The 57,671-nt window shown below is 41.1% G+C and carries 49 protein-coding genes (2 of these 49 cut by a window edge); 30 read left to right on the forward strand and 19 right to left on the reverse strand.

The genetic code is table 11. The features are described from left to right. On the forward strand, positions 1-788 hold the 3' portion of the coding sequence (locus QNM16_RS07450) for a M23 family metallopeptidase (RefSeq protein WP_284019929.1). 328 nt of this gene lie to the left of the window's left edge; only the last 788 of its 1,116 coding nucleotides appear in the window; the start codon falls outside the window, past its left edge; it ends in the stop codon at positions 786-788. Further along, on the forward strand, positions 778-1,164 hold the full coding sequence (locus QNM16_RS07455; RefSeq protein WP_063361778.1) for a bactofilin family protein: 387 nt from the start codon (positions 778-780) through the stop codon (positions 1,162-1,164). Before QNM16_RS07450 ends, QNM16_RS07455 begins: the two co-directional genes overlap by 11 nt. Here QNM16_RS07455 and QNM16_RS07460 read toward each other — a convergent pair. Continuing rightward, the gene (locus tag QNM16_RS07460; RefSeq protein WP_284019930.1) at positions 1,161-1,628 is read right to left on the reverse strand and encodes a hotdog fold domain-containing protein; all 468 of its coding nucleotides are present in this window, start codon (positions 1,626-1,628) and stop codon (positions 1,161-1,163) included. The two genes, QNM16_RS07455 and QNM16_RS07460, sit on opposite strands and share 4 nt — an antisense overlap. A gap of 296 nt (positions 1,629-1,924) precedes the next feature. On the opposite strand from QNM16_RS07460, the gene QNM16_RS07465 reads away from it, so the two are divergent. The 3 genes from QNM16_RS07465 (at position 1,925) to QNM16_RS07475 (ending at position 4,461) form a co-directional block, all read left to right on the forward strand. Further along, the gene (locus QNM16_RS07465; RefSeq protein ID WP_284019931.1) at positions 1,925-3,103 is read left to right on the forward strand and encodes a multidrug effflux MFS transporter; all 1,179 of its coding nucleotides are present in this window, start codon (positions 1,925-1,927) and stop codon (positions 3,101-3,103) included. 252 nt (positions 3,104-3,355) lie between these two features. Continuing rightward, positions 3,356-3,994: a LysE family translocator gene (locus tag QNM16_RS07470; protein WP_284019932.1), complete on the forward strand. Its 639-nt coding sequence runs from the start codon at positions 3,356-3,358 to the stop codon at positions 3,992-3,994. A gap of 8 nt (positions 3,995-4,002) precedes the next feature. Then, positions 4,003-4,461 (forward strand): methylglyoxal synthase, encoded by a 459-nt coding sequence (locus QNM16_RS07475; protein ID WP_284019933.1) that lies wholly within the window; start codon positions 4,003-4,005, stop codon positions 4,459-4,461. On the opposite strand, the gene yegD is transcribed toward QNM16_RS07475, so the two are convergent. From yegD to sixA, 6 genes are all read right to left on the reverse strand, one after another. Then, a complete protein-coding gene (gene yegD, locus QNM16_RS07480; RefSeq protein ID WP_284019934.1) occupies positions 4,458-5,819 on the reverse strand; it encodes a molecular chaperone in 1,362 nt (453 codons plus the stop codon). The two genes, QNM16_RS07475 and yegD, sit on opposite strands and share 4 nt — an antisense overlap. 74 nt (positions 5,820-5,893) lie before the next feature. Next, the gene (locus tag QNM16_RS07485; protein WP_284019935.1) at positions 5,894-6,736 is read right to left on the reverse strand and encodes a DNA ligase; all 843 of its coding nucleotides are present in this window, start codon (positions 6,734-6,736) and stop codon (positions 5,894-5,896) included. 112 nt (positions 6,737-6,848) lie between these two features. Further along, positions 6,849-7,502 carry an HAD family hydrolase gene (locus QNM16_RS07490; RefSeq protein ID WP_284019936.1) on the reverse strand — a complete coding sequence of 218 codons (654 nt, stop codon included), beginning with the start codon at positions 7,500-7,502 and terminating at the stop codon, positions 6,849-6,851. 23 nt (positions 7,503-7,525) lie between these two features. Next, positions 7,526-7,825 (reverse strand): hypothetical protein, encoded by a 300-nt coding sequence (locus QNM16_RS07495; protein WP_063361786.1) that lies wholly within the window; start codon positions 7,823-7,825, stop codon positions 7,526-7,528. Positions 7,826-7,959: 134 nt separating this feature from the next. After that, entirely contained in the window at positions 7,960-10,278 is a 2,319-nt protein-coding gene (locus QNM16_RS07500; protein WP_284019937.1) for a TonB-dependent receptor, read from the reverse strand. Positions 10,279-10,942: 664 nt separating this feature from the next. Further along, the gene (gene sixA / locus QNM16_RS07505; protein ID WP_284019938.1) at positions 10,943-11,410 is read right to left on the reverse strand and encodes a phosphohistidine phosphatase SixA; all 468 of its coding nucleotides are present in this window, start codon (positions 11,408-11,410) and stop codon (positions 10,943-10,945) included. A gap of 143 nt (positions 11,411-11,553) precedes the next feature. Here sixA and QNM16_RS07510 point away from each other — a divergent pair, with 143 nt between their 5' ends. From QNM16_RS07510 to QNM16_RS07530, 5 genes are all read left to right on the forward strand, one after another. Beyond that, on the forward strand, positions 11,554-14,244 hold the full coding sequence (locus tag QNM16_RS07510) for an insulinase family protein (RefSeq protein WP_284019939.1): 2,691 nt from the start codon (positions 11,554-11,556) through the stop codon (positions 14,242-14,244). A 151-nt stretch (positions 14,245-14,395) separates the two neighbouring features. Further along, positions 14,396-16,636, forward strand: coding sequence for a bifunctional diguanylate cyclase/phosphodiesterase (locus QNM16_RS07515; protein ID WP_284020364.1), 2,241 nt, complete (start codon positions 14,396-14,398; stop codon positions 16,634-16,636). 801 nt (positions 16,637-17,437) lie between these two features. Next, positions 17,438-17,836 carry an MmcQ/YjbR family DNA-binding protein gene (locus QNM16_RS07520; RefSeq protein WP_284019940.1) on the forward strand — a complete coding sequence of 133 codons (399 nt, stop codon included), beginning with the start codon at positions 17,438-17,440 and terminating at the stop codon, positions 17,834-17,836. Between the two features lie 158 nt (positions 17,837-17,994). Further along, positions 17,995-19,818 carry a choice-of-anchor I family protein gene (locus tag QNM16_RS07525; RefSeq protein WP_284019941.1) on the forward strand — a complete coding sequence of 608 codons (1,824 nt, stop codon included), beginning with the start codon at positions 17,995-17,997 and terminating at the stop codon, positions 19,816-19,818. Positions 19,819-19,887: 69 nt separating this feature from the next. Then, on the forward strand, positions 19,888-20,880 hold the full coding sequence (locus QNM16_RS07530; RefSeq protein WP_284019942.1) for a 6-phosphofructokinase: 993 nt from the start codon (positions 19,888-19,890) through the stop codon (positions 20,878-20,880). Positions 20,881-20,891: 11 nt separating this feature from the next. Here the strand turns inward: QNM16_RS07530 and nhaD are convergent, their stop codons facing one another. Beyond that, positions 20,892-22,337: a sodium:proton antiporter NhaD gene (gene nhaD / locus QNM16_RS07535; protein ID WP_284019943.1), complete on the reverse strand. Its 1,446-nt coding sequence runs from the start codon at positions 22,335-22,337 to the stop codon at positions 20,892-20,894. A 289-nt stretch (positions 22,338-22,626) separates the two neighbouring features. Beyond that, positions 22,627-23,556, reverse strand: a complete 930-nt coding sequence (locus tag QNM16_RS07540; protein WP_284019944.1) for a DUF368 domain-containing protein — start codon at positions 23,554-23,556, stop codon at positions 22,627-22,629. A 154-nt stretch (positions 23,557-23,710) separates the two neighbouring features. On the opposite strand from QNM16_RS07540, the gene QNM16_RS07545 reads away from it, so the two are divergent. Beyond that, on the forward strand, positions 23,711-24,559 hold the full coding sequence (locus QNM16_RS07545) for a DUF3530 family protein (protein WP_284019945.1): 849 nt from the start codon (positions 23,711-23,713) through the stop codon (positions 24,557-24,559). A gap of 5 nt (positions 24,560-24,564) precedes the next feature. Here QNM16_RS07545 and djlA read toward each other — a convergent pair whose 3' ends face one another. The 3 genes from djlA to QNM16_RS07560 are packed head-to-tail and all read right to left on the reverse strand — an operon-like array spanning position 24,565 to position 27,141. After that, complete coding sequence (djlA, locus tag QNM16_RS07550) at positions 24,565-25,437, reverse strand: co-chaperone DjlA (protein ID WP_284019946.1); 873 nt, start codon at positions 25,435-25,437, stop codon at positions 24,565-24,567. Beyond that, positions 25,427-26,104 carry an N-acetylmuramate alpha-1-phosphate uridylyltransferase MurU gene (gene murU / locus QNM16_RS07555; RefSeq protein ID WP_284019947.1) on the reverse strand — a complete coding sequence of 226 codons (678 nt, stop codon included), beginning with the start codon at positions 26,102-26,104 and terminating at the stop codon, positions 25,427-25,429. Before murU ends, djlA begins: the two co-directional genes overlap by 11 nt. Beyond that, the gene (locus QNM16_RS07560) at positions 26,101-27,141 is read right to left on the reverse strand and encodes an aminoglycoside phosphotransferase family protein (RefSeq protein WP_284019948.1); all 1,041 of its coding nucleotides are present in this window, start codon (positions 27,139-27,141) and stop codon (positions 26,101-26,103) included. The genes murU and QNM16_RS07560 overlap by 4 nt, the downstream gene beginning before the upstream one ends. 96 nt (positions 27,142-27,237) lie before the next feature. On the opposite strand from QNM16_RS07560, the gene lptD reads away from it, so the two are divergent. The 7 genes from lptD (at position 27,238) to QNM16_RS07595 (ending at position 35,914) form a co-directional block, all read left to right on the forward strand. Next, the gene (gene lptD, locus QNM16_RS07565) at positions 27,238-29,493 is read left to right on the forward strand and encodes an LPS assembly protein LptD (RefSeq protein ID WP_284019949.1); all 2,256 of its coding nucleotides are present in this window, start codon (positions 27,238-27,240) and stop codon (positions 29,491-29,493) included. A 14-nt stretch (positions 29,494-29,507) separates the two neighbouring features. After that, positions 29,508-30,800 carry a peptidylprolyl isomerase SurA gene (gene surA / locus QNM16_RS07570; RefSeq protein ID WP_284019950.1) on the forward strand — a complete coding sequence of 431 codons (1,293 nt, stop codon included), beginning with the start codon at positions 29,508-29,510 and terminating at the stop codon, positions 30,798-30,800. An 11-nt stretch (positions 30,801-30,811) separates the two neighbouring features. Next, positions 30,812-31,804, forward strand: a complete 993-nt coding sequence (gene pdxA, locus QNM16_RS07575) for a 4-hydroxythreonine-4-phosphate dehydrogenase PdxA (protein ID WP_284019951.1) — start codon at positions 30,812-30,814, stop codon at positions 31,802-31,804. Then, on the forward strand, positions 31,801-32,607 hold the full coding sequence (rsmA, locus tag QNM16_RS07580; RefSeq protein WP_284019952.1) for a 16S rRNA (adenine(1518)-N(6)/adenine(1519)-N(6))-dimethyltransferase RsmA: 807 nt from the start codon (positions 31,801-31,803) through the stop codon (positions 32,605-32,607). Before pdxA ends, rsmA begins: the two co-directional genes overlap by 4 nt. Beyond that, the gene (gene apaG / locus QNM16_RS07585) at positions 32,591-32,980 is read left to right on the forward strand and encodes a Co2+/Mg2+ efflux protein ApaG (protein ID WP_284019953.1); all 390 of its coding nucleotides are present in this window, start codon (positions 32,591-32,593) and stop codon (positions 32,978-32,980) included. The genes rsmA and apaG overlap by 17 nt, the downstream gene beginning before the upstream one ends. 2 nt (positions 32,981-32,982) lie before the next feature. Continuing rightward, the gene (locus QNM16_RS07590) at positions 32,983-33,783 is read left to right on the forward strand and encodes a symmetrical bis(5'-nucleosyl)-tetraphosphatase (RefSeq protein ID WP_284019954.1); all 801 of its coding nucleotides are present in this window, start codon (positions 32,983-32,985) and stop codon (positions 33,781-33,783) included. A gap of 115 nt (positions 33,784-33,898) precedes the next feature. Beyond that, positions 33,899-35,914 carry a methyl-accepting chemotaxis protein gene (locus QNM16_RS07595; RefSeq protein WP_284019955.1) on the forward strand — a complete coding sequence of 672 codons (2,016 nt, stop codon included), beginning with the start codon at positions 33,899-33,901 and terminating at the stop codon, positions 35,912-35,914. Between the two features lie 118 nt (positions 35,915-36,032). Here the strand turns inward: QNM16_RS07595 and tkt are convergent, their stop codons facing one another. Beyond that, positions 36,033-38,024: a transketolase gene (gene tkt / locus QNM16_RS07600; RefSeq protein ID WP_284019956.1), complete on the reverse strand. Its 1,992-nt coding sequence runs from the start codon at positions 38,022-38,024 to the stop codon at positions 36,033-36,035. 263 nt (positions 38,025-38,287) lie between these two features. On the opposite strand from tkt, the gene metK reads away from it, so the two are divergent. Next, positions 38,288-39,439 (forward strand): methionine adenosyltransferase, encoded by a 1,152-nt coding sequence (metK, locus tag QNM16_RS07605; protein WP_284019957.1) that lies wholly within the window; start codon positions 38,288-38,290, stop codon positions 39,437-39,439. A gap of 49 nt (positions 39,440-39,488) precedes the next feature. Here the strand turns inward: metK and QNM16_RS07610 are convergent, their stop codons facing one another. Beyond that, entirely contained in the window at positions 39,489-40,334 is an 846-nt protein-coding gene (locus QNM16_RS07610; protein WP_284019958.1) for an HDOD domain-containing protein, read from the reverse strand. 248 nt (positions 40,335-40,582) lie between these two features. Next, positions 40,583-42,100, reverse strand: coding sequence for a CYTH and CHAD domain-containing protein (locus QNM16_RS07615; protein ID WP_284019959.1), 1,518 nt, complete (start codon positions 42,098-42,100; stop codon positions 40,583-40,585). A gap of 339 nt (positions 42,101-42,439) precedes the next feature. Here QNM16_RS07615 and QNM16_RS07620 point away from each other — a divergent pair, with 339 nt between their 5' ends. Beyond that, entirely contained in the window at positions 42,440-43,063 is a 624-nt protein-coding gene (locus QNM16_RS07620; RefSeq protein WP_284019960.1) for a TIGR04211 family SH3 domain-containing protein, read from the forward strand. Between the two features lie 34 nt (positions 43,064-43,097). On the opposite strand, the gene QNM16_RS07625 is transcribed toward QNM16_RS07620, so the two are convergent. From QNM16_RS07625 to QNM16_RS07640, 4 genes are all read right to left on the reverse strand, one after another. After that, positions 43,098-43,427, reverse strand: a complete 330-nt coding sequence (locus QNM16_RS07625; protein WP_284019961.1) for a hypothetical protein — start codon at positions 43,425-43,427, stop codon at positions 43,098-43,100. A gap of 100 nt (positions 43,428-43,527) precedes the next feature. Continuing rightward, positions 43,528-44,007, reverse strand: coding sequence for an FKBP-type peptidyl-prolyl cis-trans isomerase (locus QNM16_RS07630; RefSeq protein WP_284019962.1), 480 nt, complete (start codon positions 44,005-44,007; stop codon positions 43,528-43,530). Between the two features lie 8 nt (positions 44,008-44,015). Continuing rightward, positions 44,016-46,427: a Lon protease family protein gene (locus tag QNM16_RS07635; RefSeq protein WP_284019963.1), complete on the reverse strand. Its 2,412-nt coding sequence runs from the start codon at positions 46,425-46,427 to the stop codon at positions 44,016-44,018. Positions 46,428-46,473: 46 nt separating this feature from the next. Beyond that, on the reverse strand, positions 46,474-46,932 hold the full coding sequence (locus tag QNM16_RS07640) for a zinc ribbon-containing protein (RefSeq protein WP_284019964.1): 459 nt from the start codon (positions 46,930-46,932) through the stop codon (positions 46,474-46,476). 341 nt (positions 46,933-47,273) lie between these two features. Between QNM16_RS07640 and leuS the strand changes: the two genes are divergently transcribed. The 10 genes from leuS to QNM16_RS07690 all read left to right on the forward strand — a co-directional run. Further along, positions 47,274-49,862 (forward strand): leucine--tRNA ligase, encoded by a 2,589-nt coding sequence (gene leuS, locus QNM16_RS07645; RefSeq protein ID WP_284019965.1) that lies wholly within the window; start codon positions 47,274-47,276, stop codon positions 49,860-49,862. After that, positions 49,862-50,422, forward strand: coding sequence for an LPS-assembly lipoprotein LptE (locus QNM16_RS07650; protein WP_284019966.1), 561 nt, complete (start codon positions 49,862-49,864; stop codon positions 50,420-50,422). Before leuS ends, QNM16_RS07650 begins: the two co-directional genes overlap by 1 nt. Continuing rightward, positions 50,422-51,480, forward strand: a complete 1,059-nt coding sequence (holA, locus tag QNM16_RS07655; RefSeq protein WP_284019967.1) for a DNA polymerase III subunit delta — start codon at positions 50,422-50,424, stop codon at positions 51,478-51,480. Before QNM16_RS07650 ends, holA begins: the two co-directional genes overlap by 1 nt. Further along, on the forward strand, positions 51,480-52,109 hold the full coding sequence (gene nadD / locus QNM16_RS07660) for a nicotinate-nucleotide adenylyltransferase (protein ID WP_284019968.1): 630 nt from the start codon (positions 51,480-51,482) through the stop codon (positions 52,107-52,109). Before holA ends, nadD begins: the two co-directional genes overlap by 1 nt. Positions 52,110-52,196: 87 nt before the next feature. Further along, on the forward strand, positions 52,197-52,514 hold the full coding sequence (gene rsfS / locus QNM16_RS07665) for a ribosome silencing factor (protein ID WP_063361819.1): 318 nt from the start codon (positions 52,197-52,199) through the stop codon (positions 52,512-52,514). A gap of 1 nt (position 52,515) precedes the next feature. Then, positions 52,516-52,986: a 23S rRNA (pseudouridine(1915)-N(3))-methyltransferase RlmH gene (gene rlmH, locus QNM16_RS07670; protein ID WP_063361820.1), complete on the forward strand. Its 471-nt coding sequence runs from the start codon at positions 52,516-52,518 to the stop codon at positions 52,984-52,986. Positions 52,987-52,993: 7 nt separating this feature from the next. Further along, a complete protein-coding gene (gene mrdA / locus QNM16_RS07675) occupies positions 52,994-54,865 on the forward strand; it encodes a penicillin-binding protein 2 (protein ID WP_284019969.1) in 1,872 nt (623 codons plus the stop codon). Further along, complete coding sequence (gene rodA, locus QNM16_RS07680) at positions 54,862-55,968, forward strand: rod shape-determining protein RodA (RefSeq protein WP_284019970.1); 1,107 nt, start codon at positions 54,862-54,864, stop codon at positions 55,966-55,968. Before mrdA ends, rodA begins: the two co-directional genes overlap by 4 nt. A 3-nt stretch (positions 55,969-55,971) precedes the next feature. Beyond that, complete coding sequence (locus QNM16_RS07685) at positions 55,972-56,727, forward strand: septal ring lytic transglycosylase RlpA family protein (protein WP_284019971.1); 756 nt, start codon at positions 55,972-55,974, stop codon at positions 56,725-56,727. A gap of 147 nt (positions 56,728-56,874) precedes the next feature. Further along, positions 56,875-57,671, forward strand: the 5' portion of a protein-coding gene (locus QNM16_RS07690) for a serine hydrolase (protein ID WP_237137197.1). 367 nt of this gene lie beyond the right edge of the window; the window shows 797 of its 1,164 coding nt (coding positions 1-797); its start codon is at positions 56,875-56,877; its stop codon lies off the right edge, out of view.

Consider the following 57,671-nt stretch of genomic DNA (forward strand, 5'->3'; position numbering starts at 1 on the left):
TGGCTTCGCTCCCCAATACGCTGACTGAAGGTGAGGTGAGTGAAACAGGCCCGCTCCCATCAGAATCTCATGAAAATAGCGATGTGAATGCCGAATCATTAGAACTTCACGAAGAACATACGGAATCATTTCATCATCATGCGACAGAACTAAACGACGCACAAAGCCAGCTACTTAACCAATTGCACAATTTGATCGCACGCAGAAATCAAGTTTTACTCGCGGGCATGCAAGAAGCGGGCATCAAAGCAAACACGTCAAATGAAGCGCAAGGTGGTCCTTATCACCAAGTTCAAAGTGATCAATTGCCTCAAGCGTATCTCAACGCTATTGACAGTTCTGTACAATTGAACCAGCTAGAGCGCTTAGTGCAAAAGTTGCCAGCAAGTATGCCGGTTAAAGAAGACAAATATTATATTTCTAGTGCATTTGGCTATCGAAAAGATCCAATTAACGGTCGCCGTGCCTACCACAAAGGCGTCGATTTAGCTGGGTGGCACAAAACAGAAATCATCGCACCCGCAGATGGTAAAGTTATCAGAGCCGGAAAATATGGCGGTTATGGCAAATTTATTGAAATTCAACATGTCAATGGGATCACGACACGTTATGGGCATTTGCATACTATTAAAGTAAAAAAAGGCCAACAAGTTAAGCAATCTGATGTAATTGCATTAATGGGCAGCACAGGAAGAAGTACCAGTACACACTTGCACTACGAAGTATTACAGGATAAAAAGCATATTAACCCTGTTAAACTTGCAAGAGTACTCGAACGTGTTCAATAAATTAAAAAATAATAAATCCTCAGCGCTCTACGTCGCCATGATCTCTCCTAACACCAAAGTCATTGGTGACATTCACTGCGAAGGTGAAATTCAAATTGATGGCATTGTTTCTGGCAACCTTGATGTCGAGCACTTAGTAATTGGTGAGCAAGGGACAATTGAGGGTAATATTAAAGCCACACAAGTTCATGTGAAAGGCACTGTCAACGGCTGTATCACTGCACAACAAGTCCGCTTAGAACCTTCAGCTAAAGTGCATGGCGATATAATTCACGATACCTTGAGCATTGAAGCTGGGGCGCATATTGAAGGTCAACTTACGCACAAAACAGACCTTTCAAATGTCACCCCGATTGAAAAGCAAGAACAGGCCTAGTTTCTCGCTGTTATATACATTGTCACATCGGCGTGAAACACTTTCACGCCCTCAGCATTAAACACTTCAACTGGAACGATTAAATCTTCTTTATCTTGCCACTGATGTGGTAAAGGGATCACCGCTTCAGCTTTTAGATCACTATCAGCTTTTTTCAGATATTGTACTGTCATACCTTTGGGGATCCATCTATGGGAGTTCACAGGAACTGTTGCGTCAGTGACGACCCCAGCACACAGCTCTGCCAAATTGCACTGGGCAATGGCATGCACTGTACCAATATGGTTATGCACCGCACGACGATTAGGCATTTGCGCACAAATTCTACCACTACTTAAATGAGTGATTTTAGGTTTAATGGTCGAAAAGTATGGCGCTCTCTTACATACCGCTTTACTAAATAACCAGTTTCCAAAAGGTAGCCAAAGAAATTTTTTATAAGTGTTTAACAGTGAACTTGCCATAAACTATCCTGCCTTTTTGGTTAAACCTAACACATCAGACCAGTTAACTCTAGTGTTATTCATATATAAAAAAGTGCATTTATCTACACCCACCAAGTAAGTTAAAAACATCAGTTAATAAAAAAAGTACAACAAAGTTTCTGAACTCAAATAAAATAAAGCACTGTTTTTAATGATTACTATTCATTCATAATTCTTATAAAACTCTTTCGATTAATAAAATATTATTGTATTACGGCGATTTGTCCTGTCTTTTTTTTCTGCGCGCAATACAATAGCGTCGAAAAGGAGACAGCATGCAACACCACACCAGTAAATCACTTATTTTCATCCTCGCCCTGTTGGTTATATTTTGCCCGCTTGGTATTGATTTATACTTACCCGCCTTTGTCGATATGCAAAATGCACTAGCAGTAAGCGAAGCTAAAATTCAACAAACTGTCAGTATTTATATGCTTGCCGTGGGACTCGGACAATTAATTGCTGGGCCATTAGCAGATAAATATGGTCGTAAACCAATAGCCCTCTCTGGTGTAAGCCTGTTTATGATTGGTGCCGCGCTGGCCACAGTTGTGGATACATGGGAATCAGTGATGTTTGCTCGGGTACTGCAAGGTCTTGGCGCATGTGCCACTTTTGTCAGTGCTTTTGCCGTAGTGCGAGATAGCTTTGGTAATAAAGGTAGTGGCCAGATGATCACATATTTAAATGGCATTGTCTGCTTTATTCCTGCACTAGCACCTATTTTAGGTGCATGGCTAACTGTTGAGTTTGGCTGGCGCAGTAATTTTGCGTTTTTATTTGTCTTTGCGGTATTTGGCCTAATTTTACTATTTTTCATTTTTAAAGAAACGAAACCTGAGGACTCTATTTACAACGGTCATATCCTCGATTTTCGCCGATTTGGCTCTATGTTCAGCAGCCCCAAATTTATGTTTAACGCATCAATTACCATGGTGTGTATGTCGGCAATGCTCGTGTTTGTAGTCGGTGCACCTGGGTGGATAATGTCTCATTTAAATCTCCCTATGGCGGACTTTACTTTCTGGTTCGCCCTGAACGCATTTATCAGCATCGTATCCAGTTTTGTAGCACCGCAGTTTATTAAACGTCATAGTCGTCGCGCTTTACAATTTGGGCTCACTTTATTTTGCAGTGCAGGTGCTATCATCCTCATGCTGCCGCAAATAACAGCCGCTTATTATATGCTGCCAATGTATCTAGCTTCGATAGGGTTTGCTTTTACCATTGGTGCCGCGGCAGGCAATGCGCTAGCAGAGTTTCCAAAACAAGCTGGTACCGCTTCCGCATTAATAGGCCTGATGCAAATGAGTGGTGCTGGACTCTTAGCTGTATTAACTCAACCGTTGGGACTGACTGCACCATTGCAATTAGCGCTACACCTGTGCATGGGATTGCCTTTTTTAATGCTGTTGTTCTCAAAACATCGTCAAGCGTTACATAGTGCAAATTAACGTGACACTTTTTGCTATGTAGTCGTAAAACTGTCACATCTGCTCGGCATACTGTATCTAATAGCTGCACAGGCTGTTGTTGAGAAGGCACTAGACTTCTTTTTTAGCATTTATTTATATTGAATCAAGATCCCCCAACCTTGTTATGCGGGTTCATATGACCCGCATAGTTTTAAAAAAACGCAATAAAGCATTTTCAACCAGTTCCCAAGTGATTAAACTGACATCCAACTGTATTACATTTACTCTATTATGCTGAATCCTGAATTTTTGATTTCATTTTTATTTGCAAGCTTCATTATTGCTATCGCTCCAGGGCCTTCAAATGCATTTTTGATGGCACAAACTTTTACCCATGGTAAAACAGCTGGAATGCAAAGTGCTTTGGGCTTTGCGCTCGGTGGCGTGGTCCACACCATTTTTGCCGTCGTTGGCTTGTCTGCTATTTTAAAAGCGTCTGAAACGGCCTACACAGCAGTCCAGTACCTCGGTGCCGGATATCTCGCTTATCTCGGGATAATGACCTTTAAAGCGACCTTATCTGACACCAACGACGAACAATCTGAGGATGATAATAGTACACCGAGCAAATCAAGTAAGAACGTGACTTTTCAGGCAATGATGACCGAAGTACTTAACCCTAAAGTTGCGCTTTTTTTCATCGCCTTTATACCTCAATTTGTTGATACCAGTTTAGATACATCCACGACAGTTCAATTAGCGCTATTTGGTCTACTCTACCCCATATTGGCTTTTCCTGTTGATTGTGTATATGTCTATGGTGGAGATAAAATTGCTGGCTACTTTAGAAGTCATCCACAAGCGCCTATATGGATAGATAGAATATCTGCAGCCATTTTTATTGCATTGGCAGTTAACCTATTGTTGTAAGGAATCTTATGAAATACACACAAGCTAATATTCCTGCGACCAAGCGCATTGCTTTAGTTGCCCACGATGGCAAAAAATCAAGTATGGCTAATTGGTGCAAAACGCATAGAACCATTTTAGCCAAGCATATTTTGAGTGCGACGGGCACCACAGGCGCACTGATAACGTCACAAGCAGAGCTAGAAGTAACACAGTTAATGAGCGGGCCAATGGGTGGAGATCAACAAATAGGGGCCAAAATTGCCGAGCAACAAATTGATATGTTGATATTCTTTTGGGACCCTTTGTCATCTCAGCCCCATGATCCTGATGTTAAAGCACTATTGAGACTGGCCGCAGTTTGGAATATTCCAGTAGCGTGTAATGAAGCCAGCGCAGATATGCTGCTGACTTCGACTTTGATGAATACTGAGCTGCCTAGAACACAGCCCGATTATTCAGAGTATATTTCAAACCGTATTCGCTAACGATAAATACGTTCGGCCCACTTTGTTAACCCAGCGGTGACACTACCAAAATTGTCACCATTTAACATTGGAATATCGCCCAACTTTGCTTGCAATGCACTTTTCAACAATGGCGATTGTGCACTACCTCCGGTCAAATAAATGGCATTAGGCTTAGTGCCTGCATCTGAAATCGCTTGCTCGGCTAGTGCAACAACCTGTTGCAAGCTCGACTCAACAGACTCAGTTAATTGCGTCAGATTAAGGCTTTGAACCAAATCATTTTCAATAAATGATAAATCAACTTGATGCGCACTATCATCGCTCAATGCAATTTTCGCAAGTTCGGCCTGCCTAACAAATTGATGTGTCATCTTGTTTTCTTGGATCACTTGCAAGCGCTTTAGCTTTTCAGGCTCACAGACATCACGCAGCATGGTATTAAGCTCACGGCCAAATGCGCTACTGTAAAAATCACTTTGCAATTGAATATCATTAATTTTGCATGCTTGCCAAAAAGCTTGCTTTGGTAAAGGCAAGCCAGATTTAAATTGTCCACCTAAACCACACACAGGCATTAATTTATGAAACGCCAAAGCAATATCTAAATCGTTGCCACCAATTCGCTTTCCCGTATGAGCCAAGAAGTGAGCACTTCTATCTTCACAATTTCGATAGCTTGGGCCCATTTGTACAAATGAGCAATCACTTGTACCACCACCAATATCAACTACGAGCACTTTTTGATCCTGTTGCAGCTCCGACTCGAAATCAATACCTGCAGCTAGCGGTTCATAGAGAAACTCCACATCGGTGAAACCCGCACGTTTCGCTGCTGTGGTTAAAATAGATATCGCTTGTCGGTTACTATCTTCTCCACCGACCGCTTGGAAATTAACCGGACGACCAATCACCGTTTGCGTAAGCGTTGAACCTAAGTATTTCTCGGCTCGCATTTTCAACGCCATAATCATGGCTGTGGCAATATCTTCAAAAAATGCAATTTGCTCAGGCTTGAGCCCTATTGCGCCAAAAAATGACTTGGGCGATTTAACAAAATAGCCCTCTTCTGGCATAGAGATGTATTCTTCAATCGCTTCTTGGCCAACAAAAACACCACTTTCTTGCGGCATCAGATCTAAATCGCTACGAGCAAACTGTGCGCTTTTCAATATGCCACTTCTCTGCGCTCTGTACTGGGGCTGGGCACTCTCCTGAATGCCTTTTGCAACATATTCAGAAATAAGCGAGTTATGTAGTGCATATAAAGTAGAAGGAAGGTAATACTTAGAGTTTTCCAAAGGGATCAACTCGACTGCGCCTGCACGCATAACACCCATTGCACAATTTGAGCTACCATAATCAAACCCAACGACCATTTTTACCTCGCATCCGCTCGCAAAAAAGGACGAAATTTACCATAGCTCAGATCGATTTTAAAGGATATCCCTCCTTACAAAGCGTCGCGCACTCGCAAAAAGCTCGCGAATCTCGGTTTGCCGTATTTGGTAAACCCTTGGTATTGAAATGTAATTGTACTTCCTATGGCTGGCGGAGAGACACGTTGCTCGTCAGTAAATCCCGTCCCGATGTTAAATATGACCCCTTCCATCGTTTTAACCCGGATTGCGCCCATCATTCCCTGATACTTACCTCTTCCTGGCAAATGTGCGATAACAACCGCTTCAGCATCAAACTTAGGCTTGTATTTAAGTACTTGAGCAGTTCTGCCCCCCTGATGGGTAGCAGCCTTTTCATGTAGCATTACCCCCTCACCACCACGCAACAAAACTTGCGTATAAAATTCATCTAACTGAGCTTTATTAGTAAAATGGTGCTGAGGAATAGGCTTAACATGAATACTATGTAAGCCATTAACGATACCTTGGTATTTCTCAAAGCGTTGCTCAAATGTCAGTAGTGGATCTGGAGCATCAAAAATAAGATAATGAACTTGCTGCCAATTCTCATGATCAGGTACTTTTCTGCGCACCAAACTACTAACAAACGCAAAGTTGTTATACCCTGCCCATAGTTCGCCATCCAACCAACGATTAGGTAATACCGCCGTAAACCATTTTGGAGCGTGAATAATATGCCCTGTTCGGGTTTTAAGCAGCTTGCCATCCCAAACTGCACGTACACCATCATACTTTTCACTTACCAAGTAATCGCTGACGGGTTTTCGTTGCTCATATACTTTTGCGAGTTGAACATCAGGTGCAATATTAGAAAAAGAAGTGGGGCTGGCGCAAATAACTAGGGCTGTACACAGCCAAAAAAAGACGTGTTTCATGCTACTTTCCTTTGCAGATAAAAACAGACAATAATAGCCATCACAACTAAAACACCTTGTTTGCGTTTCAATGACTCTTTTTAAAGTAGCACCTTTATCGGACTTGTACAGTTTAACTTGGCTTTACGATTTGCTGCCACATAGCTTCCAAGCTATCACTTCGCCACGCAGCTTTGGTAAAATCTTGCCCTGCTGAGTGTAAGTGAGAGATCACAACCGTTTTCAACCCTGCAGCAGTCGCAGATGCTAGCCCTGTTTGTGAATCTTCTACGGCAATCGCTTCTTGTGCGCTAATATTGAGTTTAGCCATGGCCAAACAATAGGGTTCTGGGTGTGGTTTAGGGTTGGTTACATCATCTTTGCAAACAATATAGTCAAAAAACTCGAGCAGTTGATAATGTGTTAATACGGGAAGCGCTTCTGCTCGTGTACTGCCAGTAACCAAAGCCAATTTATAATGTTGTGCACAAAGAGAAAGCACATCCACTGCATGTGGCATTAGTTTGGGTTTCTCAGTGGCTGCGGTTTCTACAAACTGTGTATTTTTTAACGTTGCTAACTCACCTCCCGAATAAGGAAGGTTGTAACGTTGCTGCAAAATATGGCCGGTTTTAACAGTAGGTACACCAGAGAATTCATCGCAAAACTCAGATTCGCTGATAAAAATATTAAATGGTGAAAGTACTTTACACCAACTGGTGTAATGAAGTGCCTCTGAGTCTACTAAGGTACCATCAAAATCGAATAATATTGCCTGTAAACCCATAAACACTCCTTATCATTTTTTATTTAGCCTTTCAAAGCTGCAGGTGGCTCAGCGTAAGCCTCTTCACCCGTCTCTACTTCAACTAACTCATAACCACGTTGCTTGCGAACAACTTTTAATACTGGTTTTTCAAACGCTGATTTAAGTCTATCAGAATCCGCTTGTAACTCTTCAATCGTGTGACCAAAAGGAGCGGCACCTGTCTCTGACCAATTAGTCACTTTACCATTGATATTGTATTCAACTTCATGAATTTGGTATAGCGGTGATTCACTATCTTTACCTTCACAAAAAATCACGCGATAGTTCCAAAACCCAGACATGTTTAACTCCTCTTACTTAAACTACGATGCGACTGTATCAGCTAATTCCAACAGTTGCATTAAAGAAATAAAAAACCCGTGTTATTTATCCAATAACACGGGTTTGAGATTAACTAATTCATTTCAGTTACAAATTAAAAGAAACGAACCTTGAACTCAGCACCAATAAAGCGCTCTTCATTCAACATACCAGTGTTGTTATTAAAATCTACACCACCGATAACAACTTGCTCATCAAACAAGTTACGTACAAATACAGATGTTTCGTATTCGTTATCACCAGACGCCCATGCGTAACCTGCTCTTACGCCTGTTTCGAATAGTGCTTTACCTTCAAACTCAACTGACTCATACAAGAAAAAGTTGATTTTGCTACGGTAAGAAGTATCAGCGTATACGAAGAAATCGCCGCCTTCTAACTCTTTAGTGTAGCGAAGCGTTGCATTTGCAATCCACTCAGGTGCGTGAGGTAGGCTGTTACCATCCAAAATTGCTCGTGCTTCAGGTCCATTAGGGCCTTCAACCATATAAGTAGGATCTGTCACTGTACATTGATTACATACCGCAACCGCTAAGTTTGCATCATCTAATTCAGTGTTGTTGTAGCTCAAATTAAACGTCGCGTTTAATTCATCTGTAAGTACCCACTCAGTATCCAACTCAAAACCATAACCGGTTGTTTTGTCAGCATTGATTAGGCGGTTAAAGTTAGAACCACCACCTACAGCTGTCAGCTGCTGATCATCCATTTGGTAATAGAACACAGTCGCATTCACACGACCTTGACCATCAAGTACATCTGATTTAACACCGAACTCAATTGAGTTTGTAGTTTCAGACTCAGCGACAGTCACTTCATCACCAAATACAATGCGACCTTGAACACTTGGCGCACGGAAACCATTTGCTAAACGACCGAATAAGTTAATATCATCCGTCAGCTTATATGTTGCACTTAAATCCCAACTCACATGGCTGTCACTAGGATTTGCACTGCCTTCTAGGAAGTCAGGAGAACCATTCCAAGGTGTTGGGTTATCTGTTCTTTTCGCATAGAACTCTTTTTCATCATCAGAGTAGCGAAGACCAAGAGTCACATCTAATTTTTCAGATAATGTGTAATCAAAAGAACCGAATACAGCCCAAGCTGAAGTGTCTTGATTCTGGATAGCATAGCCATTTTGTAAACCATATTGGCCCGCTGCTGTATCAAATACGCCAGTGTCAAAGCTGAAGCTTTCGATGGTCATTTCTTCTTCAAATAAGAACACACCTACTTGGTAATTAAAATCACCTGAGTAGTTACTTGAAAGACGTAATTCTTGTGTATATTGATCATGCTCTGGAAGTGCATCTGCTGTTTCAGATGAGAAAGGAATTTTACCCGGTCCCATTGCTGGAGCAAATGCATTACCATATGCACCATCAATGTCCGCGCGCGAGTATATCTCAGCACTTTCCCAAGCTGTGATTGACGTAACTGTGTGCTCTGCAAGATCCCACTCGAGCTTTAAGCTTAAACCCTGAGTTTCAACTTCTTGTACAGCGCGAGACGCTGCATCATGATAAACAACATCATTATCATAAATAGGGTTAATGTTGTTCGAACCTTTCTCGATTAGATTTGCACGGAAAGGAATTGGACGACCGTCAAGGTCACGAACGTGATAGTTTAACAAACCTGTAAAGTCATCACCTTCGTATAAGAATTGAATACGTGCTGCTTTCTCGCTGTAACCGCCTAATGAGTCATCTTTAGCAAACTGATTTGTTACACCTTCAGGAGAGCGGACATCAATGTAGTCTGGTTGCTCTTGCCATAATACAGATACACGTGTGGAAATTTTGTCAGTTAGACCTGTACCTACAGCACCTTCAAAGTCAACAGACTCGCGGCTACCGTATGCAACTGAAGCGTAGCCATCAAATTCTTGGCTTGGCTTTACAGAGTCAAATTTAACTAGGCCAGCCGGCGTGTTACGACCAAATAAAGTGCCCTGTGGTCCACGTAGTACTTCAATACGCTCAATATCGAAAACAGGGAAACCTTTTAAGATAGGGTTTTCTTGAACAACTTCGTCAACCACTAAAGAAACCGGTTGAGATGCATTCAAATCGAAGTCTGTGTTACCAAGACCGCGAACATAAAAGCGCGGGAATGTGCGTCCAAACGAAGATTCAACCGATAGGCTCGGGATCTTAGCGTTCATAAAGCGGATATCCATACCAGCAGAACTATAGGCGTCTAAATTATCACCTTGTAAGGCAGACACTGAAACTGGCACTTCTTGTGCATTTTCAACACGCTTACGCGCAGTAATTTGAATCACTTCCAGTTGATTGCTGTTCGCTTGCTCTTCTTCAGCTAGCGTAGTGAATGAAGTACCTGCCACAGCAGAGAACAACGTTGCATTGATTAAAGTTGCTAACGTAGATCTTTTCATTGCTTTCATGTTGGTTTTTGACCTTATTAATGCACTCTTTGAGTTCAACGGTATATTTGGGCGCCGTATCACATTGGCTATGGCGTTCAATTTTGCGCGTTGATGACAAACAACGCGGACCTCGATCTCGAGAGTGCAAAACGGTTAAACGAGGCTGAACGCAACGGGCGTAATTATAGCAGCATATTTTTAAAATGCTTCTAATAAACACATAAATTACACACATTTTTACAACGTTCGACGACGTTAGGTAAAACTTTACAACTTTTAGCTACAAAAAGCGGACATTTGTCCTTATAAACTCATCAATACTATGTTCAAGAAAATATTTTTTACCCAATTAATATACATAAAATCAATATTTCGTTGATGACGCAAAGTTCGCAAAAAAATTAACTTTGCTAAAAGAAACGAAATAAATAATAAGTTACACAGATTACCATCGCCCAAATGGTAACCGGTGTCATGAAAGCGTGACAATAATAGCTAACTGCTCAAATAGATAAGAGGACATTAGACCTCATTAAGCAGATAACGACAGATATGAGCTTTGAACGCGATATTTAGGAAAGGTTCCACAACAAGGCTAAAATAAATTAAACCCTTTCAATCAGAGAAAAGCTAAATTATGGAGGAAATGATTACTCTGCCTCAAATACGAGTTTGCCTGACATTAAATGCGAGGAGCTTGCAGGCCTTTGTAATTTGATTTATGTGTTGTTGGACAATATTCAATGACTGCAACGCCAGCAGTTGGAAATATAGGCATTTCCCCCGGTACTAGCTGATCGATCATATAACTTACTATCGGCATATGAGCTATCACTAACCACGTGTCTATTTCGTCATGCATACTAATGAGCGTTTCTAAATAATCGATGGCAAAGGAAGCACTTCCGCTAGGAATAATGTCGGAACATATTTCTTGATAAGAAAACTCATTATTTTGCTTTACAGCATCTGCGGTTTGTTGTGCACGCAAATATGGACTGACAAGCAATGCACTAGGTTTATGGGTGATAGATAACCACTGCCCCATATCTAATGCCTCTATTTGACCGCGTTCAGTCAATAAACGCGTGGCATCATTTGCCTGCATTGGACCGGCTTCACCATGACGCATTATCAATATTGTTTTCATAGCTCTCCGAAAAGTATTGGTTTTTTATCTCTATTCAGTAGTAAACCTAGCTGTATGTCCGCTATATTAAAACAAATTACTTAAAACTAGTAAGCGGTTTACTGCTTTTAGACTGTCTCACTTATTATATCGGCGGCGTTAACTTGAAATTAAGCAACAATGATAATAAACAATATAAGCACATTACACTGGACAATGGTCTTAAGGTCTTACTTATATCAGACACTAGCAGTGAAAAGTCCGCAGTCTCTTTAACAATAAATGTCGGTCACTTTGACGACCCTGTTGGGCGCCAAGGCATGGCTCACTTCATTGAGCATATGCTGTTTTTGGGTACAGAGCAATACCCAATCAAAGGAGAATTTGCTCAAATTGTCAGTCAACATGGTGGAAATAGCAATGCATGGACTGGTACAGAGCATACCTGTTACTTTTTTGATTGTTTAGCTGATAAACTTGATATGTTAATCCCGCGGTTTGCTGATTTTTTTATAGCACCAAGCTTTGAACAAAGCGCACTACTTGATGAGCGAAATGCGATTGATGCTGAATTTAACCTTAAAGTAAAAGACGATAACCGCCGCATTATTCAGGCGCATAAAGAAACAGCCAACCCTGCTCATCCATTCACCAAATTCTCCGTCGGTAACCATGATACTTTGGGTGATAAACACGGTGACATTCGAAATGAAGTAATTCAATTTTTCAAACAACATTACCAAGCACAGTGGATGACACTCGTTGTTGCTGGGCCGCAACCAACAAACGAGCTTGAACAACAGATACATGAAAACTTTGCCGCTATTAATGGTGACGCCAATTTACCAAAACCAGAGATTGAAGTGCCCTTTTATCGACCACAAGATCTTGGGTTAAAACTGCATATAAAACCAAGAAAGCATTTACAAAAATTGATCGTCAGCTTTGCTATGCCAAATATAGAGGAGTTATACCGATATAAAAGCCTCAGCTTCCTTGCGCATTTATTAGGGTATGAGGGTGAAGGGTCGCTTTACGCAATCCTGAAAAAAAATGGCTGGATTAACGCCCTTTCTGCTGGGGGTGGTGTAAATGGAAGTAATTTTAAAGATTTCAACATCAGCTTTGCACTTACAGATTTAGGTATTGAATTTTACGAAGACATCGTTGAAATGTTATTTGAATATATCAGTCTCATAAACGCAAAGCATCACACGCTGCCAGCACTTTATGCCGATAAAAAACGACTAATGGAATTGGCTTTTGACAACCAAGAAGTCAATAAGCTTATAGACTGGGTCAGTAATGTCAGCGTAAACATGCACCACTATAGTGAAGAGTATACCCTCTATGGTGACTATTGCATGGAGCACTTTAACCAGACCCTACATGCAGAATTAATGAGCTATTTAGCACCTAACAATATGCGTCTTGTGCTTATTCACCCAACCGCAACAGATGAAGCTGATGCAATAAACAAAACTGCACAATGGTATAATACTCCGTATCAAGTCGTAAAAATAAATCAGCAATGGTTAGATGCACTTGCGCGAATAAATGAACCTTTGACAGAAATGCGACTTCCAAATGTAAACCCCTACCTTAGTGAAGAAAATACGCTATTTGATATCGAGTCTACAACACATGCTCCAACTCGACTGCAAGAGCGACCTGGTTTCGCTTTTTGGTTTAAACAGGACGCAACATTTAGGGTAACCAAGGGGCACTTTTATCTAGAAATAGATTCTGAAGCCTCTATCTTAGATCATACCTCAATGGCGCTAACAAGGTTATTTGCAGATTTATTTATGGATAGTGTTGCCGAGCAATTTTATTCTGCAGAGCTAGCGGGGTTAAGTTACCACTTAACATCACATCAAGGAGGGCTTACACTTCACACAGCTGGGCTCTCAGCGTCCCAACTCAAACTTGTTTCTCAACTTGTTGAAGCACTACAAAAACAACCAATAAGCGCTGCAAGGTTTGCTGAGTATAAAAAGCAGCTGATCCGACACTGGCAAAACCACAACAAAAACAAGCCAGTGAGTGAGCTATTCAGTATATTAGGTGCAAAGCTCATGCCTTGGAATCCAACTCCAAACGAGTTAGCGATCGCACTAAAAAATGTATGCTTCAACGAATTTAATGCATTTAGAGATTCATTTTTCACCTCTATTCATGCTAAAGCATTTTTACATGGTAATTGGCAGGCCCAACATGCATATGCAACTGAACAGCAGTTACTCTGTAGCTTTGCGAAAAGCGAAATATTAGAAGATCTAAAGAAGCCACTTAAAACAATTAAACAACGGCACGTTGAACACCTTGAAAATTCGCACAATGAGCATGCCTTTGTGCATTATATTCAAGCACCCACCTCTAATGTCCAAGATAAAATTAAGATAATGGCTTTCAACCAGCTGGTTAGTCAGCATTATTTTGAAAAGCTTAGAACAGAACAACAACTAGGCTATCTTGTAGGCGCTGGCTACGCACCTTTTAACACTCGAGCCGGTATCGCTTTTTACGTTCAATCTCCCAATTACCATAGCGAAGATTTAATCAAATACCATCAGCTATTTTTAGAAGAATTCGTTGCCAATATAGACACATTAGATGGCGCACACTGGTTAGATGTCAAATCTAGCCTTAAGTCACAAATAGCAGAGAAAGATAAAAATTTGCGTTTACGTTCACAACGTTTTTGGGTAGCAATCGGGAACGATGATCATACATTTTCAATGCAAGCTAAATTATTGGAAGCGCTCAACAAGCTGACATTTAAAGAATTGAAGTGCTTTATTTATCAAATCACTAAAAGAGAGTTTCCAAGTATTACGTTAACCATTAACTAGCTTTGAGTTGGTACTGAAGAATGCAAATATCACAGTGATCAGCCATAAATTGACCATCCACCGCGAGTCTTTCCATATTTCATCAATTATGCTTTGACTCAGGCTGGCTGTTTCGATTAGATTAACGGTGAATGTATTAATCTTGTACACTATGGTATATAAAAACAATATAAGAATTTTATTGGCTCTTATTTATATTTTTGCTTTGAGTACCCCCGTACACGCATCTGCACTTTTAGAGCCCCTTTTAAACACTCCTCTATCTTTTTTGGTGGTGGCTGCTGTCTGTTTAGCTCCGTTTTTCATAACACTTTTGCTAAACCGAAGCGCGATGCGCAAACTAGACAACCTTCGTATGTCTGAAAAATGGCTAAAAAGTACCGTCGAAGGTAGTGGTGATACCCTGTGGGATTGGAACATTCAATCCGGCGACATTATCCGTATTAATGATAAATACGCATTAAACGAAGAAAAAAGTAATCACTTTATTCCTAATGCTAAACGAATACATCCACAAGATATTCCACTCGTTGAAAAACAACTAAAACTGCATTTTGCAGAAAAAACAGCCTTCTTTGAGGCTTCTTATCGTTTAAGGGACAACCTAAATCAATACCATTGGGTACTAGATAAAGGAAAAGTGATTAGTAAAGACGATAATCTGAACCCACTGAGAATGACTGGAACAGTAAGGGATATAAACCACCTCAAAAGTACTGAGGAAAGGCTTAATTTATTTGCAAAATGTGTAGAGTCCCTAACAGATGCCATTGCTATTTATGATCACAACTTCAAACTAGTCGATCTTAACCCGAGCTATCTGAGGGTTTTTGGCGGAAAAAGGACACAATATATCGATTCAGAGTTTCAACTTCCGGGGTATGATAGTCGTTTTATTAGGCAAATAAAGTCTGCTTTAAAGGAAACGGAGCACTGGCAAGAAGAGCTCAAAATTTATGATCACAAAGGCAGTATGTTACCTATTGAAGTGACCATTGATGAGATTAAGAACAGTCATGGACACGTAACTAATTATGTAGTTGTCTTCTCAGACCTAACTGAAAGAAAAAAAGCAGAGTCGCAACTTCATAACCTTTCAAATAGAGATAGGATAACCGGACTACCTAATCGAAATTTATTTTTTACCAATTTAAAGAAGCTCTCTCAGCAAGGCACCCATCATGCGCTTCTGGTTTTTGATCTAGACAACTTTAAAAAAATAAACGACTCGCTAGGCCACCAGTTAGGTGATAGCTTGCTTTCAAAACTTTCCATGAGATTGATAAAGCTCTGTCGACAGCAAGATACTTTTTATCGTTTAGGCGGTGATGAGTTTGCACTAGTTATGTCTGGCACAAACGATATCCATACAATTACAAAAGTTGCTAAGCAATTTCTCGCAGCCATCGCAACTCCTTTTAAAATGGCCAACCATGAACTAGTAATTACTTCATCAGTCGGTATTGTACTCTTTCCGGAAGATGGTAAAACGCCTGAAATTCTTTTGAAGAACGCAGATACAGCTATGTATCACGCAAAGCAAAAAGGTAATCATTATTTATTTTTTAACGACTCGATGAATGAACAGGCCGTCAAGCGTTTGCAAATTGAGAACTTGATGCGCTTTGGTTTAAAAGAAGACCATTTTATAGTTTATTATCAGCCCAAAATGGATATAAGAACCGGAAAGCTTGTCGGGATGGAGGCACTTGTCCGTTTTATCACGCCAAAGAAAGGAATTATTAGTCCAGGTGTATTCATACCGATCGCAGAAGAAACGGGACAAATTATTGAAATTGGCGAAGTGGTGTTAGATAAAGCATGTAAGGATGTAAAACATTGGGTCGACAAAGGACTTTTCAATGGTCGAGTCGCTGTGAACTTATCTGCAAAACAATTCAGCTTACCTGATTTAACAGCCCGTATTGATATTATCTTGCAAAAAAATCAACTTCCTTCATATTTTCTTGAGCTTGAAATTACTGAAGGCACGGTTATGGACGATCCCCAAGAAGCAATTTCAATTATGAGGTCGCTAAGTTCACGAGGTATACACCTTGCAATGGATGACTTCGGAACAGGGTATTCCTCATTAGCCTATTTAAAACAATTTCCACTTAATACACTAAAAGTTGATAAGGCATTTATCGATGATATGGGCAGTGAACGTGGGAGAAATATGGTGGACTCAATCGTTACTATTGCACACAATTTAGATTTACATGTCGTCGCCGAAGGAGTCGAAGAAGAAGATCAACTTACCCTCTTAAAACAACTAGAGTGTCAAACAATTCAAGGTTACTATTATTCTAAACCCCTTTCTAAAGAAGAGTTTGAGCGTTTCTTGCAATCAGAGAACAAAGTAAAACCAAGCTTACAACTCGTTAATTAATACTAAACCTTTTTAAACCATTCAATTCTCTGCTGTTTCAACCTTATCCCGATTACTCGCTATCAAAAATATATGTGCCATTATTATGTCACAAAAAAAGTATAAAAATCACTCAAACCCAGCATTTTACGGATAAAAACCAATCAAAAACATAAAATTGTTGCAAAATATTGCATTATTTAATTTAATACCAGCCTTGAAGAAACAAGTTATCACCAAATATTTAGTGCTAAAACTGGGATAGCATGACTTAAAAAATGAAAAACTCTTTAATAAACAGCTTATTATTGGAGTTAATTCATTAATTACCGCTTTATTGCATTATAAAAAAATGCGATTAGATACTTTTTTGCTGCAAACGGCGGTAATAATAGTGAAACGAATTCACTACTCTGCTCATGTAATCCCAAGTTTGGTAAATCGTAATAGTGTATTTACGAATACTAGACTAAAGTTAGTATTAAGTAGTTCAGGTAGTACTTGTTAGATCAATTGGTCATGGTGTAGTTTGCAGCTACCTAAAAGTTGAGCATTTAATGCCTACTTGAGATGATTTAATGATGAGAAAAGGCTATTAGACATATTTTTCGAACTTATCTTTTCTAATTTAATAAATTTCAATGGATTGTGAATTTGATTTATGTAATTAGATGGATAGTACTCGGGCTAGATTTGTCAACTATGTTTGTTATTTCATGACATTTTGCATAAGAAGTCTTACTCATTACAGAATTTTCTCAATAGCTGCTAAAATTAGCCCCATGTTGTTTTAATTAATATAGTTTTTCAAGGACACGGGCTATGGATCAGAAGAGTGTACATAATTATTTACAGGCTAAGCCTGGGACCTTTATTACCAAGCCATTTGCACAAGAAGTAGATGTGTATAAAGTGCAACACAAAATGTTTGCAACACTTTATGAAGGTAAAGAGGGTCAAACTAACGAAAATGGTGAGCCAGTTTGGTGGCTAAACTTAAAGTGCGATCCTGATGAAGCTTTGTTACTGCGTGACAAATATTCGTCAGTTGTACCTGGGTACCATATGAACAAACGCCTTTGGAATACCATCGTGCTTGACGGCAGCATTCCAGAAGACGAGTTAAAAAAGTTAATTGATGACTCATACAACATTGTTGTAGACAATCTACCTACAGCACAACGTGAAGAGTTGAACCGTATCACCGCCGGTGGTAATTAATTGGCCTCCCTCGCACTGAGTGCGAGGGCCATTTAATCTTAATTTACTTTCCATTCAAGTATGTATTTTTTGTGTAAACACCCGCCTGTCACTTATCTGTAAATTATTTGTGCTTAATTATGTTCCTAAATTCAATAATATTTTAGGAATAGATAAAAATGAAGCAACTTGCACTTCCATTACTCATTTCAGCTCTACTTGCAGGCTGTACCTTTGATGGTGAAGATGGCAGACATGGCGTCGATGGCAAAGATGGAAGCAATGGTCAGATTGGAGAAACTGGTAGCACTGGTGACAAAGGAGATAAAGGGGACTCTGGTACAGATGGTGCATCAGGCTTAGACTCATTCCAGCAGCTTACACCTAAACTTGTTGGCCGAGCAGTGCTCAACGCTGAAAGCCCTGAAGGTGCCGCAGAAATAGTTGCGTATCACGCTCAAAGCCTGAGAGTCTTCGCTCTCAATAGCTCTACCTCACCAGCTACAATTGAGATAATCGATATCGCAAACATGGACCCACAAACACTGACAAAAGATTCAGCTGGTGTGGTAACCAATACAAACTTACAAAGCAGCGCACGTATCAACTTAAGTGAATTTGAAACTGGCGATGCCAACAGTCTAGCTATCCATAATAATTTACTCGCTGTCGCAGTAGCCAAAGATATCGGTCAATCAGGTAAAATCGTTTTTTTCGATATAGCTGACAAACCTAAGTTTATAAAGTCAGTGACGGTTGGGGATCTACCAGATATGGTTACATTTAGTCCTGATGGTCAAAAAGTCGTGGTCGCAAATGAGGGTGAGCCCAAAGGGGATTATAGTATCGACCCAGAAGGTAGTATCGCTATCATTGACATCAATAGCGGTGAAGTATCTGATACTGCAAATATTTTAAACTTCAATCAATTTGATAGCCAGTTAACAGCACTAAAAACACAAGGCGTTATATTTGCAAATCCAACTGGACGCACAATAAAAGGTAATGCCATCAATACGAGTGTATCAATGGACCTGGAGCCTGAATACGTCACAATCAGTAAAGATAGCCGTTATGCCTATATTTCACTGCAAGAAAATAATGCTATCGCCAAAGTTGACCTAGTTGATAATAGCTTATCGATACACGGTCTTGGATTTAAAGACTGGGGGAAATCGACGCTTGATGCATCAGATAAAGATAACGCCATTAACTTTGCCGCTTACCCAGGGTTATATGGCATGTATCAACCCGACACGATTGCAGCCTATCAGTGGCAAGGTGCAAACTTCATCATTTCTGCTAACGAAGGCGATGGTAGGGAGTACTTTTTTGAGTCTCCTGACGAGGCAAGTTGCTTAGCGGATGGTGGACTGAAGTTCGACAATGATGATGGCTGTCTTGCATATACCGATGAAATCAGAGCAGAGGACCTAGCACTTCACACTAACTTCGATTACTTAAACAATGACGATCAAGATATCGGCAGACTAAAAGTAACTACCGTATTGGGAGATTCAGACAACGACAACCAATATGAAGCACTTTACACCTATGGAGCTCGCTCATTTTCAATTTGGGATCATCATGGCCACAGAGTATATGACTCTGGCGATGACATTGGGAAAATCACAGCAGCCATTCATGGCGATGCGTTTAATAATGATGAGGATGAAAATAAAGGAGATACGCGCTCAGATGCTAAAGGGGCTGAACCGGAAGCACTTACAATCGGCCAAATCAATGAGCGTACCTATGCATTTATTGGTTTAGAAAGGATGGGTGGTATCTTAGTCTACGACGTCAGCAATCCATTCAATGTCATCATGAACACCTATATGATTAACAGGGGCCTAGAAGCTGGCGCGCAAATAAGTGGAGACCTCGCCCCAGAAGGAATGGTATTCATTGATCAAGAACAAAGCCCAACGGGGGAAGCTTTGCTAATTGTAGGTAATGAGATTTCAGGAAGTGTGTCAATTTGGTCGTTATCCAGCCAATAAACAATTTTGACATTTAAGCATCGCTGTCTAGGCTAAAATTTGCATGCTCCTTTTTTATTGAGGAAATTAATGAAACGCATAGCAATTATTACCAGTGGCGGCGATGCACCTGGCATGAATGCAGCAATTCGCGCTATTGTATTGTCATGTCATGAGCAACATATCGAATGTCTTGGTTTCTATCATGGCTATAATGGCCTTATAAATGATGAATTCATTTTTTTAACACCCGAGCTAGTTTCTCCCATTATCCAGCGTGGTGGCACCATTTTAAAAAGTGCTCGCTGTAAAGAGATGCATCAGGATGAAGGGGTAAAACAAGTTGCCAATACACTCACAAAACATCAGATTGATGCACTCATCGTCATCGGCGGCGATGGTTCGTTTAGAGGCATGATGGCATTACAGAGCGACTGGTCTGGCAACCTTATTGGTGTACCTGCGACCATAGATAATGATATCGCTTGCACAGACAAAACTATTGGTTTTGCCAGTGCAGTTAATACAGCAACACAAGCCATAGATAATATTCGTGACACAGCCAATGCATTTGAACGGGTTTTTATTGTCGAAGTAATGGGTCGTCGAAGTGGCCATATTGCATTTAATGTTGGCCTTGCAGCTGGTGCTGAAGCAATTCTTTCATTTGAAAACTGCAATCTTAATAGTTTAGAGCAAGCTAAATCTCACCTGATTACTCAGATACAATCGCAACTATTAGAGCAGCATACAGGCTTTGTGATTGTCTTAGCTGAAAACCTTTGGCCAAAAGGGCCCCATGGACTGCAACAAACCTTAAAAGACACAGCAGGCATTGAAAGCGCTGTATGTGTATTGGGTTATATACAGCGCGGCGGAAGCCCCTGCCCTGAGGATCGGATCTTAGCAACAGAGCTAGGTATTGAAGCTGTTAGCGCAGCCAAAAATAGTACAGGAATGATGGTAGGTAAAGTCAATGGTCAAATTTCGCGGCACTGTATTATCAGAGCAACAGAACAAAACAAGCCAGTAGACCAAGCTTTGCACTCGGCCTACCACCATATGTCTAAACTAAACAACTAAATAGACATAAACTAGCCATAAATAGCGAATAAGTCAGCATTTAACCAAAGATGTACTGCAATACTCGCCGCATAACCTAGCGCGATGACTGGAGTCCATTTTAAGTGGCCAAAGAAAGTGTAATTACCTCTTGCTTGGCCCATTAAGGCAACTCCAGCTGCGGATCCAATAGAAAGTAAACTCCCTCCTACACCAGCGGTCAAAGTGATCAATAGCCATTGTCCATGCGACATTTCGGGTTGCATTGACAATACAGCGAACATAACAGGAATATTATCAATGACTGCTGAAATAACGCCCAAAAATATATTAGCTCCAGTTGTAGACCAACCACCGTACAAAACATGAGACATCAGATTGAGATACCCTAAAAAGCCGAGTCCCCCCACACACATAACGATGCCATAAAAAAACAATAAGGTGTCCCACTCTGCTCTTGATACTTTACTAAAGACATCAAAAGGCACAACACTACCTAGCTTTTTCAAACGCTCTTTGTCACCTTCACGCTCTGCCATTGCCATTTTACGAGCCAGTGATCCCGGCAATGTTACTCTCAAAAAATAACCAAAAAATTGCAGATACCCCAACCCCATCATCATGCCAAGCACTGGAGGTAAATGCAGTAAACTATGACACATTACCGCCGTAGCAACAGTGAGTAAGAAGAGTGTAAGAATACGCAGCGCACCACGTTTAAGTTCGACACTTTCACAACTTGCAGTAGGCTTCTTGTCAGCAACAAAAAAGCTCATAATTGCAGCTGGCACCACATAGTTAGCTATTGATGGAACGAGTAAGACAAAAAACTCATTAAACTTCACCATCCCTGCTTGCCATACCATTAACGTAGTGATATCCCCAAATGGGCTAAACGCACCACCTGCATTTGCAGCGACAACAATGTTTATACAGCTCAAATTAATGAACTTTTTATCGCCCTCAGCAACTTTCATCACCACAGCACACATAAGCAGTGCTGTCGTTAAGTTATCTGCAATCGGAGAGATAAAAAATGATAGAAATCCTGTCAACCAAAATAGCGTCTTATAATTAAACTCTTTTCTCACCATCCAAGCACGAAGAGCATCAAACAACCTACGCTCTTCAAGCGCATTGATATAGGTCATCGCAACCAGTAAGAAAAGCATCAGCTCTGCAAACTCGAGTAAATTATGACGAAATGCATGCTCGGTCGCATCCGGCATACCTTGCTCAATATAAAATGCACCTATTAAAATCCAAATTAGACCGGCAGCAACTAAAACCGGCTTAGATTTGCGCATATGTAGCTTTTCTTCAAGCATCACCAATGTGTATGCAACCACAAAAATAGCGATACATACGAACCCAAGTGTATTGGCAGTTAAGTCGAGTTGAGCGGTAGAAGCAAACGCTGGAAAGTTGATCCCCAGCAAACAGAACAATAGCAGGCAACTGATCCCTACAAGTTTCATTTCAAGGTGTTTCCTTGTTAAGTGAGTACATCTTCGCCAGAAAGTAACACACTTTTTACACTTGCGACATTGTACTCTAGTCTAATTTTACAGCTAGTTTACGAAAATACAGGTTAAAGCATGGTGTTTTATCTTATATTTCATGATAAGACACAAATGTGATTATATTGTTACCTTACGTTTTATTGCATGCTGCAGAATAAGTATCAAAGGAGAAAACAAAGGGGTTGTGGAAAGTAGCACGTTACACTTGGGCATGATGCGCAACGTGCTGATGACTGAGTTAGCTCTAATCCTGATGGCTAAGTTTATCTAGAGCAAGTATTAAACAAAGCCCAAATACAGCGAGTGCGATACAAATACCTAATTGCGCGTCTTGGCCAGTCAACTGAGAGAACTCAATAGGCGAGATATTTTTTTGCATCAATGGTTTCTCTACTCCACTTGAATTAACATAAGTAGAAACCACTTTTTTCCATGGCCAAAGCATATTAAGTGAGCCAATTAAAAAGCCTGCCAGTAATGCAAAAGTTACCTGTTCAAACCTTGCTAATAGCCAAGATAAGAATCTTGAAAACACCATTAGGCCACATACACATCCCAGCAAAAACAAACCAACGAGCATAAACTCGCGTTCATTGACCGCAGTTAATACATGCCCGTACATACCCAGTAGTAACAAAATAAAGCTACCTGAAATACCAGGTAGTATCATAGCGCAAATAGCGATGCTTCCCGCAGCAAAATAGAACCATGGCTGTGCTTGTGCTTCTGCAGGACTTAGCGATGTTATCATTACCGCAATGATCACACCCAGTGAGCAACTGATAATATGCTGTAACTGCCAACGTTTAACTTGCTTAGCGATATAAACAAATGAAGCAATGATCAATCCAAAAAAGAACGACCAAACAAAAGTTTGGTGATGCTCTAATAAATAAGCAATGATTTTTGATAAAGCTAAGGCACTTGTAAATAGCCCACCGAATACCGCAAGCAGAAAGTTACCATCGATATGTGACCATGCTTCCTTAATTTGGCCCTTTAAAACCATTTTGAATACTGTAACATCCACGCTTTTAATGGCTGCTAATAGGCGAGCATATATGCCTGTAATAAACGCCACTGTCCCACCAGATACACCGGGGACAAGGTCGGCAGCCCCCATGCCTGCTCCTTTAAAAAACAACCAAATGTAATCGCGCTTACTGTCTGCCATATTTAGACGTCCTCTTATTTCCATTACTGCATATTTGTCTATTGTATCAAATTCCCAAATTAAAATACTAAAGCTCAATGGCTTTTAGTCGATACTTAAACTAATCATTAGATATTTATTCGCTTGCACCATGAGAAGACAGACTAGGTTATGTTTGACACTTTACTTTAGTGTCATGTTTGCATTTAACAGTTTCAGTGAAGCTGCTGAACATATTGCACCTCAACCCAAAGCAGAGATGATTGAATCAGATTTGGGCTACTGGTTATCTAATGACTCGTTTATAACTATCAAAGATGACGAACGAGAGATCCCTGTTTTGTTTTCTGAGTATATGAGTGGCAGTAAGCGCGGTATCATCGTTATGCTCCCAGGTATTGAGCAATCCCCGCTGCAAGGCAATGGATTGAGCTATTTAAGAGAAGCGCTCAATGATGATGGTTATGACACATATGTCATCCCTTCTCCGGATCTGAATATTAATGCAAATATGATACAAGATGGCATCATCGATACCGAGCAGAGACAATCAAAATCAAGTCAGCAAAATGTGATTTCATTTGTAAGTGAATCGGCGCTCAATGACTATAAGACAGAGTTGGTAGCGCGCTTCGATGCGCTTTACAAGACATTAGCACTTCGAGAAGGTGAACATATTGCGGTCTTAGCCTTTGGTAACAGTGCAGGCCTTTTTGCAGAGTACCTAGCAACTTTGCCACAGATCCGAGTCGATGCTTTGATTGCCGTCAGTGCTCAATTGGCACATCCCAATAGAAACAAACATCTTGCAGCCAGCCTCTCTTTAGTAAGCCCTGCATTATTGGACGTGTTTTATTCTTATGATAACCCTGCGGTGCTACATTCAGTGAAAGATAGACGCCGCTGGGCAAAAAGAAACAGCAAATACGATTACCGTCAAAGGCAATTGTTTGGTCAAAATACACAAACAAACCAACATTACAGATTGCAAAAGGAATTAGCAGGCTTCTTACGACAATTATAACAAGACTACTTTTTTAATGCCTCATAAGCAGCCTGTATACTTTGTGATTTTGCTTTTGCAACTTCCATCATATGTTCTGGCAAGCCTTGAGAAACTAACTTGTCGGGGTGGTGCTGTGCCATCAACTTTCGATATGCACGTTTTATCTCTTTCTCGCTAGCTCCTTGTTCTAGTCCAAGCACAGCCAACGCGTGAATTCGAGAAACCTCAGGCTCAGGAGCAACTTTATTTTGGTAAGACTGTTTATATCCCCTATTCTCCGATTGATTTGACTGACGGTTACTCTGTTGCGACTGCCATTGAGCTCGCTGTTGACGAAATTTAAACTCTGCCTGATAACGTTTTAAGACAAAGTTAAAATGCTTCCCACCAATACCTAAGTATTTACTGACTAACTTTAAAAGCTCCAACTCTTTTGCTGACAGATGACCATCAGAAAAAGCCATTTGTATTTGAATCTCTAAGAACAATTGCAATAAATCGTATCGTCTAGCAAAAGCTTCTTTGAAATCATGTACTGACTCCTTAATAGAAAAATCGGCCTGCTTACCTGCATTAAAAGCACTTTGTGCTTCCCTTCTATCATCACCATGCAAAGCCATTTCATCCATAAATGCGGATGCAGCTTGGATATGTACTTCACTCACTCTACCGTTTGATTTCGCAATATGTCCCATCACGGCAAAACAGCTAGAAAAAAACAGCGCTTGACGTTCATTTAGGTCATCACCACTAAAGAAACCTTGAAAACCGCCAGCTTTGTCGAAGTCTTGTTTTAAGCTTTTATCAAACAAATGACCCAAGTAACAGCCTAAAATCGCACCTAACCATTTACCAAATAAGAAGCCAAACCCAGCACCAAGCAACTTACCCCACATTACACGACTCCATCTTAATGTTAATTTCACTAAGTCGCTCTGGCGTGCCTATATCATGCCACTGACCCAAAAACAGCTCACTAGATAACATATGCTCATCTATCGCTGCTCGTAACATCGGGCCAAGCGGCTTTTTTGAAATCATCACATCTTTGAAAAAGTCTTTGTGGTATAGACCAATACCAGAAAAAGTATAGGTCTGCTCATTGAGTGGTTGGTGCGTCAAACGAAAATCGCCATCAGGATGATGTACTGGGTTTTCTACCAGTACAATATGTGCTTCGCCGGACTTCAGTTGTAATTGTGTCAAAGCATGTACATCATAGTCAGTAAATATATCACCATTAATAACCACAAAAACATCATCATCTTCACACAATTTAGATAGCGCCATTGCAATACCACCAGCCGTTTCAAGACCGCCTTCAGGTTCATGACTATACTCAATCTGCATACCTAAATGACTACCATCGCCAAAATGCTGTGCGATTTTTTCTCCTTGCCAAGCTAAATTGATGACGATCTGGTCAATACCAGCACGCTTTAATCGCTCAAGGTGGTAGGCGATCAAAGGTTTGCCTGCCACCGCTAACATAGGTTTAGGCATTTCTGCGGTCAATGGCATCATACGCTGGCCTCGTCCAGCAGCTAGGATCATTGCTTTCATAAAGACTCTGCTAGTTTATCTTGTACCATAGGCATTATCTCGGATTGAAGCCAAGTTGCAAGCCATTGATAATCAGTATATGCATTGGCTGCCTCTACGATATAATCGAGGGTAGGTAAAATATTTGGCAAGTATCCTGGCTTACCATCACGTAGATATAATCGAACAAAAATACCCGCAGCCTTTAAGTGCCTTTGAAGTCCAGTAAGATTAAAATAATCGATATATTGATCATAATTAATGCCTTCAAGGAGCCCATTATCCGACAATTGCTGATAACTTATTTTTTTTAATCTTTCCAATTCATCTGCTGGTAACTTTACATAACAGTCTTTGAGCAGAGATACTGCGTCATAGCATATAGGGCCCACGACCGCATCTTGATAATCAATTAAGCGCCCCTTTTCCTGTTGAAACATGACATTTCTACTGTGGAAATCGCGATGCATAACAACTTGTGGTTGAGTCAACATACAGCCCGCTAGACTCTGCGTTAAATGCTGCCACCTAGCCACCTCTTCTTCATCAAAAGAATAATCCAGCCATTTCTCTAATAACCAAGATCTAAAAATATCCATTTCTTGTAAGATAAATGCCAAATCATATTCTCTCATCCATTCAGAAGCAGGCAATTTGGCTATCTTAGGCAACCAAGATAATAGTGTGAGGTAATGCGCTTCTCTATGCTCCGATTCAACTAGATCAGCAAGGTGAGTTGCTCCCAGGTCTTCAAGCAAAACAAACCCTAGTTCGTTATCAAAAGCGAGCACTTCAGGTACTAAAAGACCCCCTTCAGAGAACACGTCATTTAAATGCACAAATTCAGAGATCGTGCCTTTTTCAGGTGGAACATCCATCAAAATAAATTTAGCGTGAGCTGCTTGGACACGGAAGTACAGTCTAAAGCTCGCATCACCTGTGATGGCGGTAATATCAAACCCACCAGCCCCCTCTAATAGCCGTGTAATTTGAGTTTCAATAAACTGTTGTCTGTGATGTTCTCTTTTTAATCTGCCCGAAGGAGTAAAACTTGCCATATTTTCACCAATTACTGATCTTAATTACTGTATTTAACACTGTTTTCATTTATCATGTCTGGCTGAATCGTGGTGCAAGGTAGACAAGGTCGATAAATGAGCAAAAATTGGGGCATTTTAGTCCTACCCCTTATAAGTACACAGGTCTTAGCTAATTCGAACACTGTTGGCGGACTCTGTAAAGACTATTTGCAACCTAAAGACTGGCAACCTCTGCCAGGCATAGTGCCTGACACCATCGATATTCAAGCAAATAAAGTTGAACTGCAGGGCACAGACAGTGCTGAGTTTTCCGGTGATGTCGCGGTCAACACAAACACAATGACCGTCACAGCAAAAAGTGCATTGATCGACAAACGCGAAGGTCTGCTCAACGCATCAGGACCATTGTTATTTCAAGATGACTATACAATGGTCAATAGCACTGGTATGTACGCAGATCTCAACAGAAGTGAATTTAGTTTGCTTGGCGCACAATACCAGTTGACCCAGCAGCAGGGTAAAGGGAAAGCCGAGAAATTGCGCGCAACTAACACTCAAGTTGATTTATTCAACTCAAGCTTTACGACGTGTCCAGGCCAGTCACCATTTTGGCAAATTGAAGCAAGTACAATCACACTCAACAAAGAAAAAGGATGGGGGGAAACGTATAACACCGTATTAAAAATACTAAACACCCCTGTTGTTTATGTCCCCTATTTTACATTTCCCATCGATGATAAAAGAAAGTCAGGGCTCTTAACGCCAACTTTATCAAGCTCAAATCGCTATGGCGTAGAGATAGTCACCCCTTATTATTTTAATTTGGCAGAGAACTTTGATGCGCTACTCACACCAAGGTACATGTCAAATAAAGGGTTGCAGTTACAAGCAGAATTTAGATATTTGACCGAGCAACATAGTGGTACGATCGCAACAGAAATACTCAGCAATGATAAATCAGAACCAAATCTAGATGAGCGGTATTTAGTACATTGGCAACAAAAAAGTTATTTTAATGATTTCTGGCGTGCCAATATTGATGTAACTAATGTCAGCGATGATAATTACTTAACAGACCTTGGTTCTAGCTACGCAAATCAAACAGACACACAATTAGCCAGAAAAGGGCAATTGAGTTATCTTGGTGAAGATTGGCTTGTCGATCTTCAACTACAAAACTTTGAAGTATTGGGTAATCATGCTGAGTCCTATTCTGCATTTCCTGAGATCACGATTAAAAACCGTACCCCTGAAGAATATCTTGGTCTAGATTGGCAGTTTACAGGACAAATGAGTCACTTTAAAAATAGTGATGCAACAATTACCGATGCAACACGTGTGCACCTAGAGCCAAGTGTGACTTACAACCTCAGTGACTATGCATGGTCATTCGATTCAAAATTGGCGTTATTACATACTCATTATGAGCAAAACGGCCACTTTAATGAAAGTGAATATAAAGATTCAACATCTCGTACATTGCCTCAGGTCAGGCTCCATGGCCAACTAAATTTAGAGCGCAGTATGCACTTCCTGTTAGAAGATGGTACACAAACATTAGAACCACAGATCCAATACTTATACACACCTAAGAAAGATCAAAGCAAAATCGGCTCTTATGATACCGTCAAAATGCAAGATGATTTTTTTGGTTTATTTAGAGAAAGGCGTTTTTCTGGTGTAGATTACATTTCTGAAGCGAATCAAGTTACATTAGGTGCTACCACTCGATTATTAGACGATAAAAATATTGAACGTTTTAGCTTAAGTGTCGGCCAGATAATTTACTTAAGTGATTCTGTAAAACCAACTGAAAATAAACTTAATAGCCGTTTTGGCGATAACAATTATAATGCATTATTCGCGGCAGAAACGAAAATACACTGGCACCCAAGGTGGTATTTCTCTGGAGGAATACAGTATGACGCCGATGAAAAAGATTTGATCCGCTCACATATGACAATTGATTATCGTGGTAATAATAAAAAGCTGGTACAGTTGAACCATCACTACGTTAACAATGTCTCAGGTAATGAGATTGATCAGGTCGGTATATTTACCAGTTTGCCAATTGATGATAACTGGCAAGTTGTCGCAAGCTATCATCGTGACTTAACAAGTAAACGAAGCGTAGAAGTATTTGCAGGTCTACAGTATGAATCTTGCTGTTGGGCTATTCAAATTACAGGAAACAGAACGATTGAAACTGATTTGAATCAATCCACTAATTTTCAAGACCCCATTTTCGACTCCAGCATAAACTTTAATTTTGTGCTCAAAGGGTTGGGAAGTAAGTCGAGATACGATGCGAGCCATTTACTGAAACAAGGTATCTTCGGTTATCGTAGACCCTATTTTTTAAATAATTAACAACAAAGACTCTTATGAATTTCAAAAAGCTGTTACTCATTCCCGTATTAAGTGTTGCGCTATGTCAGCCAGCACTTGCCGAGCGTATACAAATTGACAAAGTCGTCGCTACAGTCAATGACGGTGTTGTACTTCAAAGCGAAGTGGATCAAGTTGTAAACCGAGTCAAAGAGCAAGCAAGTCAGCAAGGCACTGAATTACCATCAGATAAAGTTTTGCGTATTCAAGCAACTGATAAGCTCATTGATGAAACCCTTATTTTGCAACTTGCAAATCGCATGGGCTTGATCATTTCTGATGCACACTTGGATCAAACTTTATCTAATATTGCCAAAGAACAAGGCGGCACTATCCGCGATCTGCGTCGTTCAGTAGAATCAGCGGGAGAAAGCTTCCAAGCTTATCGAGAAGAGATAAGAAAAGAAATCACAATAAGCCAAGTTAAACGCAGTGCAGTTGATAGAAGAGTGTATATTAGCCCACAAGAGATTGATAATTTAAATAAAATCTTAGAGCAACAAAGCGGCCAAACTGAAGAGTATAATATCGGTCACATTCTCATTAAGGTCGATGGTAAAGCAAACCCTGAAGAAATAGAAGATGCTAGAAAGCGCGCCGATAACGTCATTAAATTCTTAAATGAAGGTAAAGAATTTAAACGTATCGCAATCGCTTCATCGGGTGGTGCAAATGCATTAGATGGTGGTCAACTAGGTTGGATGGGCATAAATGAAATGCCAACCTTATTTGCTGAGGCCATCAAAGGCAAGAAAAAGGATGAACTAATAGGCCCTCTTCGCTCTGGTGCTGGTTTCCACATTGTAAAGGTGCAAGATGTACGTGGTCGAGAAGTTGTAGAGACGGTTGAAGTACGTTCTCGACATATCTTATTAAAGCCATCAATCATTTTAAGTGAAGAGAAAGCACGCGACATGCTTGCTGGTTTTGTAGCAGATTTAAGAGCTGGTAAAGCTGATTTTGCGGAACTTGCGAAAGAGCACTCAGAAGATCCTGGTTCTGCATTAAAAGGCGGTGAATACGATTGGACAGATCCATCAACTTACGTACCTGCTTTCAGAGACACTCTACTAGGCCTTGAGCAAAATGAGATAAGTGAGCCATTTCGCAGTACATTTGGCTGGCATATTGTAGAACTTCTAGACAAACGAGTAGCTGATAAAACTGAGCAAGCGAAAATGAATCGTGCTCACCAGCTATTATTCAGAAGAAAATTCAAAGAAGAAAGCTTCAAATGGATGAGAGAAATGCGAGAGCAAGCTCACGTTGAAGTTCTTGATAGCAAATAAGAAGAGCACATATGAGCTTGAGAATAGCAATTACACCTGGTGAGCCAGCTGGAATTGGCCCTGACTTGGTGATCAAATTAGCGCAACAAAGCTGGCCAGCCCAGCTTGTTGCAGTTGTTGATAGAACTATATTAGAACAAAGAGCTGGTGAACTTGGTTTAGATATTGAGTTGCTTGCATTTGATCCTCAAGAACCAGTCAAGCCTGCTGCAGCAAAGCAGCTGTATTATCTTCAAGTAGATAAAGGTTGCGATGTCATACCAGGGCAACTAGATGAACAAAATGGACAGTATGTTTTAGATACTCTGCGTATCGCCTCAGAAAAGAATATGGATGGTACCTTTGACGCTGTTGTAACAGGTCCTGTCCATAAAGGCATCATTAATCGAGCAGGTATCTCGTTTAGTGGCCATACAGAATATTTTGCTCACCAGTCAAATACCCCTGATGTTGTCATGATGCTCGCAACAACGGGGTTGCGAGTAGCACTAGCTACCACACACATCCCTTTGGCCTATGTTTCAAAAGCTATTACACAAGAACGTCTAACTAAAGTTGCTAATATCTTGTACCATGACTTGCAAACGAAGTTTGGTGTGCAAGACCCCCGAATACTTGTATGTGGATTAAACCCACACGCAGGAGAAGGCGGGCATTTAGGTAATGAAGAAATCGATACCATATCACCAGTACTTGAAAGACTTAATAACGAAGGCAAAAACTTCATTGGTCCACTTCCAGCTGACACGCTATTTCAAGCAAAGTATCTTGATAATGCAGATGCTGTACTGGCGATGTATCACGATCAAGGATTACCTGTGTTAAAATATAAAGGATTTGGTAACTCAGTTAATATTACTTTAGGTTTGCCTTTTATCAGAACTTCAGTTGATCATGGCACAGCCCTTGACCTAGCAGCATCCGGAGATGTTGAGGTTGGTAGTTTTGAACTGGCAATTCACGAAGCAATTAAGCTTGCAAGCAAGAAAATACAGAATTCATGACAGATAAAGTACATTTAGGGCACCGCGCCCGTAAAAGATTCGGCCAAAACTTTTTAAATGATGACAATATCATCGATAAGATAGTCACGGCTATAGATCCAACACCAGATGATAACTTAGTTGAGATTGGCCCAGGTCTTGGCGCAATCACCGAGCCAGTTGTTGAGCTCAGCGGTAAGTTGACAGTTGTTGAGCTAGATAGAGATCTTGCAGAGCGTCTAATTGCTCACCCAACTATGGGTAGTAAACTCAATGTTCATCAAGGCGATGCAATGAAGTTTGACTTTTCAAGTCTCGTCAGTGAAACAGCAAAATTAAAGATATTTGGTAACTTACCATATAACGTTTCCACACCTCTATTATTCCACCTTTTTGAGTTTGCAGACCATGTCGAACACATGCACTTTATGCTGCAAAAAGAGGTTGTGAATAGAATGGTCGCAGGACCAGGCTCAAAAGCTTATGGTCGATTAAGTGTGATGACACAATATTACTGCCATGCTATGCCAGTCATTGAAGTGCCACCGACATGCTTCAAGCCTGCGCCAAAAGTGGACTCTGCAGTGGTTAGACTGATCCCTAAAGAAGCTTCTCAACGCAGTGCAAAAAGCACCAAAATACTCAATACCGTTTGTCTTGAGGCATTTAACCAAAGACGTAAGACTCTGCGAAATAGTCTTTCAAATTTACTAACAGTAGAAGAAATTACTCAGCTAGGGATAGACCCGTCACTTCGAGCGGAAAATATCTCTCTTTCTCAATTTATCGAAATTGCAAACTGGATCTATGACAATAAACAGTGAAATAGGTACACCTATAAAAGTCTCTGTTGAGACATTTTATGTAGAAGCTCAGTCTCAGCCAGAAAAAGACAAGTACGTTTTTGCTTATACCATCACCATTAAAAACCATAGTCTCTGTAGCGCAAAGCTTGAAAGTCGCTATTGGCTAATCACTGATGCAAATGGCAAAGAGACAGAGGTTGAAGGAGAAGGTGTTGTTGGTGAGCAACCTACTATTCGCCCAGGAGAAAGCTACCAATATACCAGTGGTGCCGTTTTAGATACTCCCGTAGGTACCATGGAGGGCTACTACTTAATGCGCAATGAATTCGGCTCTGAATTCAAAGCCCCAATTAAAGTATTTAGACTTAACCGTCCAGATATATTGCACTGACAATGGCTACTTACGCAATTGGTGATTTACAAGGGTGCTACTCGCAATTTAAGCAGCTTTTAGCACTTGTAGATTTCAACCCTAGTAAAGACCATTTGTATCTTGTGGGGGATCTCGTCGCTCGAGGACCTGATTCCCTAGCTTGTATGCAGCACGTATATTCATTACAAGACTCGGTCACTGTTACACTAGGTAACCATGACCTACATTTAATGTCGACAGTACTTAACGACAAACAAGCAAATCCCAAAGATAATCTAGACGCATTAATTTCGAGTACCTCACTGACAAAGTATTTAACTTTTTTGCAGTCGCAACCATTATGTACCTATTTACCTGAGTTCGACTGCTTTATTTCACATGCAGGAATACATCCTCATTGGAATATCGAGCAAGCAGTTAAGTTGTCAAAATGGGGACAGTCTTGTTATCAGGGTTCAGCATCAGCGCAATTTCTTGCGGGAATGTATGGTAAAAATCCAAGTATTGATTTACCCGATGATGACCCGCAAATAAAATTCAACACCATAGTCAATGTATTCACTAGAATGCGTTTTTTAACACCTAATTGGCTGCTTAATTTCGATAATAAAGGCACACTCAAAGAAGGTGAGCAATTAAAACCATGGTTTACACATCCACGCTTTAAAACGAGTCAAACACGTTTCATTTTTGGTCACTGGGCTGCATTAGAGGGTAAAACTTGCCTAGATCAAATCATTGCATTAGACACAGGATGCGTCTGGGGTGGTCCAATGACTTTGCTTAATTTGTCTACAAACGAACAAATTACCAGCAATTAATCAAAACCTATCCGTTTTTACTGAATTTTATATTCACATCTGCTATAAAATACTTAACTAATGCGCAATAAATCCGATAAGTGGTTGTACTGCTTTAACTTGATGGTATCTTTGTATGAATTTAACCGTTAGCCAACGTATTTGGGGTGGCTTTATAATAATTACCCTGCTTTTATTGTCCATCGGAGTGAACTCGCTGCTCAGGATCGCAAATATCGATAGTTCAACTCAGCTGGTCAACAATCTGTCACTTCCCGCGCTAGATAGGAGCGCAGCTTTACAAATTGAGTTTACTCAAATGAGTAAAATAGCCCAAGCCAGTTTTTACACGCAATCTAGTGACGAATTAAGCAGTTTAAAATCTGCTTTTAATACACGTCAAAAAACCTTTGAGCAAAGTTATTCAGCTTTGAATCAAATCGTCCAAGACGACCCAACACTCTCAAGCAGCAGTCAAGACGTCGCCACAAGCTTCGGGACTTTCTCAAAGTCAGTTACATCCCTGTTTGCCGACAAATCACTAGAAATGAGATTAAATAAACAGTTAATAGCGCAACTAGAAGAAGCAGAAATTGCCGCTGACGATGCCGCTACTGTTGTGGTTGATATCTTAGACTTGGACGGCTTCGAGTCACTAAATTCACGTGCATATCAAGCCGCCAATAAATTGGAAAACTCATTTAGTTCATTGGCTACCAGTAGCGCTGATATACTCACTATCAATGAGTCAAGCACGTTGGATATCGTCAAAAAAGAGCAAAGCTATGTATTTGAAGATATTGATCGTAACATTGAGCTAATGCGCTCGACCGTTGCTCAGCTAGATGAAGACTTGCTCAATGACCTAGATTCCTACTATGAAGCGCTTAAAGAGCAACTTCAAGGTAGTGACAGTATTGCAAACAATCGCCAAAGCTTAATCACAGCCCGTATTAATACACAAAATGAGCTAAATAGCGCCGAGCAGGCAACTGAAACGGCACTCGCGCAACTCGGTGAGCTTGTAGCACAAGCTAAACAGTTAGCCTTTGAGATCCAAAGCGAAGTGACTGAAGATGTGTCATCGGCCAACATTGCGACTTGGACAGGCATGATTGCAGCTACCCTTTTAGCAATTGGTATTGCTTACTTCACAGTCAGCCGCATCACAAAACCTCTCGCTGAAGTAAATCGTGTGCTGGATATCGTAGCAAGAGGAGATATGACCCACTCGCTTGATGCCTCTGCAAAAGATGAATTTGGAGAACTAGCACAAAGCTGTAATACGCTTATCGCCAGTTTAAAAGAATTGATCACGGGTATTGTTTCCCGTTCAACACAATTAGCCGCAGCCTCAGAGCAAACATCAGCAATTACATCTGAGTCTAGTCACGCAATTAAAAGCCAGCAATCACAGGTTGAACAAGCTGCAACTGCGACAACAGAAATGAGCAGTACAGCACATGGGGTCAGTAACAGTGCCCACCAAGCCCTTGATGAAATTAAAAACGCAGATCAAGAAGCAGAGCGTGTTAAGGGAATCTCACATGACAACAAAAGAACCATCGAGCAGCTGGCTCATGAAGTAGAAGAAGTCTCTACAGTCATCAATAAGCTCCACCACGATAGTTCTGCTATTGGTGGGATCTTGGATGTAATTCGCGGTATCGCCGAGCAAACTAACTTACTCGCGCTCAATGCTGCGATTGAGGCTGCTCGTGCAGGTGAGCAAGGCCGTGGCTTTGCAGTTGTTGCAGACGAAGTACGTTCTTTGGCAAGTAAAACTCAAGAATCTACTCAAGAGATCCAATCAATGATTGAATCGTTGCAAGCTGGGGCTGAAGAAGCTGTTACTGCAATGTCAAAAGGACAGCAGCAAGCAGAGTCATGCGTGGCACAAAGCGATATTGCTAATGAAGCGCTAAACTCTATCACTGATGCAGTCTCAAGAGCACATGACGTGAGTGAAGAAATCGCAACTGCGGCAAACGAACAGCAGCAGGTATCTCAAGAAATCAGCGAACGCCTTGAGTCAATAGTAACCATTGCTGAGCAAACAGCTGAAGGGGCAAATCAAACCTCGACTTCTAGTTCAGAAGTGGCAAAACTAGCAGAAGAGTTACGTCAATCTGTATCTCAGTTTAGAGTATAAGTAGACTGACTTAAATATACGATAAGTCCAATTTTTCATTTGGGCTTATCGTTTAAGAAAAAATTTATACACAAAAAAACCGCCTTACTTGGCGGTTTTTTTATTTCTGAAAACGCGATTAAAACAAAGCGTTTGCTTTAGCGACTACGTTTTCAACAGTAAAGCCAAAGTGCTTAAATAGTTCACCAGCAGGTGCAGATTCACCAAAGGTGCTCATGCCAACAATTGCGCCATTTAAGCCTACATACTTGTACCAGAAATCTGCAATGCCTGCTTCAACTGCAACTCGGCGAGTTACCGATGCAGGTAATACTGATTCTTTATACTCTGCCGACTGTGCATCAAATACGTCTGTAGAAGGCATTGATACAACACGTACTTTTTTACCTTCTTGACGTAACTGCTCTGCAGCTTCTACAGCCAGCTGAACTTCTGAACCAGTAGCAATAAGAATAACCTCAGGGTTTGAATCACAGCTTAACACGTAGCCACCGCGCTTAATTGCAGCAACTTGTTCGTCAGTACGAGCTTGCTGAGCCAGACCTTGACGTGTAAATACTAAAGATGTAGGACCGTCTTTACGCTCAATCGCTTGCTGCCACGATACAGCTGATTCAACCTGGTCACATGGACGCCAACTAACTAAGTTAGGTGTTAAGCGCATATTAGCAAGTTGCTCTACTGGCTGGTGTGTCGGTCCATCTTCACCTAAACCAATTGAATCGTGCGTATAAACAAAGATACTTGGTTGCTTCATTAATGCAGCCATACGCACTGCATTACGTGCATATTCCATGAACATTAGGAATGTGGCACCGTAAGGAATAAAACCTTTATGCAGGGCAATACCGTTCATAATTGCAGACATACCAAACTCACGCACACCATAGAAAATATAGTTGCCTGATGCATCATCCGCAGTTAGACCTTTTGAGCCTTCCCAAATTGTCAAATTAGAACCGGCAAGGTCTGCTGAACCGCCCATAAATTCTGGTAAAATTGGACCAAACGCGTTTAGTGCATTTTGTGACGCTTTACGTGTGGCAGGGTTAGCAGGATTTGCCTGTAACTCAGCAATATAAGCTTCGGTTTGTTCAGTCCAATTAGCTGGTAATTCACCTTTTGTACGACGCTCGAACTCAGCAGCAAGCTCTGGGTAATGCATCTGGTACTCAGTAAATTTCACCAACCACTCGCTCTGGATCTGTTGACCATGTGCCGCACCATCCCACTTTGCATAGATATCTTCTGGGATTTCAAAAGCGTCATGCTTCCAACCAAGGAATTCACGTGCAGCTTTAATTTCATCATCACCTAACGGCGCACCATGGCAATCGTGGCTGCCTGATTTGTTAGGTGAACCGTAACCAATTACAGTTTTACAACAAATCAACGTTGGCTTGCCCGTTTCAGCTCGCGCAGCTTCAATTGCTTCTTTAATAGCTTCGCTATCATGGCCATCAACAGCCGGAATAACATGCCAACCATAAGACTCGAAGCGCTTAGGTGTATCATCACTGAACCACCCTTCTACTTCACCGTCAATTGAAATGCCATTGTCATCCCAAAATGCGATTAACTTACCAAGCCCTAATGTGCCTGCCAGTGAACACGCCTCGTGAGAGATGCCTTCCATCAGACAGCCATCACCTAAAAATGCATAAGTAAAGTGATTTACAATATCGTACTCATCACGGTTAAACTGTGCTGCAAGTGCTTTTTCTGCAATCGCCATACCGACGGCATTAGTAATACCTTGTCCTAGAGGACCTGTTGTGGTTTCAATACCCGGTGCATAACCATACTCTGGGTGGCCCGGTGTTTTAGAATGCATCTGACGGAAGTTTTTTAAATCATCAATAGACAACTCATAACCGCTCAAATGTAATAAAGAATAAATTAACATTGAGCCGTGGCCATTTGATAATACAAATCTATCTCTATCTACCCACTCTGGATTATTTGGGTTGTGCTTCAAATAATCACGCCAAAGTACCTCTGCGATGTCTGCCATGCCCATGGGTGCCCCTGGGTGGCCTGATTTAGCCTTTTGTACAGCGTCCATGGATAGAACGCGAATTGCGTTTGCAAGTTCTTTGCGAGATGGCATGGATTCTCCTACCTTTAAGTGTTTGCACGGTGGTTTTTAAAGGCCCATTCTTACCTAATAAAATTACCACTGCAATTAAAATCATAAGAAAAACGATAAATTCACATTGTTTTTAATGAGTAAATTGCAACTACATAAAAATAGACGTCTAGGCGTAAAAAAACTATGCATACAACCCTGTTTTAGTTAGAATAACGCCCTTAGATTTTTCCAGCGCTGTTTTACGCATGTTCGCGAAGCGCACTTTTTGTGAGTATAAAATAATGGCGAAGCACTTATTTACTTCAGAATCAGTTTCTGAAGGCCATCCGGATAAAATTGCGGATCAAATTTCAGATGCAGTATTAGATGCAATTCTTGAGCAAGACCCTAAAGCGCGTGTTGCATGCGAAACCTATGTAAAAACAGGCATGGTCATGGTTGGTGGTGAAGTAACCACAAGCGCTTGGGTAGATATCGAAGAACTTACTCGTAAAACAGTTCGTGAAATTGGCTACACGCATTCAGACATGGGCTTTGATGCTGATTCATGTGCGATTTTAAATACAATTGGTAAACAGTCTCCAGATATTAACCAAGGTGTAGACCGCTCTCGTCCTGAGGAACAAGGTGCTGGTGACCAAGGCCTTATGTTCGGTTATGCATGTAATGAAACTGATGTTTTAATGCCCGCACCAATTACGTATTCGCACCGCTTAGTTCAACGTCAAGCAGAAGTTCGCAAAGATGGCACACTTCCTTGGTTGCGCCCGGATGCAAAGTCACAAGTAACTTTTGCATATGAAAACGGTAAACCAGTTGGTATTGATGCAGTTGTATTATCTACTCAACACTGTGACTCAGTTTCGCAAGATGATCTCGTTGAAGCTGTAATGGAAACAATCATCAAGCCAACTCTACCAAAAGAGTTGATCACTGAAGCTACTAAATTCTTTATTAACCCAACTGGCCGTTTCGTAATCGGTGGCCCAATGGGTGATTGTGGTCTAACTGGCCGTAAGATAATTGTTGATACATACGGTGGCATGGCAAGACACGGCGGTGGTGCGTTCTCAGGTAAAGATCCATCAAAAGTTGACCGCTCAGCTGCTTATGCAGGGCGTTATGTAGCCAAGAACATCGTTGCTGCAGGCTTAGCTGACAAGTGCGAAATTCAAGTCTCTTATGCCATCGGTGTTGCAGAGCCAACATCAATCAGCATCGATACATTTGGTACAGGTAAAGTTGAAGAAGCACGTTTAATTGAACTTGTTCGTGAACACTTCGACCTGCGTCCATATGGTCTAATCACTATGCTTGACCTTGAGCGCCCAATTTATCTTCCAACTGCAGCTTACGGACACTTTGGCCGTGAAGAATTCCCTTGGGAGAAAACAGACAAAGCCGACGCACTTAAAGCGGCTGCAGGTCTGTAATAAATTAATACAGAACAATGAGAAAAAGGCGCCTCAGGCGTCTTTTTTATTACCCTATCAAAAACTCTTCCACGTCTTCTTTAATATCAGTGTAATCATCATCACTCAAATCCAGAGCAAGCATTACATCATCTTTAAATGCATGCCAATCTGAACAACTTCTAAAATTTTTAATTTCAAAACAAAAATTCTCTGCAAGTTTTAGTGTAGCTAACGTCTGCTTTTCTGCACTAGAGTCACTGTCTTGGAAAAATATTGCATCATGATGACAAAGTATTATTTGACATACTCTCTTGGGTAGATGCCAAGAACTCGCTAAATAATACCCGACAACTGTATGATTTGTGGGATAATGCTGCATCTCATATTCTAATAGAGAATATTCAGGACGTTGCGCCGCTCGCGCAAGCACATCACCGTAGTCTTGAAAGCGCATTGCCATTGCTGGGACCCCTGCATCATGAAACAAGCCAAGTAACTGTAAGTCTTCGATAGGAATTTCTGCGTTTATCTTTTTCCCTATCAGCATGGCAACTTGCGATATATCGGATGCACTATCCCAAAACCTTTGTAGTGAAATACAGCAATTGTCTTGTGCAAATGCACTTTTCAATAAATGGCCAGTCACAACCTGCGTTATACAATTCATGCCTAAAAACATAACGGCCTGCTTTATATCTGTCACAGTTCTCGACATACCATAAGCAGGGGAATTGATGACTTTTAATACGGCCGCTGAAGTGGCTACATCTTCTGTGATAATCTCTGCAACACGATTTAGCTCGGGCTCATCTTTATTCAACTCATCTTGCAAGCTTTGTAAAATTTCTGGCTTAGCGGGTAAATTAAAACCTGATCTTAAATCTGCTAGTACTTTGTCATCAATATCTATCATGGGTCACCTTTGTGGTGGCTTTGACTTTAGTGTAGTTGATGAATTTTGACCTGTCGCACCTATTTGATACCCTCTAACAATCACAGTTTGCATGTTAATAAAGCGGGTACCTTTTGGCTCTGAAAATAATATGCTTTGTGAGCTGCCCTTCAAATATGATGACCGTTCGAAATGACGAATAATGAAAATAAGCTAAGTAAGGCGTGTAACAACGCCATACTAAAAGACCTAAATATATGGTGAAGATTTTACCAATAAGGTTCACAATTTACTGTGGCATGACGGCTTTGATCCATTGCGCTAATTAAAAAATCTGATTTTTGCTGTAACCACGTGAGTATATCTGAAAAGGGTTGTTCTTCTTGCCCTTCACATAATTGCTTCAGATAGTGCAATGTTTCTAATTCATAAATACCTGACAGAATATCCATCCATGGAGCACGAAAATCTAATCTTGACTCTTCATTGAACAATGCCCCAAAACAGCTACCACTCAACAACATCTCTTCTATACATGGACGTGTCTGCACATAGCCTGCAACAGTCATGTCTGTTTTCTCTGGATACATGTTGCGAAGCTTTTTCCACTCCGACTCAAAAGTTTTTTTCGCCATCGAACGAACGCTGCTCTGTGCGGCTTTTATAGCATTTTGATCCCACTGTTGTCGCCAGCTTTTTTCTACCAGCCAACGGGTAAGTGATAACAACAACTTGTTATATCTAGGACAGTGAAAAAGATCCTCTAAATCAGTCTTCGTCGGCTGCACACGTTTCAAGTCATCAATAACATGAGATAGCTCCGGCGCACTATGGATCCGCTTGTAATAGGCATGTCTTTTAGAAGTGTACGTTTTTAAATAAATTGCACTTTCGACCCAATCCAATTCACCTAATAACCATTTAAGCTCTTTTCTCAAAAAGTCAGTCGTTTCTTTTGTGACGAACTCTTCAAAGAGCCAAAAAGCGTGTTTTATCAAACGCACCCCGTCAATTATACGTTTAAGTGTTTTTAAACTTGGTTCATTGACATAACATTGCTCATGTTTTTGCACAAGTTCAATCGCATAGTTAATCGACTTGATAAAAGCCTGCTCTTGATTCATGTCGCTGGACAGCGATACGAACCCAATTTCTGAGTTAGGTAATAAAGGGTTATCATCTGCAAGCCTGTACCCCCTAGCAGCTTTTGAATAAAACCCTAACCTGACACCAATTTGCGATACGAGTTGCTCAGCCAAGAGGAATAAATCCGAACGCTCTCCTTCAACCAGTTCAATTTCAAGCTCTGAGATTACTTCCGATTTACCACTAGCACTAACCTCCCCTTTATCTAAAACCACTTCAATTAGACTACCCGCCTCTGTCTCAATGAGCCAAGTTCTTCTAATAAAATTAGTGCTGAATATCGGGAAAAGATTTTCCGCCACAGACTCCAATCGCATTCCCATCGGCCAAATAGCAGGATCGAATGCAAGTAAGTCTGGCTTTTTTGTTTTCAATGGTAGGTTATATTCTGGCCGCTGGTGAAGGCCCCCAATGACTTCCCCAGCAAGCTTAATCGTTTGCTCGCAATCGCCATCCATACAACGTGTTCTTAACCCTATGTCGAGTGCTCTGAGCTCTCTACTGGGCGTATCATAGTATGCATTTTCTAAATGTTTAGCCGGCTTGTTATTTACCCGCTTCGCAAATTGAGTGATCAATGCAGGAATAAGCGGAACTTCGTTATCTGAAACCAAAAACTTCAGTTCTATTTCAGTGTCCATCAGGGGGTAGTTTACCTATATAATATGAGAAAGATCAAAATATACAATGACACCTAATTTTGCAATCTTTTTACCATAAACAAAGGAGAAATGACGATAAATCCTCAAATCTCGCATAGTACCTTAAATAAACACTTCTCAATCGTTAACCCATTTGAAAACCGCATAATCGCATAAATCCATACATTAGCTTTAATTCGCCCATTCAGATCAAATTCATTATGCTGCATGATTTGAAATAAAAAATGGCGATCAGACTTTAAGCTCTTGCCAAGCGCTTTTTAAAGCCATACTATTTTCATAAATTCATATAAACCTTAAAAAAATAAGGGCTCGCGAATGATAAAGCACCTCGCATTGCCACTTCTGCTTGCTTTTTCACCTCTTACGCTTAGTGCGCAAGACGTCGATAACTCAAGCACTCCCGCACAAGTGGCACAACAGATCACGCCTAACGGTTTTATCGTTGATAACCTCTACCTGTTTTTGCACTCAGGCCCTGGAAAAAATTATCGAATTCTCGGCTCGGTAGAAGCTGGTTCCCCAATACAAATAAGTAATGAACAGGAAAATAATTTTGTAAGGATTATTGATAATAAAAACAGGCGTGGTTGGGTAGAATCGAAGTTTATAACTGCCGAAGCAGGTCTTCGACAGCAAGTTATTGACTTAAATGCATCTTTAATCGATGCACAACGACAGCTCAATAGTTTGGAAGCTTCAGTGCCAAATTTGCAAAATGACTATGCATTATTAGAAACTCAAAATATTGAATTACAAAAGACTATCACTGATCTTAACAAGCAATTACAACAGCAAATTGAATCAAGCCAGACCAAAGCAGAACAAGAACAACATAAGCTGCTCTCCTATGGCGGCGGTATTGCCCTCTCTGGTCTAATATTGGGCGTGATACTAACTTTATTTTTATCCAGACGAAAAAGGTATGATAGCTGGAGCTAAGAGAAACCCACTTTGATTACCAAAGTGGGTTTTTTTATTTATCTAAAACCATAATAGATAAAAAAATTGCAGAGCCAACAGAGAAAAAAATCACACCTATATCGGCTATATACTGCTCAAAGATATGTTCTCTTAATTGTTCATCATTTAGATTTTGTAATTCACCTACAGATGAGAACTCAGCTAAGTTATAAACAAAAGAATTTTTTCTACCGATATCAAAACGATCTAGAGAGAGCCGTTGATAAAAACGTGGGTATGCGGAGGAAAAGTATCCTTCAATTATACTTAGTTTGTGATTACTCACCTTCCTACAAATCAAAGCTCCTGCAACATTAACCAATATCAAAAACAGATATGTCAAGTATCACCTCCTTGCATGACGATACCTGTTCCCATTTAAAACACAATTTAATCGAATTGCAAGCTAAAATTAACAAAAAGGAAACAGCAATTCTCTCCTTTTAGTTAATGTCGATAAGCTCAACCTCAAAGATAAGTAAAGAACCTGCGCTAATCTTACCAGCAGACTTATTGCCATACCCTAAATCTGGATGTATGTAGAGCCTAAACTTATCACCTGTCACCATAAGCTGAAGCGCTTCTCGCCAGCCTTCAATAACTTGTTTAGGTGTAAAAGTGATCGCTTTTCCGCGTTCTACCGAGCTATCAAACACCATTCCATTTAACAACGTACCGTGATAATGCACACGCACACTGTCGCTCATGGTCGGAAATTGATTACCCTCTCCTTTTGTGATCACTTCATATTGCAGGCCACTGTCCGTTGTGATGACACCTTCTTTTTCAGTATTTACTGCTAAAAACGCCTCTGCATCTTCACGATTAATCTGCGCTATTTGTTTTTGTTTCTGATTACCATTATAGATAAACCATACTAGCCCAATTACTAACACCGTAACGACAATACTCGTTGCAGACATAACTACTCCTACTCGTTATCTTCGGGCGACTCTTTGTCATCACCGCTTACAACTTGCGCTATTTGCTCAAGTCTGTCCAATGCCAATTGATTAACCGTACCTTGTGGATAAATACCCTCACAGGCTTCTCCAGCCGGCACATCCAGTAATACCTCAAGTGCCTCATCGACATTCTTTACGGCATAAATGTGAAACTTATTTCGTTCTATAGCTTCTACAACTTCATCTTCTAACACTAGGTTAATTAAGTTTGAATGAGGAACTATAACACCTTGATTGCCCGTCAGACCTCGCATTTTACATAACTTAAAGAAACCTTCTACTTTTTCATTGACACCACCTACAGCTTGCACTTCACCATGCTGATTGATAGATCCTGTTAAAGCTAACGATTGGTCTATGGGGAGTTGCGTGATTGCGGAAATCAAACCACATAATTCAGCCAGAGATGCACTATCGCCATCGATATAGCCATAGCTTTGTTCAATAGCGATATTTGCACTTAAGGTAAGGCTAAATCTCTGCGCATACTTGTTGCCTAAATAGCCAGTAAGCAACATAACACCTTTGGAGTGAATTGATTTACCTAACTCAGCTTCTCGCTCTACATCAATTACGCCATCAGAACCTGCATACACTGTCGCAGTAATCCTTGCAGGAGTACCAAATGCCGTATCACCAATATGCAACACTGTTAGACCATTAACTTTACCGACCGCTTTACCCTGTGTCGCAATTAGTGTGTGCCCCTCTTCAATATCACTCAGCATATTTTCACTAAGTTGCCCAGTGCGATATTGCTTTCCAAGTAATGCCTCATTGATATGATGATCATCTATGGTGTCTGCGTTATCCTGCTTTGCATAGTAGCTGGCTTCCGCTACGAGCTCTAACACATCCGCAAAACGGGCAGATAATTTGCTTCTATGCTCAGCTTGACGATAACTGAACTTTAGCAATCTGATCAACGCCTCGGCAGATAAGTTACAGTTCAGGGTTTGCTCGCAATATTCTTGTACTTTGCTGACAAATTGATACTGTAATCTGTCGCTTGACGGTAAATAATAATCAAAATCAGCCAGTACTCTAAACAGCTCCCCAAACTCTTCATCATACTCACTTATGGTGTAATAAAGATCTCGAGAACCGAGTAAAATGATTTTTACATCCATAGGGATTAACTGAGGCTTAAGCGTGAAGCTGCTGCCAACGGAACTGTCTTGAAATGGTAAATCATTCTTGATCTGATGCGTTTTCAAAGATAACTTCAGCCCATCCCACACTTGTGGCGATGACAACACTTTTTCCGCATCCATAATCAAGTAACCGCCATTAGCTCGATGCAAAGCCCCAGCTTGAATGGAGCGATAGCTCGTGATTAAGGACCCTTGAGCGCTTTCATACTCAATCTTGCCAAAAATATTACCGAATGTCGGATTCGGCTCATAAACCACAGGTGCTGGCGCACCTTCCTTATATTCGATTAAAATATTTGGCGCAAAAAAGTCTGTAAGCATGCCTTTGGCATCAAAATCATCTTTTTGCTCGTCCGTACCGGCTGAATCATCATCCAACCAATCTAGGACAGCTTCAACTATTTCAACGCGCAAATCTTTTAAATACCGAACAACACCAATGTGGCTAGCATATTTATGTTCAAGCGCCTTTAAAAGTGGTTTTGTTGCCAGTTCAATCGTAGTTTTCTTTAATTTTCTTAGTTTTTCAGAAGATTCTCTTTTCCATCTCGGAAGTTCAATTAATGCCTCAATTAACCCATCTTCCAGCTCGTCAATCGCATCGTAAAACTGCGTCTGTGCCTGTTCACTCAAAGCGGCAAATTCATTGTCATCGAGCTGCTTGCCATTCACCACAGGAACAAAACTAACAGCGCCGTTTTCTTCAAGCATTACGACGCTTTTTTGTATGGCTAACTGCTCAACAGCCGTGAGTGCTGCGTTATATTTATTATCAAAATCTCTATCGATTGATTTTTTCTTACGCTGATAACCTGGGTTATCAAAAGCAGCTGGGAATGTATCTACCACTTCATCCAAAAAAGCGTCAATATCATCTGCTAACTGACGACTTTCCCCCGGCTGCATAAACATCGTTATTGGTTCACGGTGATCGTCATAGTTATTAACGTAAAGCCACTCTTTTGGCGTTGGACGTGTCTTACTATGTGCTTCTAGTTTGTCTTTAACCATAGTAAAACGGCCAGTTGCAGCGTCACCCATCACAAACACATTATAACCGGGTAGCTCCATACCGAGCGCAAAATCAAGCGCACTCTGTGCTCGTTGCTGACCGATAAAAGGTAAAGACTCTGGATAAGGATTTTGCATACATGAATGTATATGCTGCAAAGAGACTGTCGGAGTCAGTTGCTCCGAACTCAGTGGCTTAATTGTTTTAGTCATTCCTGGTTTCTTTATTGTTCACCTTAGAAAAATTAAAGCACGGTCGCTAAGGCGTGAGCGCTTTTCTTGAAAACGTATCATGTCCACATTCGCTGCAAGCTTTTATTTCAATAGAGTGATAAACATCGATTTTATTGCCGCAATTCTTACATACTAATTGCCCCAAAGCTATCCATTCACCTTCTTTATAAATACCATCATGCGCAAAATCACTCATCAATGCATGCCACTCAAGCTGCGTCCTATCTTCTAAGTAAGCCAGCTCATACAAAACAGACTCTTTGAATTCTTCCCATGCAACCCCCTCATAATGATCCTGAAACTCAGAAACATGCTGTAAGTCACGTTTAAAATAGTGTCGATAATCACCTAGTTTATTTTTTCCAAACTGTCGCCACTTCTCTTCTTCCTGCAAAAAGTCATCCATCAACTTTTTAAGCTCATGTTCCTTCACATCTTTACACCATTTAGAAAAGTCACTCAGCCATTGTTGATAATCCGCCATGTCGCCTCCTACCCAACTACGCTCCACAGTTTTTGTGTATGCATTTCAGATAAAACCTGAACACTACACTAACAATCTGCTGAAACGATTGATTTATGAAGTCATCACAACAAGTGTTGGATAATATTGCTGATATAAGCCAATTATAGAGCACCGTTCGAAAAGGGCCATCGAGCCTTCATTAATTAACTATTTAGTGAGCTGATAATTGAACCAATCGAAATCAACTAAAAACACATAATTCAGCTGAAAATGCTTATCAGACGCTGTGATCAAGCTGATTTTTCGGGTATGCTATTGACCAATTTTACAATCAGTTTGCAAGAAGTCTGGAAACGTCAATGCAAGAGCAATACAACCCACAAGAAATCGAACCCAAGGTTCAATCCTATTGGGAAGAAAACAAAACATTTAAAGTAGTCGAAGACGAAAGCAAAGAAAAATACTACTGCTTGTCTATGTTCCCTTACCCGAGTGGAAAGCTCCACATGGGTCATGTCCGTAACTATACAATCGGTGACGTTGTGTCGCGCTTCCAGCGCTTGCAAGGCAAGAATGTCATGCAGCCTATGGGCTGGGATGCATTTGGCCTACCAGCTGAAAACGCAGCTATCAAAAACAATACTGCGCCAGCTAAATGGACTTATGAAAACATCGACTATATGCGTGGTCAATTAAAGCAACTAGGCTTCGGATACGATTGGGACCGTGAAATCGCAACATGCCACCCTGAATATTATAAGTGGGAGCAATGGTTCTTCACTAAGCTTTACGAAAAAGGCTTAGTTTATAAAAAGATGTCTACTGTAAACTGGGACCCTGTTGACCAAACAGTTCTTGCGAATGAACAAGTAATCGATGGTCGCGGTTGGCGTTCGGGTGCACTTGTAGAACAAAAAGAAATTCCTCAGTGGTTTATTAAAATTACTGATTATGCACAAGAGCTATTAGACGATTTAGACAAGCTAGATCACTGGCCAGAGCAAGTTAAAACCATGCAGCGCAACTGGATTGGCCGCTCTGAAGGTTTAGAGATCGATTTCAAACGCGCTGACAACAACGAAAACTTCACCGTTTATACAACACGCCCTGATACATTTATGGGTGTAACTTATGTTGCTGTTGCGGCAGGTCACCCAATTGCTTTGGAAGCTGCACAAAATAATGAAGCTGTTGCTGCATTTGTTGATGAGTGCAAAAATACCAAAGTAGCTGAAGCTGATTTAGCAACAATGGACAAAAAAGGCATCGCGACAGGCTTTACAGCTATTCACCCATTAACAGGCAAAGAAGTACCAATCTGGATCGCCAACTTTGTCTTGATGGACTATGGCTCTGGCGCGGTGATGGCTGTACCTGGCCATGATCAACGCGACTATGAATTTGCGACTGCGTATGGCCTTGAAATCAAACAAGTCATAAGCCCTAAGGCAGATGCTGAACAGACAGCTGATTTAACCAAAGAGGCATTCACTGAGAAAGGCGTACTTATCAATTCTGGTGAGTTTGATGGTCTTGACTTCGATGGGGCTTTCAATGCAATTGCAGATAAGCTTGAAGCTCAAAATGCAGGTAAGCGCAAAGTAAACTTCCGCCTTCGTGATTGGGGTGTAAGCCGTCAGCGTTATTGGGGCTCTCCAATTCCAATGCTAAATAGAGAAGATGGTTCTGAGCTGGCTGCAACTGAAGATATGTTGCCAGTTCGACTGCCTGAAGATGTTGTGATGGATGGTGTAACTTCACCAATCAAAGCAGATCCTGAGTGGGCAAAAGCAACGGTGAATGGTGAGCAAGTATTCCATGAGACGGATACATTCGACACCTTCATGGAGTCTTCTTGGTACTATGCGCGTTATTGTAGCCCTCGCTACGATGAAGGTATGCTAGAGCCAGGCGCAGCTAATTATTGGCTACCTGTTAACCAATATATTGGTGGTATTGAACACGCAATATTGCACCTACTTTACTCTCGCTTCTTCCACAAGCTACTAAGAGATTTCGGATTAGTTAATTCTGATGAACCATTTGAGCGTCTGCTATGTCAAGGTATGGTTTTGGCTGATACTTATTACCGCAAAGACGAAAAAGGCGGTGATATCTGGATTTCTCCGCTTGATGTGGAAACTGAAAAAGACGACAAAGGCCGCATCATCAAAGCATGGCACAAAGACGATGGCGAACCTGTCATGTCTGCAGGCATGGGTAAGATGTCTAAGTCTAAAAACAATGGTATTGACCCACAAACTGTAATTAAACAGTACGGTGCAGATACTGTTCGCTTATTTATGATGTTTACAGCGCCGCCTGAGCAAACGCTTGAATGGTCTGATTCTGGTGTTGAAGGTGCACAGCGATTCCTTCGCCGTGTTTGGAAATATGCAGTTGATGTGAAGAATGCAGGCAAAGCAGACTTGGATCTAAGCAAGCTTTCTGGCAACCAAAAAGCACTTCGCCGCGAAATCCATAAAGCCATTGCTAAAGTTTCTGATGATGTTGAGCGTCGCCAAACATTCAATACAGCTATTGCTGCAATCATGGAGCTATCAAACAAACTGCTTAAAGCGCCACTTGAAAATGAGCAGGATATCGCGCTTGCAAATGAAGCGCTCAATGCGACCATCATTATGTTAGCGCCAATTACGCCACATATGTGTCACGAGTTATGGCAACAACTAGGCCATGAAGGTGATGTTTTAGATGCGTCTTGGCCTGTTGTAGATGAAAGTGCATTAGTTGAAGATGAGAAACTTATCGTTGTTCAAGTTAACGGTAAACTTCGCGCCAAACTAACTGTCGCAGCTGATGCAACTCAAGAGCAAGTAGAAGCGATTGCATTTGCCGAAGAAAATGTGACTAAATTCACTGACGGAAAAACCATCCGTAAAGTAATTTATGTACCTGGCAAACTACTTAATGTGGTTGCAAACTAATGATTGGCTATGTTCAGCAAGTCATTTCAACAGCGAGCCAGATTGGCTCCGCTGTTCGCTCGCTTGCAGACATTAAAAACGGACTAGCAATTTTGCTGGTCTGTTTTGCTGTCTCAGGCTGTGGTTTTCACCTTAAGCAAGCATCTTATATCCCAGAAGATTTGAGAGTGTTACACCTCACTGGGGATGACCAGAAATCTGCACTCTTCGAGCAGCTAAAGTATGAGTTACAACGTTCACAAGTAAAAATTAACGACCAAATTGAACATAAAAATACAAAGTACACTGCTGAGCTACATTTGTATCAGGATGAGCTAAATAGGCAAACATTAAGTTTGTTTCAAAATGGTCAAGTCGCTCAATATGAACTTGCCTATAAAGTGTCATACCGCTTAGCACGCCCAGATCAAGATCCCATAGAGCAAAGCTTTGAGTTATATCGAAATTATCAAGATGACCCAACTAACTCACTTGCAAAATCAAAAGAATTAGAAATTATCCTTGGTGAAATGCGTAAGCTTGCTACCAAACGAATTATTCGCGAATTGTCACAACTCTAATGCGCTGTTATGCAAATCAATTAGCAGGTCAATTAAGTAAAGACCTGCACCCATTCTATCTGGTATTTGGCGAAGAGCCATTTCAAGAGAACAACTGTGTACTCAACATTCGTCAAGCGGCTAAAAAACAAGGCTATGATGAGGTAATTAAGTTTGCCCTGCTACCGGGCTTTGACTGGCAAGAGTTAATTGCACAATACAATAGTATGTCTTTATTCAGTGCTCGAACCATCATTGAACTAGACCTAAACCAACAAAAGCCGCCAACACATGGCGTGAACATACTCAAGGAACTTGCTGCGAGTATTAACCCAGATGTTATCCTCATCTTAAAGGGCGCAAAAGCCAGCCAAGATATACAGCGTTCCGGCTGGTTCAAAGCGCTCGATAAAAAAGGCTTATTTGTCCCTTGTTATGCATTAACTGGCTACCATTTAGAAAAATGGCTAGATGAAGAATGCAAGCGATTAAAGGTAAATCTAAAAAGCGATGCTAAACGCAGCCTTTTGCTGGCAACAGAAGGAAATTTGCTCGCTACTTCTCAGGAACTAGAAAAACTATCTTTGCTTTACAAAGATGCACTTATCGACCAACAGCAGTTAATGAGCGGACTGTTAAACCAAGCTAAATTTGATATTTTTGATTTAAATGATGGCTTACTTAAAGGTAATGCAAAGTACATTATTAAAATACTGAACAAGTTAGCCAAAGATAATATTGAGCCAACCAGCGTTGCTTGGACTATCCAAAGCCAGGCACAAACGCTTTTAAATATTAAACGCGCATTAGTACAAGGTCAGCCAATTTCTCAACTATTCAAACAGTATAATATTTGGAAAAACCAGCAAGCATCAACACAACAGGCGCTAGATAGGTTACCAATAACACAGCTAGAGCTCATCATTAGTTTACTGGCACAATTTGATTCCGCGTATAAAAGCAACTTACTCAGCGCACCCTTCCAGGGTTTGGCACATATTGCGTTGAGTTTTTGTCAACCCGTTAACTTCCCAATGCCATTTTCTGATGAGAGCAACCAAATTGGAGCAACAAAGTAATGATCGCACTATTTGGTGGTACCTTTGACCCTATTCATTTAGGCCATATCAACATGGCAAAGCATTGCCTGAAAGAACTTTCTTTGAGTGCTTTGTCCTTTATACCTAATGCAACGCCTGTTCATAAACAAGGGCCTAGCATCACCACAGAGCATCGTCTAGCCATGTTAAAACTGGCTACAGATACTGAGCCAAAGTTCACCATTGATACCAGAGAAATTGTTAGGACAGAACCTTCATATACAGTTTTAACCCTGCAAGAGCTTAGGAATGAGCACCCAAATACCCCTATCGCCTTCCTAATGGGCATGGACTCATTCAACAGCTTACATACCTGGTATCAATGGCAAGCAATTACCCAACTTTGCCATATTGTTGTTTACGAAAGACCGGGTGATAAATATGCACCTTGTGAACAATTGGCATCATATTTAGCAAAGGCGCAAGTATCCGCTCCTGCATCTTTGCACCAATCTACAGCTGGTAAGTGTCACTTTTTGACCGGTCAAACATTTTCCGCGGCATCAAGTGAAATACGCTTAGCAATAAAATCTGGTAAATCCATTGAACCTTGGTTGTCACCGAAAGTCATAGCTTATATTAATAATAATGGGTTGTACGCGCATTAATCGCCGCTGATCCGCTTGGGAATTCTGCTGGAAATCATGTTAGAATTGCGCCCTTATTTGAAGTGTATATTGTAAAGAGACCCTGATTTGGATTCAAAACAACTATTAGACTTTGCGCTTGATAAAGTCGACGATATGAAAGCCCGTGATATTGTAAAGCTAGATGTGCGAGAAACATCTTCCATCACAGACTATTTGGTCATTTGTTCTGGCAACTCAAAACGTCATGTTCAATCTATTGCTGAGCACGTCGCAAAAGAAGCGCGTCACGCAGGTGAAACTCCACTTGGGCACGAAGGACAAGACAGCGGTGAATGGGTGCTTGTCGACCTAGGTGATGTTGTTGTACACGTTATGCAAGACCAAACGCGTGATTTTTACGACTTAGAAAAGCTTTGGGGCTAGTGTGAAAATTCAGTTAATCGCTGTTGGTACAAAAATGCCTGCATGGGTTGAAACGGGGTTCAAAGAATATCAACGCCGTTTCCCCAAAGACATGCCACTAGAGCTGATTGAAATTACTGCGGGTAAACGCGGTAAAAACGCTGACATCAAACGGATCTTGCAACAAGAAGGTGAAAAAACCCTCGCAGCAATCCCAAAGGGAAACCGTATAGTTACCCTTGAAGTTACTGGCAAACCTTGGGATACGCATCAATTAGCAAACAACATGGAAAAATGGCAGCTTGATGGCCGTGATGTCAGTTTACTGATTGGTGGACCTGAAGGACTCGCACCAGAGTGCATAGCTGCATCAGAGCAAAAGTGGTCACTCTCTAATCTTACTCTGCCACATCCGCTGGTAAGAATTGTCGTAGCTGAAAGCCTCTATCGTGGCTGGAGCTTAAACAACAACCATCCTTATCACAGAGAATAAGTATTTCATGATAAAAAACCGGCCAACGATCCGCGACCACAGCGCTGAAGCCAATTTATTTGCGCGCCGCGCGTTTGTTGGCTTTGTTTTTGTCGTGATCCTTATCGGAGTGCTTCTTAATAACATCTATACTCTGCAAGTTGAGAAGCACGAAACCTATCAAACGCGTTCGAATGATAACCGGATAAAGGTCATTCCTATCGCGCCAAATCGTGGCTTAATTTACGATAGAAATGGTGTATTGCTTGCGGAAAACAGGCCAGTTTATAATCTTGAAGTGATCCCTGAGCAAGTAACAGATTTAGAGCAATCGTTAGAACAGCTCGGTGCAATCATCAACATTACCGAGACACAAAAAAACGCTGTCATAAAAAGTAATCGTCGCTCTAGGCGCTTTAAAAGCCAAGTTTTAAAGGCCCGATTGAATGAGCAAGAAGTGGCAACTTTTTCCGTTAACCAGCACCGCTTCCCCGGCTTTAGTGTTGAAGCCAGACTTGCTAGGCACTACCCATATGGTGATGCACTGACGCATGCGCTGGGTTACGTCTCTAGGCTCAACAAAAAAGAGCTTAGTGAATTAGAATCTCAAGGACTTGCTAAAAATTACCGTGCCACTCATGATTTTGGTAAATTGGGCATAGAAAAATTCTATGAGCAACGCCTGCATGGCCAAGTTGGCTCGCAACGTGTCGAAGTAAATAACCGAGGTCGTATTATTCGCTCTCTCAGTATCGAGCACCCGAAGCCTGGGGAGGATTTAGTGCTCACCTTGGATATTGGTTTACAAAAAATAGCCCAAGAAGTGCTTGAGGGCGTTAGGGGCGCAATCGTGGTGATGGACCCTAAAGATGGAGGGATTTTAGCCCTATATTCAAATCCAAGCTACGATCCCAATTTATTCGTACATGGCATTAGCAGCAAAGACTACCGAGCGCTGCTCAACCCAGACAGACCTTTGATTAATCGCGCAACGCAAGGCAGGTATGCACCAGCTTCTACCGTGAAGCCACACCTTGCCATTTTGGCATTAGAGGAAGGCATCGTAAAAGAGGAAACCAAAATTTGGGACCCCGGCTTCTTCCAAATTCCTAATGTAGAGCACCGCTGGCGTGACTGGTTAAGGTGGGGACATGGACATGTTGACGTCTATGAAGCGATTGAACAATCTTGCGACACCTATTTTTATGAGACCGCTTATAAGCTTGGCATCACAAAAATCAGTAACTTTATGAGCCAATTTGGTTTTGGTGATCTGTCTGGTATTGATATTCATGAGGAAACGGCTGCCATCATGCCAACCACAGAGTGGAAGCGCCAGCGCTTTAAAGAATCTTGGTGGCCAGGTGACACCATATCCGTCGGCATAGGACAAGGCTATTGGACGGCTACACCAATGCAAATTACCAACGCCGTTTCTATTCTAGTTAATAAAGGGATACACCGCCCTCCGCACTTGGTACAAGTTGCGAAGCAAAACAATGATGTGGAGCAAATGTACACCGAAGAGAAGCCTCCTGTGGTACTAAAGAACCCACACCATTGGAAAATAGCTTTGGATGCAATGCACAACACAGTAAAAAAAACCCGAGGTACAGCACATAAGGCTTTCCTTGGAGCAACATATGATCCGGCAGGTAAAACAGGGACGGCCCAAATCGTCAGTATCGCACAAGGTGAAAAATACGACGCAGATAGCCTAAAAGAAAAACACCGAGATAATGGCATCTATGTCGGCTTTGCTCCATACAATGACCCGCGTATCGTTGTTACCGTGATTGTTGAAAACCAAGGTGGCGGTTCAACTATTGCTGCGCCTATTGCAAGAAAGCTCATGGATTATTACTTCGAAGCTTACCCAAGTCACACGGAGGGTAAATGAATCAATTAAGACAACGACGCTCGTTCTGGCAACGAATTCACATTGACCTGCCATTACTTATCGCACTACTTCTCATGATGGCTGGAAGCCTTGCAGTCGTTTATAGTGCCAGCGGTCAAAATATGGATATGATGGCTCGCCATGCAACTCGCATGCTTGGTGCCATCGTTGCATTGTTAGTCATGGCTCAAATCTCACCAAACACCCTAAAAAGACTGGTATTTCCGCTCTACACAGTCGGGTTGATCATGCTTATCGGCGTATTCTTTTTTGGTATTACAATTAACGGTGCAAAGCGCTGGTTAGACATTGGAGTTACACGATTTCAGCCTTCAGAAATTATGAAATTGGGTGTACCTATGATGGTAGCATGGTACATTGGTAAGCAGCAGCTACCACCCAAGATTTTACATATCATTATCGGCTTTGCCATTGTGCTGGTGCCTACTATCCTCATTCAAAAGCAACCAGACTTGGGGACTTCTCTGCTCATTGCAAGCTCAGGCATTTTTGTTTTATTTTTATCTGGCTTAAGTTGGCGGTTAATCGGGAGCAGCGTGCTATTGGCCATACCTGGCGCATTTGCTATGTGGCACTTTGTCATGCACGAGTATCAAAAGCAGCGAGTCTTGACCTTACTCGATCCCGAAAGCGACCCTCTCGGCGCCGGTTACCATATTATTCAGTCAAAAATTGCCATCGGTTCCGGTGGCATTGAAGGGAAGGGCTGGTTGCATGGTACACAGTCCCAACTTGAGTTTTTACCTGAGCGCCACACAGATTTTATATTCTCTGTACTGAGCGAAGAATTCGGCTTACTAGGCGTCGTTATGCTATTGAGTGTTTATCTATTTATTATTGGTAGAGGGCTATACATAGCAGTCAATGCACAAGAGGCATTTAGTAAGTTACTTGCTGGGGCGCTCACACTCACATTTTTCGTCTATATTTTTGTCAACATTGGAATGGTCTCAGGATTATTACCTGTGGTTGGCGTTCCTTTACCGTTGATCAGCTATGGCGGTACTTCAATGGTTACACTGATGGCTGGTTTCGGTATCATAATGGCGATAGCAACAGATAAAAAAATGCTACTAAAATAATCTATGAAAAAAACATTACTTCTCCCTTTAAGTGCCATTTTACTTTTGAGCGCTTGTAGCAGCAGATATCATACAAGTCAGGACAAAGCGCCTTTACGTGCACCGACTGAGCTTGAAATGCAAGATGCAAAAGTTACCAACGAACCAAAAAGCGTCAGTGCGGGTCGTCCTTATACTGTACTGGGCAAAAGTTATGCGCCTATTTCAGATGAAAAAGGCTTTACACAAACAGGTACAGCGTCATGGTATGGACGCAAATTTCATGGTTACTACACTTCCAATGGTGAAACCTTCAATATGTTTGATATGACAGCTGCGCACAAAACACTCCCTTTACCTAGTTTTGTTAAAGTCACTAACTTAGCAAATAATGTCAGCGCAATTGTCAGAGTAAATGACCGCGGCCCATTTCATGACGACCGAATCATCGATCTCTCTTATGCAGCCGCTTACAAGCTTGGATACCATTTGCAAGGTACAGCGGAGGTTAAGATTGAAGCCATTACTATTGACCGTAAAAATCCACGTTTGACGTATGTACAAGTTGCAGCTGGCAGTAACATGGAAAATGTGAAGGCGTTGGCGTCTCAGTTGTCTAATAAATTTGAATTAGGTACACCTATCGCTTTTGAAGATAATCTTTACAAATTGCGACTTGGACCGATTTTAGATGACCAGACAGCGCAAAAGGTGCTAAAAACCTTACAAGAAGGTGAATTTAACAAAGCCTTCTTGCTTTATAGCGAATATGAACTTTAAAATATTCGTAATCTGAATTACGTAATTTTTGTTCCGCGACTTAAAGCCAACATGTAAGTACACTGAATGGCATGTAGAACAAAAATAAAACCTGCTGGGCAGTACAAAAGCAAGTAACTGCCCAAACTAAATTAAAAAGCGAGCATGATGACAGTATTTAAACCAAAAGTAGTTAAAAAAATCCTTGGTGTCGTGTGTTCTTTGTCATTATTTTCGGCAAGCGCACAGATCATACCTTCTCCACCGCAAATGAGTGCAAAAGGTTATTTCCTCGTCGACTTTACAACCGGTAAAGTGATTGCAGAGGGCGAAGCGGATACCAAACTTTTGCCTGCTAGTTTAACAAAAATGATGACCAGCTATGTCATTGGTACTGAGATTCTAGCTGGAAACATCGCGCCAACAGACATGGTGACCATCAGCGAAAAAGCTTGGGCAAAAAACTTTCCAGAATCATCAAAAATGTTCATCGAAGTTGGCAAAAAAGTCAGTGTTGATGATTTAAACCACGGTATTATTATTCAATCTGGAAATGATGCATGTGTTGCAATGGCAGAACATATAGCTGGCAGTGAAAGTGCATTCGCTGACTTAATGAACGCACATGCCGAAAAGCTTGGTATGACCAATAGCTTCTTTATTAACAGCCACGGTTTAGATGCGCCAGAACAGTATACAACGCCAAGAGACATGGCAACTTTAGGTGCAGCACTAATACGTGACGTGCCTGAAGAATATGCACTGTATAAGCAAAAATCCTTTACTTTTAATGGCATAAAGCAATATAACCGAAACTCACTACTGTGGGATGCAAGCTTAGACGTTGATGGTATTAAAACGGGCCACACAGCAGAGGCGGGTTATAGCTTAGTCACTTCAGCAACCAAAGGCGACATGAGACTGATCGCAGTTGTCATGGGTACTGAAAGTGAGAGAGCAAGAAA

It is taken from the genome of Pseudoalteromonas umbrosa, from assembly GCF_030125375.1.
GTDB classification, from domain to species: Bacteria; Pseudomonadota; Gammaproteobacteria; order Enterobacterales; family Alteromonadaceae; genus Pseudoalteromonas; species Pseudoalteromonas umbrosa.

Coding starts and splice junctions, on each gene's coding strand:
- QNM16_RS07520 (WP_284019940.1), top strand. CDS start 17,438: ATGGATCAGAAGAGTGTACATAATTATTTACAGGCTAAGCCTGGGACC.
- QNM16_RS07595 (WP_284019955.1), top strand. CDS start 33,899: ATGAATTTAACCGTTAGCCAACGTATTTGGGGTGGCTTTATAATAATT.
- QNM16_RS07540 (WP_284019944.1), bottom strand. CDS start 23,556: ATGGCAGACAGTAAGCGCGATTACATTTGGTTGTTTTTTAAAGGAGCA.
- QNM16_RS07635 (WP_284019963.1), bottom strand. CDS start 46,427: ATGACTAAAACAATTAAGCCACTGAGTTCGGAGCAACTGACTCCGACA.
- QNM16_RS07650 (WP_284019966.1), top strand. CDS start 49,862: ATGATTGGCTATGTTCAGCAAGTCATTTCAACAGCGAGCCAGATTGGC.
- QNM16_RS07495 (WP_063361786.1), bottom strand. CDS start 7,825: ATGTCTGGGTTTTGGAACTATCGCGTGATTTTTTGTGAAGGTAAAGAT.
- djlA (WP_284019946.1), bottom strand. CDS start 25,437: ATGTGGGGTAAGTTGCTTGGTGCTGGGTTTGGCTTCTTATTTGGTAAA.
- QNM16_RS07590 (WP_284019954.1), top strand. CDS start 32,983: ATGGCTACTTACGCAATTGGTGATTTACAAGGGTGCTACTCGCAATTT.
- rodA (WP_284019970.1), top strand. CDS start 54,862: ATGAATCAATTAAGACAACGACGCTCGTTCTGGCAACGAATTCACATT.
- QNM16_RS07485 (WP_284019935.1), bottom strand. CDS start 6,736: ATGAAACACGTCTTTTTTTGGCTGTGTACAGCCCTAGTTATTTGCGCC.
- metK (WP_284019957.1), top strand. CDS start 38,288: ATGGCGAAGCACTTATTTACTTCAGAATCAGTTTCTGAAGGCCATCCG.
- QNM16_RS07475 (WP_284019933.1), top strand. CDS start 4,003: ATGAAATACACACAAGCTAATATTCCTGCGACCAAGCGCATTGCTTTA.
- QNM16_RS07470 (WP_284019932.1), top strand. CDS start 3,356: ATGCTGAATCCTGAATTTTTGATTTCATTTTTATTTGCAAGCTTCATT.
- holA (WP_284019967.1), top strand. CDS start 50,422: ATGCGCTGTTATGCAAATCAATTAGCAGGTCAATTAAGTAAAGACCTG.
- QNM16_RS07685 (WP_284019971.1), top strand. CDS start 55,972: ATGAAAAAAACATTACTTCTCCCTTTAAGTGCCATTTTACTTTTGAGC.
- QNM16_RS07525 (WP_284019941.1), top strand. CDS start 17,995: ATGAAGCAACTTGCACTTCCATTACTCATTTCAGCTCTACTTGCAGGC.
- pdxA (WP_284019951.1), top strand. CDS start 30,812: ATGAGCTTGAGAATAGCAATTACACCTGGTGAGCCAGCTGGAATTGGC.
- QNM16_RS07460 (WP_284019930.1), bottom strand. CDS start 1,628: ATGGCAAGTTCACTGTTAAACACTTATAAAAAATTTCTTTGGCTACCT.
- surA (WP_284019950.1), top strand. CDS start 29,508: ATGAATTTCAAAAAGCTGTTACTCATTCCCGTATTAAGTGTTGCGCTA.
- QNM16_RS07500 (WP_284019937.1), bottom strand. CDS start 10,278: ATGAAAGCAATGAAAAGATCTACGTTAGCAACTTTAATCAATGCAACG.
- QNM16_RS07640 (WP_284019964.1), bottom strand. CDS start 46,932: ATGGCGGATTATCAACAATGGCTGAGTGACTTTTCTAAATGGTGTAAA.
- murU (WP_284019947.1), bottom strand. CDS start 26,104: ATGAAAGCAATGATCCTAGCTGCTGGACGAGGCCAGCGTATGATGCCA.
- leuS (WP_284019965.1), top strand. CDS start 47,274: ATGCAAGAGCAATACAACCCACAAGAAATCGAACCCAAGGTTCAATCC.
- lptD (WP_284019949.1), top strand. CDS start 27,238: ATGAGCAAAAATTGGGGCATTTTAGTCCTACCCCTTATAAGTACACAG.
- sixA (WP_284019938.1), bottom strand. CDS start 11,410: ATGAAAACAATATTGATAATGCGTCATGGTGAAGCCGGTCCAATGCAG.
- QNM16_RS07615 (WP_284019959.1), bottom strand. CDS start 42,100: ATGGACACTGAAATAGAACTGAAGTTTTTGGTTTCAGATAACGAAGTT.
- nadD (WP_284019968.1), top strand. CDS start 51,480: ATGATCGCACTATTTGGTGGTACCTTTGACCCTATTCATTTAGGCCAT.
- rsmA (WP_284019952.1), top strand. CDS start 31,801: ATGACAGATAAAGTACATTTAGGGCACCGCGCCCGTAAAAGATTCGGC.
- tkt (WP_284019956.1), bottom strand. CDS start 38,024: ATGCCATCTCGCAAAGAACTTGCAAACGCAATTCGCGTTCTATCCATG.
- QNM16_RS07490 (WP_284019936.1), bottom strand. CDS start 7,502: ATGGGTTTACAGGCAATATTATTCGATTTTGATGGTACCTTAGTAGAC.
- QNM16_RS07610 (WP_284019958.1), bottom strand. CDS start 40,334: ATGATAGATATTGATGACAAAGTACTAGCAGATTTAAGATCAGGTTTT.
- QNM16_RS07530 (WP_284019942.1), top strand. CDS start 19,888: ATGAAACGCATAGCAATTATTACCAGTGGCGGCGATGCACCTGGCATG.
- QNM16_RS07630 (WP_284019962.1), bottom strand. CDS start 44,007: ATGTCTGCAACGAGTATTGTCGTTACGGTGTTAGTAATTGGGCTAGTA.
- QNM16_RS07465 (WP_284019931.1), top strand. CDS start 1,925: ATGCAACACCACACCAGTAAATCACTTATTTTCATCCTCGCCCTGTTG.
- mrdA (WP_284019969.1), top strand. CDS start 52,994: ATGATAAAAAACCGGCCAACGATCCGCGACCACAGCGCTGAAGCCAAT.
- QNM16_RS07560 (WP_284019948.1), bottom strand. CDS start 27,141: ATGGCAAGTTTTACTCCTTCGGGCAGATTAAAAAGAGAACATCACAGA.
- apaG (WP_284019953.1), top strand. CDS start 32,591: ATGACAATAAACAGTGAAATAGGTACACCTATAAAAGTCTCTGTTGAG.
- yegD (WP_284019934.1), bottom strand. CDS start 5,819: ATGGTCGTTGGGTTTGATTATGGTAGCTCAAATTGTGCAATGGGTGTT.
- QNM16_RS07620 (WP_284019960.1), top strand. CDS start 42,440: ATGATAAAGCACCTCGCATTGCCACTTCTGCTTGCTTTTTCACCTCTT.
- QNM16_RS07515 (WP_284020364.1), top strand. CDS start 14,396: ATGGTATATAAAAACAATATAAGAATTTTATTGGCTCTTATTTATATT.
- nhaD (WP_284019943.1), bottom strand. CDS start 22,337: ATGAAACTTGTAGGGATCAGTTGCCTGCTATTGTTCTGTTTGCTGGGG.